Source organism: Pigmentiphaga daeguensis, from assembly GCF_039523035.1.
In the GTDB taxonomy this organism is placed as follows: domain Bacteria; phylum Pseudomonadota; class Gammaproteobacteria; order Burkholderiales; family Burkholderiaceae_B; genus Pigmentiphaga; species Pigmentiphaga daeguensis.
The window spans coordinates 1-54978 of record NZ_BAAAEN010000028.1 but is presented as its reverse complement, the minus strand read 5'-3'; the positions used below and the strand labels follow the sequence as shown (position 1 = coordinate 54978).

Here is a 54978-nt window from a genome sequence, read left to right as displayed (position 1 = left end):
TGGCGTTCAACGTGATCAGCGAAGTGTTGCCGCACCTCAAGACGGGGCGGCTGCGCTCGCTCGCCGTCAGCAGCCCCGAGCGCTGGCCCGCCGTGCCGGAGGTTCCCACCTTCGCCGAACTGGGGTATCGCGACATCGCGATGGTCGAATTCCTGGGCTGGTACGCGCCCGCGCGCACGCCGCCCGAACTGGTGCGCAGGCTCAATGCGGCCGTGCGGGACGCCTTGCAGACTCCGGAAATGACGGCCGTCTTCGCCAAGAATGGACTGATGCCGCTGATCGAAACGCCCGAGGCGTTCGCCGAACGGGTGCGCGAGGACACCGCGCGCTGGGCTCCCATCGTCAAGGCCACAGGCTTTACTCCCGAGGATTGAAACATGACGCATGACCAGGCGCCCGGAAGGCCGCCAACGACCAGCCTGACCGGAGCGCAGGTCCTGGTGCGCCTCCTGCAGGCCGAAGGGGTGCCCTATGTCTTCGGCATAGTGGGAGGCAAGCTGGCGCCCTTGCTGCACGCGTTATCGCGCTCGTCCATTCCCTTCGTGGGCGTGCGCCACGAAGCCGCGGGCGCGATGATGGCGGCGGCGGTGCGGGCCGGATCCGGCCGCGTGGCCGTGGCGCTGGGGGAAATGGGGCCCGGGGGCCTGAACCTCGCGTCCGGCGCCGGCGTGGCTTTCAATAACAATCTCGCGGCCCTGCTGATCACGACCAACCAGCACCGGGCCGCCGCCTATCCGCATCATGGCATGTTCATGGACATGGATACGCGGGCGGTGCTGGCGCCGCTGACCAAATGGAATGCCGTGGTCCATGATGCCCGCCGCCTTCCCGAACTGGTCAGGCGCGCCTTCCGCGAAGCGCTGGGAGGGCGCCCCGGACCGGTGCACCTGGACATTCCGCAGGATGTGCTGGCCAGCACGCATGATTGGCCGCTGGATGCCTTGGCGATCGCGCCGTCCCGCTACCGGGGCGTGGCCGGGCCGCGGCCCCCTGCGGCCCAGGTGCGGGAAGCGGCGAGCCTGCTCGCCCAGGCGCGCCGCCCCCTGATCGTCGCCGGCGGCGGCGTGGTCCAGGCGGGCGCCGCCGGCGGCGTACGCACGCTCGCGCAGCGCCTGCGCGCGCCTGTCGTGCCGACGCAGATGGCGCTTGGCGTCATATCCAGCGACAGCCAGCACTTCATCGGGCATGGCGGCTTGATCGCCGGCGCCGCGGTGGCGCGCGCGTTCGACCAGGCCGATGTCGTCGTCAGCCTGGGATGCAGGCATTCCTCATGGATGTGGGACGAGCGCGGTCCGCTCGTGCGCAGCCGGCACCGGGTGCTGAACGTCAATATCGATCCGTCGGCGCTGGGGGCGCCGGCGCTGCACGAGATCGGCATGCACAGCGATGTCCGCGAAGCGCTGGACGATCTGCTGGCGTGCCTGCCGCAAGAGCCGGCGGCGGTCGAGGACGGCTGGCTGGCGGGACTGCGGGCGGTGCGCGCCCGATACGAACAGGCCCTGGCGGCCATGGATGCGCCCGTGGGGCAATCCATGCATCCGGCGGCGCTGGCGCGCGCGATCGGCCAAGCCATCCCGGACGACGCCGTCGTAGTCTTCGATGGCGGACATACGAGCTTCTGGAGCAATGACCTGACGCCGGTGCGCGAGGTGCGTTCCCGGTTCCACGAGCCGGGCATGAGCCACCTGGGATTCGGGTTGCCGTATGCATTGGCCCTGAAGCTCCTGCATCCGGGGCGCGCCGTGTTCAACGTCACGGGGGACGGTTCGTTCGGCTTCACGCTGCAGGAGCTGGATACCGCCCGGCGTCATGGCCTGCCCGTCGTCAATATCATCCACAACAACGAGGCCTGGGGCATCATCCGCGCAGGACAGCGGGCGCAGGCGGATTTCGAGCTGGGCACGGGGTTGGAGGGGACGGACTATGCCGCCATCGCGCGCGGATTCGGCTGCCACGGCGAAACCGTGGCGCAGCCCGGCGACCTGGCGCCTGCGCTGGAGCGGGCGCTGGCCTCGGGGTTGCCCGCGGTGCTCGATTGCCGCACGGCATTCGTTCCGCATCCGGCGATGGCGGCGTTCGGCAGCATGAACCGCTACGGATTCGAGGCGCTGACCCGGCCGGCCTGAGCGCGGCGGCGCCGGGCTACACGCCCAGCAGTTCGCAGGCCGCCGCGAACAAATCCTGCGCCGGATCGGCCAGCCGGTCGCAGATGTCCAGATGGTGGCAGTCGGGTATTTCCAGCGTGCGCGTGACGTTGCGCGGCCAGCAGGCGGCGATCAGCCGGTTCTGGCGGCGGAACTCGTCCGTTTCGGATGCCCCGACCGCGGCTATCAGCGGCACGCGGCGTTCAGGCACGAAATAGGCGGGCGACAGCGCGTCCACGCGCGCCGGCGTCAATTCGAGGTTGGCCAGGAACGGCGCCTTGGCGACCGGTTCGAGGTCGTACAGCCCGCTCAGCGCCAGGCCGCCGCTGACGAGGTCGGGCGGCAGGTCCGTGGACCAGGCCTGCCAGCGCGCGGCCAGCATCATCGCGGTCAACTGGCCGCCGGCCGAGTGTCCGCTGGTCACGATGCGGCGGGCATCGAAACCCAGTTCGGCGGCATGGCGGTACAGCCAGGCATGGGCGCGCAGCATCTGCCGCACGATTTCCTCGATGGGCGTGGCGGGCGCCAGCCCGTAGTCGACGATGGCGACGGCGGCGCCGCGCGCGACATAGGCGGGCGCGATCCAGGAAAAATCGGACTTGTTCAGCGCGCGCCAGTAGCCGCCGTGGATGAAGACCAGCAGCGGGGCGCCGGGCTCGCGCGGCGGAAAATAGTCCAGGGTTTCGGCCGGCGTTTCGCCATACGGCAGTCCCAGCTGCGCGGCTTGCGTGCGGCGGGCCAGCGCGCCGTCGGCGGCCCAGCGGGCGGTATAGGTGGGATGGTCGGGAATGCGGGCGAGGTTGTTGTACTCGTGTTCGCAGAATTCGGACGTGAAGGCCGGATGGTCGTGCAGCGGATGGACGGGCATGGCGTGTAGGTCGGATCGGGGCGGCGAAGGCCGGAAGCGGCGCCTGGGGCGCCGCCCGGCAGTTTAACCATTCCGCGCGGGGAAGGTCCCGTCCACGTAGTACCAGCGTCCGTCCTCGCGCACGAAGCGGCTGTTCTCGTGCAGCCGCTGGGCGCGTCCCGCCAGCCTGCTGCGAGCCACGAATTCCACCGTGGCGTGGTCGGCGTCCGCCTGCGCCGAGGCCCGCACCTCCAGGCCCAGCCACTTCAGGCCCGGTGGATCGGGTTCCAGGGCGGCCGGCCGGGTGGAGGGATGCCAGGTCGCCAGCACATAGTCATGCCTGCCCAGCACGTAGGCGCTGTAGCGGGACCGCATCAGCGCCGGCGCGTCGGGCGCCTGCAAATGGCCGGGACCCTGGTGCCACCGGCCGCAGCATTGCGCATACGGACGGGGCAGCCCGCAGGGACACAATTGGTCTACATTAACGCCTGACTTCATTTGCTCCGGTATCCGCCATGCTGTTTCTTCTTTCCCCCGCCAAGAAACTGGATTACGACACGCCCGCGCACGTCGAGACGTCCACCCAGCCCTTGTTCGTGGATCGCGCCAAGAAGCTCATCTCGGTGTTGAAAACCAAGTCCGCCGACGACGTCGCGAGCCTCATGGACCTGAGCCCGGCGCTGGCCGAACTGAACGTGGCCCGCTACGCCAGGTGGACGCCGAAGTTTACGGCGGAAAACGCCAAGCAGGCGGTGCTGGCCTTCAACGGCGACGTCTACGAGGGGCTGGACGCTGGCACGCTGACGGCCCGCCAACTGGACTGGGCACAAGAGCACGTGGTCATCCTGAGCGGCCTGTACGGCGCGCTGCGGCCGCTGGACCTGATGCAGCCGTACCGGCTGGAGATGGGGACGCGGCTGGCGACCCCCAAGGGCAAGAACCTGTACGAATACTGGGGCAGCGAACTGTCCGACTACCTGAACCAGCGCCAGGAGGCCGACCGGCATCCGGTCGTGGTGAACCTGGCTTCCGAGGAGTACTTCAAGGCGGTCGACCGCAAGGCGCTGAAGGCCCGCGTGATCCAGTGCGTGTTCGAGGACTGGAAGGGCGGGGCCTACAAGGTGATCAGCTTCCACGCCAAGCGTGCGCGGGGCCTGATGGCCCGCCACGCCATCGAGAAACGCATCGCCAAGCCCGAGGGCCTGCAGGGCTTCGATGCCGAAGGCTACGGCTACGACGCCTCGGCATCGAGCCCGGACCGGCTGGTGTTCCGCCGCAAGGCGGCCTGATCCGGCTGCGGCTGGCGCAGCAGCCGCAGCCCGTTGAACACCACCAGCAGGCTGGCGCCGGCGTCGGCGAACACCGCCATCCAAAGGGTGGCCTCGCCGGTGAAGGTCAGCACGAAGAACACCAGCTTGATGGCCAGCGCGAACACGATGTTCTGCCACAGCACCCGCGAGGTCCGGTGCGACAGGCGGATGAATTCGGGCAGCTTGCGCAGGTCGTCCTGCATCAACGCGACGTCGGCCGTTTCGATGGCGGTGTCGGTGCCCGCCGCGCCCATCGCGAAACCGATGTCGGCGCGGGCCAATGCCGGGGCGTCGTTGACCCCGTCTCCCACCATGCCCACGGGCGCCGCCCGGCCCAGCGCCTCCACGGCGGCCAGCTTGTCGTCGGGCAGCAGGTTGCCCCGCGCATCCTCGATGCCCAGTTCCGCCGCCACCGCGCGCACCGTGGCGGCGTTGTCGCCGGACAGGACCACCGGCTCCACGCCCAGCCGGCGCAATTCGGCCACGGCGGTCCGGCTCGAGTCGCGGATCGTGTCGGCCACCGCCAGGATGGCCACGGCCACGTCGTCCTCGCACAGGATGACGGCGGTCTTGCCCTGGCGCTCCAGCGCTTCCAGTCCGGTTTCCAGCGCGTCGTCCGCCGCGCCCAGCTCGCGCGCCAGGCGCAGGCTGCCCAGCGCATAGGTCCGGCCCTCGATCCGGCCCGTGACGCCGCGCCCGGCCAGCGACGCGAAATCCTCGACAGGCAGCGCCGCGCCCGCGTGGGCCGATACGATGGCGTGCGCCACCGGGTGGGACGACAGCGCGTCCAGGCTGGCGGCCAGTTGCAGCGCACGGGCACGGGGCAGGGGCGAGGCGCCCAGCGTCACCACGTCGGTCAGGGCCGGCTTGCCGTGGGTGAGCGTGCCCGTCTTGTCCAGGGCCAGGCGGCGCAGGCGCCGTCCCTGCTCCAGGTACAGGCCGCCCTTGATCAGGATGCCGCGCCGCGCGGCCGAGGCCAGGCCGCTGACGATGGTGACCGGCGTCGAGATGACCAGCGCGCACGGGCAGGCGATGACCAGCAGGACCAGCGCGCGGTAGACCGAGTCGAGCCAGGCCATGTCGAACGCCAGCGGCCCCGCCACGGCGACGATGATCGCCACCACGAACACGGCGGGCGTGTAGACCTGGGCGAAGCGATCGATGAAGCGCTGCGTGGGCGCGCGCTTGCCCTGGGCGTCCTGCACGGTCTGCGCGATGCGGTCCAGCATGGTGTGTCCCGCGGCCGCCGTGACGCGGTATTCGAGCACGCCCTGCTGGTTGACGGTGCCGGCATACAGCGCGTCGCCTTCCTGCTTGGCCACCGGCATGCTTTCGCCGGTGATGGGGGCCTGGTCCACGCTGGACGCGCCGCCCACCACGATGCCGTCCAGCACGATGCGCTCGCCCGGCCGCACCCGCACCACGGCATCCACGCCGATCAGCCGCGCGGGCATTTCCTGCCACGAGCCGTCGCCCTGGCGGACCAGGCCGCGCTCGGGCGCCAGCGCCGTCAGGCTGCGTATGGCGTTGCGGGCGCGCGTCAGGCTGAGCGCCTCGATCATCTCGGCCACGCCGAACAGCCAGATCACCATGGCCGCCTCGGGCCACTGGCCGATCAGGGCCGCGCCGATCACCGCCACGGTCATCAGCAGGTTGATGTTGAGGGTGACATGGCGCAGCGCCAGCCAGCCCTTGCGCAGCGTGCCCAGGCCACCCAGCAGGATGGCCGCCAGCGCCAGCGCGGCCACGGGCAGCGAGGTGTCGGCGCCGGTGGCGTAGGCCAGCACTTCCGAACCGATCGCGAAGGCGCCGGCCAGGCCCATGCGGGCCCACGGCTGGCGCGGCGCGGCCTCGGCCGGCTGGTCCTCGGGCGCGGCGGCCGCGTCGATCGGCACCGGCGACATGTTCAGGCCGGCGATGGCCGCCATGATGGGTTGCGGGTCGTCCAGCACATGGCCGACTTTCAGCGTGCGGCCGATCAGGTCGAACGACAGCGTGCGCACGCCGTCCATCGATTCGAGCGCCTTGCGCAGCAGCCGTTCCTCGGTCGGGCAGTCCATCTGCTCGATCTTGAATAGAGACGTGCGCAGTCCTTCGTCCGTGGCCGGCAAGGCATCGCGCGGGCGAGTGGTTTCAGGCGCGGCTTCGTGGCCGTCGCCGTGGCAGTGTTTGCAGGAATCGGACATCCGTCTGCTCCAAAGGCGTTACGGATCCATTTGAAACCCTGTAGCCGGTATAGAGTCAAGCGGGGACATTGGCGTATCCTGGGAGGTGGAAACAGCCGCGGGGAATGCGATGAAGATAGGAGAACTGTCCACGCGGACCGGCACGCCGGTCGAAACGATTCGTTACTACGAGCGCGAGGGCCTGCTGCCGCCGCCGGCCCGCACGGCCGCCAACTACCGCATCTACGGCGAACCGCACGTGGAACGGTTGCTGCTGGTGCGCAACTGCCGCGCGCTGGACATGACGCTGGAAGAGATCCGGCGATTGCTGCGCTTCTGCGACGATCCCGCGGACAACTGCGGCGAGATCAACGCCTTGCTGGACGAACACATCGGCCACGTCGCCACCCGCATCGCCGAACTGAAGGCCCTGGAGACGACGCTGAAGACCTTGCGCAGCCAATGCTCGGACGAACGCGCCGCGCGCGATTGCGGCATCCTGCAGGGGCTGGCGGCCGCACCGGAGCCGGCGCGCCGCGACGCCGAGCACAAGCACGGGCTGCTGGGGCCGACCCACGGCTGAGCCGTCCGGCCTGTGCGAGCCTCCTTTTAGCGGGAACTGGCCCTAGTGCACCTGCGGGACCGTGGCGCGTATCAGCAGCGCGGTCTTGGCCATCTGCTTGATCTGGTAGGCGAGCTGCTGCAAGACCAGCACGCGCTCGGCGTCGGCCGGCGCGGTGCCGGCCTGGGCGGCCGCCACGGCGCCGTCCATGTCGCGGGTCAGCTGCTTGAGCTGGTCGTCCTCGTCCGGCTGGGGCGGCTTGCCGGCGTTGGCGTCGCGCAGCAGGCGGTCCACCGTCGCGACCGTCTCTGTCATCGGCGGCGGCAGCGAAGGCAGCGCGGCGATCAGCGGCGCCGCCGCGCCCACCTGCGCGGCCATGTCGTGCAACTGGATGACCAGGCTGTTCAACTGCGCCGGTGAACGCTGCTTGGACTTGGGCTCCAGCATCATCCGGTAGAACGAGTTGGTGAAGTTGCCGAACGCGATGTGCACGTTCTTGCGCGCCAGCCGGTAGTCGACGTTTTCCTGGTGCATCTCGACGTTGTCGACCGAAGTGCCGGCCAGTCCCAGGCTGGCCATCAGGTAATGGCGATTGGCCTCGATCGCGCGCCGCAGCAGCGGCCGCAGCATCCGGTATTCCCAATAGGGGAAGACGTAGCTGCAGGCCAGCGCGATGGCCGAGCCGACCAGCGTGTCGATGGCTCGCTCGCCCACCACCATGAGCGAGCCCGGCGCCAGGAAGTGGAAGCTCAGCAGCACGAAGGCGGTATTGAAGGCGGAGCTGCCGACGTAGTACAGCAGCACCAGGCTGTTGGCCATGACGACCGCCACGAACATCGCCGCCAGCAGCACGAACTTGTTGTGCACGAAGAACAGGAGGGCCAGGACCAGGGCGCAGCCGATCAGCGTTCCGGCCAGGCGCTGCAGGTTGCGCTGCTTGGACAGGGCGAAGCCGGGCTTCATGATGACGAGTATGGTCAGCACCACCCAGTAGCCGTGGATGGCATGGTGCGGCATCAGCCACTCGCTGGAGATGGTCATGCCTATCGCCGCTGCCAAGGTGACCCGCAGTGCGTGCCGGAGATACGGCGAGCTCCATCGGAAGTTGCTGCTCAGGCGGCCCAGCTTGAAGTCCTGGCGGGACAGGAAGCGCTGCAGCGAGGCGTCGACCTGGAGCGAGCCCGGTTCGTCCAGGTGAGCGACGTCGGTATGGCGGCGCAGCCGGTCGACGATGTAGGCGGCGTTGCGGGCGCGGCGGAAGGTCGAGATCAGCGCGGCGTAGGCTTCCGGCTCGGCCTCGGGGAAGCCGCGCTGCTTGAGCAGTTCGATCTCGTATTCGATGGCTCGCACTTCGGCCTTGACGGTGACCCTGCTCTTGCTGGGCATGCCTTGCGTCACGGCCAGGCCCACGGCCTCGGTGTCCTGCGAGAGCTTGTGCAGCAGGTCGCGGAAAAAGACCAGCAGGTCGGAATCCTTGAACATCCTGCGCAGCAGCAGGTAGTCGGTATGGACCGCGACCATGGTCTCGTGCAGGTCGACGATGTCGATGAACAGATTGAACAGCATGGTCCGGTACTGGTCGCGCCGGCGATCGGAGCGGCGGGGCAGTTCGCGCAGCACCACGTCGCGCGCGGCTTCCTGCTGTTCGGCCACGGCGGCCTGGCGGGCGATCAGTTGCCGGTAGTTGTCTTCGATGTCGACGTCCGGATCGTAGAAGCGGGCCTTGGCTTCGAGGTACTCGGCCGAGGCGAAGATGCAGACGGCGATCGCCTGCTGCGCCTGCCGGTACCAGAGGAGCCGGTTCACGGCCAGGCTGAACGCCGTGTACCACAGGCCGCCGACCAGGACGGCGGCGGTGTGCAGGGCGGCGGCGCGCGCGTCCAGGACGTCGTGCATGGTCAGCGTCATCAGCAGCAGGCAGCCGAAGCCGATCAGCCCGCCCTTGCGGCCGTACACCGCCAGCAGCGAGAAGCCGAAGCACTGCGCGATCACCGCGATCCACAGCGCCAGCGGGTAGGGCGAGGCGAGCGCGGTGATGGCCGCCGCCAGCGTGCCCAGCAGTGCGCAGCCCAGCATCTCGTTGCGCCGGTGCCGGAAGGGCCCGGGCTGGTCGACGATGGCCACGCACATGGCGCCGAACGTCGCCGCCAGCCCCAGGGCCGCGTGATGGAACAGCCCCAGCAGCACCAGAGCAGGCATGAGCACGCCCAACGCCTGCCGGATCCCCATGTAGAAGTACTGGCTGTAGATGAATTTCTTGATGTTCTTGGTGGAGTAATCCATCGAAGCGGATTCCGGGCGGTGTTCTGCGAGTCTATTGGAAAACCCGCCGGCCGGGGGAGGCCCCCGGCGCGATCAGGCGCCGCCGCCCGGCGGATGGTATTGGTACAGCCACGTCTCCGACAGCGTCAGTTCGCCGCTCTTCAGGTAGAGGCGCATCTCCACGGGGTCGGTGCCGTCCACCGTCAGGTCGAACTGGGCGCGCCAGTGGCCGGGGATGTCGTCGGGCACCGCCTCGACGTATACGTAGGAAAAGCTGCCGCGCGACGCCCACAGCACGGCTTCGGGCGCGACGCCGTAGGGCAGGCCGGCCAGCGGGCCACCCAGGAATTCCACCATGAACTTGCGCACGCCCTGCGGCCGAGGCTGGCCCGGCTGTCCGCCGTTGCCCAGGCGCGTGGCGACGCAGCGCGCGGTGGCCGGCGGGTAGGGCTCGCGGTCGGTCCAGTGCAGGCGGTACTTCAGCCGGTGCTCGTCGCCTTTTCTGGCCGGGGAGGCCGGGACCCACATCGCGACGATGTTGTCGTGGATCTCGTCATCGGTGGGGATCTCCACCAGGTGCACGGCGCCCGGGCCCCAGTCCCCCAGCGGTTCCACCCATAGCGAGGGGCGGCGCTCGTAGTGGACGCCGTCCAGGTAGTGGTCGAAGTTCCGGTCTCGCTGGAGCAGGCCGAAGCCGCGCGGATTATCGTCGCCGAACGCCGAGGCCATGATGCGCGGCGGATTGTTCAGGGGCCGCCAGATGTACTCGCCGCCGCGGGTCCACATCGCCAGCCCGTCGGAGTCGTGCACCTCGGGCCGCCAGTCGATGGCGGTGGGCTTGGAGACTTCCGAGAACCAGTACATGGACGTCAGCGGGGCGATTCCCAGGCGCGCGACGTCCCCGCGCAGGAACAGGGCCGCGTCGATGTCCATCAGCACCGCCTTGCCGCGCGTCATGTCGAAGCGGAAGGCGCCCGTGATGCTGGGACCGTCCAGGCGGGCGTAGACCGTGACGGTATCGCTGCCGGCCGCCGGCGGGACGAAATAGATGTGCGTGAATGCGGGGAATTCCTCGGCGCGGTCGGGGACGGCGATATCGATCGCGATGCCGCGCGCCGACAGGCCGTATTGATAGAGTTCGCCGATCGCGCGGAAGTAAGAGGCGCTCAGGAACGCGACCCAGTCGTTCGTGCGCCAGTCCGGCGCGGCCGGGCCGGCCACGCGGCTTTCCTGGAAGCGGAAGCCGGCGAAGCCGATGCCGGGGGGCAGCGCGTGGGCGGGGCTGTCGGCGGGCATGTCGAAATAGCTTTCGTCGTACAGGATCTCGCGCGCCTGGCCGGCCCCGTCTCCGTCCAGGACGTACATGCGCACCGGCGTGGGCGAGAACCGGCCCAGGTGGAAGAAGGTGACCGGAAACCGGCCCGGGCCGTCGGCGAACAGGGCATGGTCCGGCTTGAAGCGTATTTCTCCCACGGCGGCATAGTCCAGGCGTTCCAGGATGGGCCAGTTCGGCATGGGCGTGGCCTGGAACGGGCGTGTGGCGGCCTCGCGCGCTTGGCGCACAAGGTGGTCGAACGAGAAAGGCGCGCGTGCGCCCAGCCTGAGCGGCGCCGCCGCGCCCGCCGGCGCGTAGCCCATGGCGGCCATGGCCAGGGCGCCGGCGGTAACGAGAAAGGTACGTCGGTCGGTCATGGAGGGAGAGCCATCCGGTTTCATCAGCGTGCCCAATTTTTCATCACGTCGGGTAAGTCGTTGGTGAAAAAAGGTTTTTTTGTGTAGTCCCACGGCTGTCCCCAAAGTTGTCCACACCGGGGGTGGGTAACTTGGGACAGCGGACCGCGCGTTTGTCAGGAGCGGACAGGCAGCAGCCGGCGGGACAGGATCACGAAACCCGCCGATGCGGCGATGGCGGTAAGGAGCAGCGTCATCGCGGCGGTCATGGGACCGGCGTGGTCGGTGATGAAGCCCAGCAGCATGGGCCATGCGTTGCCGATGTAGCCCGCGATGTAGAACAGCGAGACCATGAGGCCGCGCCGCTGGGGCGGTGCGATCTGGTTGACGATGCCCGCGGCGCCGATGAACGCCGCGCCGAACCCCAGGCCGGTGACCAGGACCGCCAGGCCCATCAGCCACGCCTGGGTGGCCAGCAGCGAGGCGACGGCGCAGGCCAGTCCGCTGGCAAATACCACGTTGCCGTAGCGGAAGGCGGACGTGCTGGACGTCCGCTGGCTGAGGAATTGCGCCGTGCCGGCGCAGGCCGCCAGCAGCGAGCTGGCATAGCCGCTGAGCGCATAGTCGTGGATGCCCAGCAGTTTCTCGCCCAGCGACGGTCCCATCGCCATCAGCGACGAGCCGACCCCCCAGACGATGGACAGCGTGATGCAGCAGAGCAGCATCAACTGGGTGACGCGCCGGGCGGGCAGGGCGCGGGCGGACGCATGCACGGCCTGCGGCGAATGCTGCGCCGGAGCCGGCGGGGCGGTCCGGCGCAGCGGCAGGCGCCACAGCCCATGACCGACGGCGAGGGCGATCGAGACGATGACCAGGAAAGGGAGGACGGTGGGGTAGAGCCCCGCTTGCAGGGCCACGCCGCTCAGGATCGGCCCGAGGATGGAACCCAGCGTGAAGGCCGCCGTGCCGAACAGCGCGGCGCGCTGCTTGTGCTGCGGCGGTTCCAGATCGAGCAGCGCGGCGTTGGCCGCGCCGGTCAGCGTGCCGGTGCCCAGGCCCGCCAGCAGGCGGCCTGCCAGCAGCATGCCCAGGTTATGGGCGAGGGCCAGCAGGATCGCGCCGGTCGCCACCATGGCCAGCGCGGGCAGCAGCAGCCGGCGGCGGTCCGCGACCCTGTCGGCCAGGCGGCCGCCGACGAGCAGCGCGCTCAGCACGCCGACCACATAGGCGAAGAAGATCGCCGTGGTGGTGAACGAGGGCAGGTGCAGTTGCGCCTGGTAGAGCGGATAGAGCGGCGTGGGAACGCTGCTGCCCATGACGCCGGTCATGAGCGAGATCGTCACGAGCGCGCGGGCTTTCCAGAGCGAGCGCGTCGATGCCGGAAGCGAAGGGGAGTCGGAGTTCAAGCGGCAGGGCTCAGGATGGGGCGGCGGGCGGTGCAGTCCTTGCCGCCGGCCGGAATACGAGAGCGCACTAGTCTACACCCATTCATGGATGGGCTACGGGTTTACCATTAGTCGGGCGCTCGGTTGATCTGGCGTCCCATTCCTTTCATAATCGGACGGCGGGTACGGCCATCGCGGCCTGCGCCCCCGCGCCCCGCCTCACCTCTCCCCTGGAGCATGCCATGAAGCGAATGGACACCGAACGTCAAGGCAAGTTGAAGAAGCGCCGCGCGGCCCCGCTGGCCACCCCCACCGACCTGGGCGCGGAAGCGACGCGCGAACTCAGCGGCGTGCTCAACGGTATCCTGGCCGACGTCTTCGCCCTGTACCTGAAGACCAAGAATTTCCACTGGCACATGAGCGGTCCGCACTTCCGCGACTACCACGTATTGCTGGACGAGCAAGGCGTCGAGATCTTCGCCATGACCGACGTCATCGCCGAACGCGTGCGCAAGATAGGCGGGCCCACCATCAAGTCCATCGGCCATATCGCCAAGCTGCAGCGCATCCTGGACAACGACGCGGACTACGTCCAGCCGCTGGACATGCTCGCCGAGCTGCGCGAGGACAACAAGACCCTGGCCAGCCACCTGCGCGAGGCGCACGAGATCTGCGACACCCATCGCGACATCGCCACCGCCAGCCTGATCGAGAACTGGATAGACGAGGCCGAGCGGCGCACGTGGTTCCTGTTCGAGGCCAGCCGCAATTCCGACGGCACCGGGCATTGACGGCGGGACCGGCCCGCGTCACAGCAGGGGTTCGATGGGCAGCCATGACATCAGCCGGATCGCCAGCCGCTTGAGCAGGCCGGTGCCGGGTTCGGTGTCGTGCCGGATGGTGCGGCCGTCCCGGCGCTCGAGCCAGTACAGGCCGCCTTCCGGCGCCAGGCCGACCTCGTAGGCACTGTCCGGTATGGTGGTGTCGAATGCCTCGGAAATCCGGCTGGCGAGCTCGGGGCTGTCGATGACGAAACCCAGCTCCGTGTTCAGGTTGGCCGAGCGCGGATCGAAATTGAAGGATCCGATGAAAGCCCGGGTACGGTCCACGCCGAAGGTCTTGGCGTGCAGGCTGGAGCCCGAACTGCCGAACAGCGGCTTGCCTTCGGGCCTGCCGCTGTGGTGCGAGTTGCTGCGCATTTCATACAGGCGCACGCCCGCCTCCAGCAGGTCCTTGCGCCGCCGGGCATAGCCCGAATGCACGACAGGCACATCGGTGGCCTCCAGCGCATTGGTCAGCACCCGCAGCTTCACCCCCTGTCGCGCCATGGCCGCGAAAGCTTCGGTCCCCTGGGCGCCCGGCACGAAGTAGGGCGACACCAGGTCCAGTTCCTTTTCCGGCGTGCCGATGATGGCGGCCAGTTGATGGGCCAGCAGTCCATCGGGCGTGGCCTGGCCCTGCGCCTTGGCCGGGTCGTCGCTGACCATGCGCGCGGGGGCCCAGGTCAGCGGCAGCGTGCCCGCCAGCAGGTCGCGCACGAAGGGTTGCTCGCGCATGGCCCGCACATAGGCGGCCGCGGCCGGGCTGGCCTCGATCGAGGCCGAATCGGTCGCCAGATCGTCCAGCCTGGCGGCCGGGACGGGAGCAAGCAACTGGGCGACCGGATAGGCCGAGACGCTGGCCCAGTAGCGGTCGAAGTCCGCCGAGACCTCGTTCACGATGCCGCCCACGGCCAGCACGTCGAGGTCGGCGAACAGCACGCCATCGGTCGCGCCGAAGTATTCGTCGCCGATGTTGCGGCCGCCCACGACACAATGCCGTGGCCGACTATGGCCCGGACGAGCCCCGCCTGATCAAGCGCTGCCAGGTCATGGCCGACCGGTATTTCGTTGCGGCGGCATGACGCTGGAGACCACGAGGAGGAGACCCCAATGAAAAAGACATCGACACTGTTGCTGGCCGCCACGCTGGCCGCCGCCGCGGGATCGGCCGCCGGCGCCTATCCGGACCGGCCCATACGCATGATCGTCGGCTTCGCGGCCGGCGGGCCCACCGACGTGATCGCCCGGGTGCTGGCGCAGGAAATGACGCGTTCGCTGGGGCACCCCGTGGTGGTGGAAAACAAGGCGGGCGCCAACTCGCTGATCGCCACGCGCGAGGTGGCGGCGGCCGGGGCGGACGGATACACCGTGCTGTTCGCCTCGCTGTCGCACAACGTCAACTGGCTCCTGCTGGGCGCCAAGGCCGGCTACGACCCGCTGAAGGACTTCGCGCCGGTTTCCAACGCGGCGTCGCTGCCCATGGTCGCGGTCACCGCCTACCAGTCGCCCATCCAGTCCATGAAGCAGTTGATCGAGCAGGCGCGCGCCAAGCCGGACACCATCAGCTATGGTTCCGCGGGCAACGGCGGGTCGGCCCACCTGGCGGGCGCCATGCTGTCGACCATGGCCAAGGCGCGCATGATCCACGTGCCGTTCCGCGGCAACGGCCCGGCGCTGACCGAGGTCATCGCGGGGCGCGTCTCGTTCATGTTCTATCCCATCATAGGCGTGGCCGCCAACGTCCAGGAGAAGCGCCTGAAAGTGCTGGCGGTGGGGACGCCGCAGGCCGGCGCCGAGTTTCCCGGCGTGCCCACGATGGCCGACGTCGGCTTCCCCGACTTCCAGGACACGGCGCCGTGGGTGGGATTGCTGGCGCCGGCCGGCACGCCGCAGCCGGTGGTGCGGAAGCTGAACCAGTCCATGGTCGACGCGCTGCGGCAGCCCGACGTGCAGAAGCGCCTGAAGGAACTGGGGGCGGAGGTCATCGGCGATACGCCCGAGGCGTTCGGCAAGTTCCTGGTCCAGGACCAGAAGCGCTGGGCCGAGGTGATCAAGGCCGCCGGCATCACGGCGGAATAGGCGCGAGGCCATGACCGGACTGCCACGTGCCTGCAGTATCGAAGACCTGCGCCGCGCGTCGCGGCGCCGCCTGCCCCGCGCCATTTTCGATTTCTTCGACGGTGGCGCCGAAGACGAACTGACGCTGGCCGACAATTGCGCGGCCTTCCGGCGCGTACGGCTGGCGCCACGCGCGCTGGTCGACGTCTCGGCGGTAGACACCAGCGCGCGGGTACTGGGCGCCCCGTCCAGCCTGCCGCTGGCCGTCGCACCTACCGGCGCGGTGGGGTTCGGCCGCCGCGGCGGCGACATCGCCATCGCCCGCGCCGCCGCCCGGGCGGGCGTGCCCTATACGCTGTCGACCTCGGCCACCGCCTCGATCGAGCAGATCGCCGATGCCGCGCCGGGACGTCTGTGGTTCCAGGCCTACATCCTGCGCCACCGGCCGTTGCTGGAGTCGCTGATCGCCCGCGCGCGGGCGGCGGACTACGAAGGCCTGATGATCACCGTCGACCTGCCCGTGGGCGGCAAGCGCGAGCGCGACTCCCGCAACGGCCTGTCCTTCCCCTTCCACTACACCGCGCGCAACCTGCGCGACTTCGCCAGCCGGCCGGTCTGGGCGCTGGACATGCTGTGCCGCGGCCTGCCCGTGATGGAAAGCCTGAAGGGCCTGGAAGCGCCCGGCGCCGACGCCACGCGCCTGGCCTCGTCGGTGGGCCGCAGCTACGATCCCTCGTTCGACTGGGCGCGCCTGGAGGCCCTGCGCGACCAGTGGCCGCGCAAGCTGATCGTGAAGGGCGTGCTGCGCCCGGACGACGCCGACAGGCTGGCGCGGATGGGCTGCGATGCCGTGGTCGTGTCGAATCATGGCGGCCGGCAACTGGACGGCGCGGCGGCGACGCTGGACGCACTGCCCGGCGTGACGCAGGCCGCCGCCGGCCGCATGGAGGTGCTGGTCGATGGCGGCGTGCGGCGCGGCGGCGACATCCTGAAGGCGCTGGCGCTGGGGGCGAACGCCGTGCTGGTGGGGCGGGCCACGCTGTGGGGCGCGATCGCCGCGGGCGAGGCGGGTGCCGCCCGTGCGCTGGACATCCTGCGCGAGGAGTTCCAGCGCGGCATGCAGCTTTGCGGCGCCCGCCGCGTGCCAGAGATCGGTCCGGATCTGTTGTTCGAGGCGCCACGCACGTATCGAAAAAATACGGTATAGTTGCTGTCTGCACGTGGGGCGGTAGCTCAGCTGGGAGAGCGTCGCGTTCGCAATGCGAAGGTCGGGAGTTCGATCCTCCTCCGCTCCACCAAGGTTTCATTCAAAAACGACGTACTGCATCTTGCGATGCGGACGTCGTTTTTGTTTTGGGCAATGCCTTCGATTTTATGTAATGAATATGAGACATTATGTTGTTCTGACCTCGTAATGTCTCAAATAAAGAGCATGGGCTTGCAGTTGCTATAATGTCTGATATACGATTCATTATCGCGTTTTTCGCTGATAGTGTCCCGGATATAGAACATGAACCTTGCCGAGTTGGGGGAAGCCTTCCGTAGCGCCCGCATGGCGGCCGATCTGACTCAACAGCAGGTCGCCGAGATGAGCGGCGTGGCGCGCGGCCGCATCAGCATGTTCGAGACGGGGGCGTTACCTGAAATCGGCGCAGTCAAAATGCTGAGCCTTTTCGACGCCGTGGGGCTGGAGTTGATCGCCCGTCCGCCGGGGCATCAGCGCACGCTCGACGACGTTCTGGCCGAGCCTGCCGAGGCGGGCGATACCTCCATGCGCCAGCGGGTGCGCAAGCGCTCCGCGCGCGGCCCGAAAACCACGAAGCGCCAGCCATGAGCCGCGCGACGCTCGATGTCCATGTGAGCGGCGAGCTGGTGGGGACGCTTGCCGAGGAAGCGGCCAGGTATGTCTTCAGCTATTTGCCCGATACGCCGCCGGATCGCTTCGTTTCGCTGCTCATGCCGGTGCGGGCGGCATCGTACGACTGGAAAACGCTGCACCCCTTCTTCCAGATGAATCTGCCGGAGGGCTTCAAGAAAGACCTGATGATTCGCCGCCTGGGCCCGCATGCTGACGTCAGCGATTTCGGCCTGCTTGCGCTGACGGGCGCCAACACGATCGGACGCGTCCAGGTGGTGCCGCGAGGCGCCACGCTCGCTGCGGCCTCCAGCAAGGCCGACATGGCCGGACTGCTCGCGTCGGCCAATTCGCGGGAAAACCTGCTGCGGCTGCTGGAGGGCGGGGTGGCGGAAGGGGTGTCCGGCGTCATGCCCAAGGCGCTCGTGCGGCCCGAGGATAGGGCGACGGTCTGGACGGACGAGTTCATCCTGAAGACGGGTTTCGATGATCTGCCGGGACTGGCGATCAACGAGTTCCTTTGCCTCGAGGTCGCCCGAGAGGCCGGTCTCGAGGTACCCGAGACCAGGCTGTCCGACGACGGGCAGGTACTGGCGGTACGACGCTTCGACCGTACCGCCGACGGCCGGATGCTTGCGGTCGAGGACTACTGCGCGCTCAAGCCCAATGACGCCGTCAATAAATACAAGGGGACGCTGGAGGACCTGGCCAAGCTCACCCGCGCCTACGTGCCGCGCGCGGCATTCAAGGAGGCGGCACGCCGCCTCTATGCGTTGATATTGCTGAACTACGCCGTTCGCAATGCCGATGCGCATCTGAAAAACTTCGCGCTGGTCTATACCGACGTCGACGACGTCCGGCTGGCGCCGGTCTACGACGTCCTGAGCAGCACCGTCTATCCGAGGTTTGCGACGAACCTGCCCGCGCTGCCCGTGCAAGGCAAGCGCGTGTGGGCGTCGGGCAGCATGCTTGCGATCTACGGGGCCACGCGGCTGGGCCTGAGCAAGGCGGACATGGACGAGGCGCGCGAACGGATCACGCAAGCCGTGCACAAGATCGCGCCGATGATAGCTGGTCATGCCGCGCGTTACCCGGGTTTTCGCGATGTTGCGCAGAACATGCTGGCCGCGTGGGGGGCCGGGCTGGCGGACATAGGACCCCGCGCCAAGCCCGGAAAGCGCGTTCCCGTTAGTGCGGCTTGACCGCCACCTTCAGCACATTGTCCCGCTGGTTGGCGAACAACTCGTAGGCCGCCACGATGTCGTCCAGCTTGAACTGGTGGGTCACCAGCAGCCCCAGGTCCAGGCGTCCGGATTCCAGCACGTTGATCAGCCGCCGCATCCGTTCCTTGCCGCCCGGGCACAGCGCGGTATTGATCTTGTGGTCGCCCAGCCCGGCGGCGAAGGCCGACAGCGGCAGGGTCAGGTCCTCGGAATAGACGCCCAGGCTGGACAGGGTGCCGCCCGGCTTGAGCACGCGCAGCGCGGACGCGAAGGTCGACTGGGTGCCCAGGGCCTCGATCGAGGCGTCCACGCCGCGGCCGCCGGTCAGCTTCATGATCTCGTCCACCACGTCGCATTCGCGGAAGTTCAGGGCGACGTCCGCCCCCAGCTTGCGGGCGATGTCCAGTCGGTGCGGGTTGCCGTCGACGGCGATGATGGTCGTCGCCCCCGACAGCCGGGCGCCGGCGGTGGCGCACAGGCCGATGGGGCCCTGGGCGAACACGGCCACGACGTCGCCGATGCGGATGTTGGCGTTCTCGGCGCCCTTGAAGCCGGTGGACATGATGTCCGGGCACATCAGCACCTGTTCGTCGGTCAGGCCGTCCGGGATGGGGGCGAGGTTGGCCTGGGCGTCGGGCACCAGCACGTATTCGGCCTGGGTGCCGTCGATGAGGTTGCCGAAGCGCCAGCCGGCGGTGGCCTTGTAGCCGTGGCAGCCGCACAGGCCCTGCGGCACCAGGTAGCTGCCGTCCTGCGAGGGCGCGCCGTCCTGGGCGGCGTAGGAATTGAAGTTGGGGCAGATCGCGCCGGCGATGACGCGCTGGCCTTCCCGGTAGCCGGCCACGGCGCTGCCGAGCTTCTCGATCACGCCCACCGGCTCGTGGCCCACGGTCAGGCCCGGCGCGACGGGGTATTCGCCCTTCAGGATGTGGATGTCGGTGCCGCAGATGGTGGTGGTGGTGATGCGGACCAGGGCGTCGTTCGGGCCCACGTCGGGGATGGGCTTGTCCGCGATCTCGATGCGCCCGGGTGCAACGAACACGGCGGCTTTCATCATGGCAGTCATCGTCAGGCCTCCGGAAGGTAAGGGGGGAGGAAACATTACACAGGAGATCTTCGACAGTCTGATTGATACAGATCAGTCGCGGCCATGATTTGAAGGAAACAGTGGGTTACCCGGGCCATTGGCAATATGCTTAAAACCCATGTTCATAAGATGCGGCCAATTTCGCCTTACTGCCCGCTAATCCGCATAAAATCTAAGGTTTACGTCCGACGGCCAGTCCTGGTTTGGTAAACTGGCCCGACTATCTAGATGGGATCCGACAGGCCATGGCCGCTTTCAATACCGAACGCGTCACGAGCGTTCACCACTGGAACGAGACGCTTTTCAGCTTCAAGACCACGCGCGATCCCGCGCTGCGTTTCCACAACGGCCATTTCGTCATGATCGGCCTGGAAGTCGAAGGCAAGCCGCTGATGCGCGCCTACAGCATCGCCAGCGCCAACTACGAGGAACACCTCGAGTTCCTGAGCATCAAGGTGCCCAACGGCCCGCTCACGTCGCGCCTGCAGCACCTGAAGGAAGGCGATTCCATCCTGGTCAGCCGCAAGCCCGTCGGCACCCTGGTGGTGGACGACCTGCTGCCCGGCAAGAACCTGTACCTGTTCGGCACGGGCACGGGCCTGGCCCCGTTCATGAGCATCATCAAGGATCCCGACGTCTACGAACGCTTCGAGAAAGTGGTGCTGGTGCATGGCGTGCGCTGGGTCAGCGAACTGGCCTATTCGGACTACATCGGCAGCGAACTGCCGGGCAACGAATATTTCGGCGAAATGGTGCGCGACAAGCTGATCTATTACCCCACGGTCACGCGCGAGCCCTTCCGCAACCAGGGCCGCATCACCGATCTGCTGACCAGCGGCAAGCTGGCGGCGGACATCGGACTGCCCCCCATCAACCCCGAGCACGACCGCGCCATGCTGTGCGGCAGTCCCCACATGCTGGCCGACGTCACCGCCATCCTGGACGGCCTGGGCTTCAAGGCGTCCGAGCATACCGGCCATGCCGGCGACTACGTGGTCGAACGCGCCTTCGTCGAAAAGTAACCCGGGTCAGTGCACGAGCCGGCCCGACTCGGCCAGCTCCCGGATGCGCTGGACCGTATCCATGTCGGCGGCGATGTAGGCCTGCTTGCGCAGGGCCACCACGGTCTCGTCCAGCTCGCTGTGGCCTTCCTGCAGGTCCAGCTCGTAGATGAAGCGCAGGAACAGTACGTCGGGCTCCGGTTCCTCGATGCGCACCGTGGCCTCGCTGCGCGGCCACAGTTCGGTGGCGGTGGCCAGCACCTTGACTTGGCGCATGGGCGTCAGCGTGACCTCGTCATGGACCTGGAAGGGGCCGAAGTCGAGCACGCGCTTGAGCACGGTGTGCTCCTGCCCGATCGCTTCCGCTTCGATGGTGCAGCTTTCCAGGCCCATGACGAATTCCGTCGGTTCATGGGCCCGGATGAACAGCCCACGCCAGATCTGCTCGCGCGTGAGCGGCGTAAGCAGGGGGACGAGCGGGTCGTTGATCTGGATGAGGTGTTCGAAGCGAAGCATGGAGAGCGCGGTTCCCGGAAGATTCTCCTAAGGATACCGCGCTCCGGCGCGCCCGGGCGCTAGTCGATGAGCATCGGCAGCACCATCAGCTGCTGGCCGTTGACGTGCATGCGCCGCTGCAGCGAATTGATGGCCTGGTTGTGCAGCAGGCGGGTGACGAAATTCTCGCGCTTGAACACCAGCTTGCTGGCGAAGACGATGGTGTTGGGGTATTCCTGCAGCACTTCGGTGATGAGCTTTTCCAGGGTCTGCACGGCATCGGTGCCGAACCCCAGGCGACTGGTCGCGGCCATGCCGTAGCTGTTGCAGAAACGCTCGAAGAATTTCAACGAGGTGGTGGCCTGCAGCTTCATCGCCTCCATGGCTTCGGGACCGCCGTAGACCTGCGCGTCCACGGTCCGTGCGTTGATGAAGATGAAGTTCTTGAAGTGATCCGGGAACATGCGCTGTACCCACAGCAGCGCATGCAGGCCGCCGCCGCGGCTGGAGCCGACCAGGAAGGCGGCCGTGGGCGCGTAGGGGTCGAGCGCGGGCGGCGAGCAGTCCGAGCCGAAGGACTGGTCGGCGAAGATGTCGTCGATCGCGGCGATGCGGCGCCGCGTTTCCCGGTAGTGGGCCCGTATCCCCAGGCAGATGAAGATCAGCACGCTGGTGATGAGCAGCGTGGCCCAGCCGCCTTCGAAGAATTTCTCGACGATGGTCACGACCAGGATGGAGCTGGTGATGGTGACGGCCACCAGCGACAGTGCCAGCCGCTGCCGCCAGTGCTTCTTGTGCAGGGGCTTGTGGCGGTTGCGTATCCAGAACAGCGACAACCCCGCCAGCGACAGCGTGAAGGTCAGGAACACGTTGATCGAATACAGCACCACCAGGACGGACACCTTGCCGCCCGTCAGCAGCAGGATGGCGAAGGCGGAGATGCCCATCAGCAGGATGCCGTTCTCGGTCACCAGCCGGTTCGACAGGTAGCGGAAACGGTGCGGCATCCAGGAGTCGGAAGCCATGTTGGACAGCACCGAGGGGCCGCCCAGGAAGCCGGTGTTGGCGGCCACGAACAACAGGCCGGCCTCGAAGGCCAGCACCACGGTCAGCGCCACGACCAGGTTGCCGCCGCCGAAGCCCATCTCGCCCAGCACGTTGCCGAACACCACGGCGTTCAGCGTCTGGCCTTCCACCGGCGTCGCGTTCCACAGCAGGTACAGCAGGATGATGCCGCCGGCGGTGAAGGCCAGGCTGATGGCCATCAGCAGCATGGTGGCCTTGCCGGTATGGACCACGGGCTCGGCCAGGCGGTCGACGTTGTTGGAGACCGCCTCGATCCCGGTATAGGTGCCGCCGCCCAGCGAATAGGCCTTCAGGAACACCGCCAGCACGAAGAACCAGCCGGCTTCCTGCGAGAACTCGCGCACTTCCCGGATCGTGTCGGGAATCAGCAGCGGCAGGCCCTCGGCGTGGGCGAAGATGCCCCAGGCAATCAGGACGGCATGCGTGACCACGAAGCCGGCGAAGATGGGCAGGAGGACCTTGATGCTTTCCTTGGCGCCCCGCAGGTTCAGCCAGATCAGCAGGAGCACCATCACACAGGCGGTCCACAGCTTGAACGTCTGCCAGCTTGCCGGCAGCAGCGAGAACAGCGCGTCGGTGCCGCTGGCCACGGAAATGGCGATGGTCAGCACGTAGTCCACGATCAGCGCCGAACCGGATACCAGCCCGGCCGTCGGGCCGAGCAGCGCGGTCGAAACCCGGTAGCCGCCGCCGCCGGTGGGGAACAGTTCGATGACCTGGTTGTAGGCCAGCGCGACCACGAACACCGTGATGGCCGTGGCGATGGCCAGGAACAGGGCGAGATGGGTATGGGTGCCCAGGGCGCGGAACGCTTCCTCGGGGCCGTAGGACGACGAGGACAGGCCGTCCGCGCCCAGCCCCACCCAGGCCAGGAAGGCCGCCAGCGCGAGGGAATGCCGGGTATCCGGGGACAGCGGGTCCCGGGCCTTGCCCAGCAGACGCTCGCGCCATGAGGTTGCTTTCATACGAAGGGGTTCCTGCTGCCTGGTGTCGGGTGGCTTCTTGATCGCGCGGCGCGCAGCGTACGCTTTTGGAAGGAATCGCGCTTTGAAGGCCATTCTAGCAACAGGGAAATTGTTACCCTGTGGCGGGGCGGGCACTATGACAAACGAATTTCTGATAGCTTTATGCATAGGCGTCCATGGGCGCGATCCCCCAATTCTCGAGGCAAGCATGAGCAAGCAGATCATCCATACCGACGCCGCGCCGGCGGCCGTCGGCCCGTATTCCCAGGCCGTGGCCGTGCCCGCTTCCGGCAGGACCGTGTACCTGTCGGGCCAGATCGGCCTGATTCCCGCCACCGGCCAGCTCGAGACGAGCAGTTTCGAGGCCCAGGTGCGCCAGGCCTTCGCCAACATGGAAGCGGTGGTGCGCCAGGCGGGCGGCACCTTGGACCAGATCGTCAAGCTGACGCTGTTCCTGACGGATCTGTCCAAGTTCGGCACGGCCAACGACATCATGGCGCAACTGATTCCCCAGCCTTTCCCCGCCCGCTCCACGGTGGGGGTGGCCGCCTTGCCCAAGGGCGCCGAGTTCGAGGTCGAGGCGATCCTGGTCATCTGAACCGGGCCGGTACATGAGCGCGCGCCCCGCCGTCCAGGACGAAAGCGAACTGACGCCGCAGCAGCGCAAGATGCGCAAGCTCGGGCTGCGCGTCGCGGACGACTTCGTCCTGCACCTGCCCATCCGCTACGAGGACGAGACGCAGCTGACGCCGATCAAGCGGTTGCTGCCGGGCATGTGGGCGCAGGTCGAGGGCGTGGTGACGCGCTGCGAGGTCGCCTACCGGCCGCGGCGCCAACTGGTGGCCGCGATCGAGGACGACACCGGCGAACTCGCGCTGCGCTACCTGAATTTCTATCCCAGCCAGCAGAAGCAACTGGCGGTGGGGCGCCGCATTCGCGCCCGGGGCGAGGCGCGCGGCGGTTTCTTCGGCATGGAGATGGTGCACCCGCGCACCACGGTCGCCGACGGCGACACGCCCTTGCCGGATCGCCTGACGCCGGTCTATCCCACCACCGAGGGGCTGCCGCAGGCCACGCTGCGCAAGGCCGTTGCCGCGGCGCTGCAGCAGGCGGATCTGCGCGACACGCTGCCGGAGGCGCTGCTGCAACGGTATGGCCTGATGCCTTTCGGCGAGGCCGTGCGCCTGCTGCATGCGCCGCCGCCCGACGTGGCCACGCAGCCCCTGATCGATCGCGCGCATCCGGCCTGGCTGCGCATCAAGTTCGACGAGCTCCTGGCCCAGCAACTGTCGCTGGCGCGTGCGCGCGCCGCCCGGCTGGACAAGCGGGCGCCGCCGCTGGCGCGCTCCACCGCGTCGGACGGCCTGGTGGCGCGGCTGCTGCGCGCGCTGCCGTTCGAGCTGACCGGCGCCCAGCAGCGGGTGCGGGACGAGATCGCCGCCGACCTGGCCCGGCCGCACCCCATGCAGCGGCTGCTGCAGGGCGACGTGGGCAGCGGCAAGACCGTGGTGGCGGCGCTGGCCGCCGCGCAGGCGATAGACAACGGCTACCAGGCGGCGCTGATGGCGCCCACCGAGATCCTGGCCGAACAGCATTTCCGCAAGCTGGTCGGCTGGCTGGAGCCGCTGGGCGTGAAGGTGGCCTGGCTGACCGGCAGCCTGACCCCCAAGGCGCGGCGCGAGGCGGCCGCGCTGATAGAAAGCGGCGAGGCGCCGCTGGCGGTGGGCACGCAGGCGCTGATCCAGCAGCACGTGCAGTTCGCGCGGCTGGGCCTGTCCATCGTCGACGAGCAGCACCGCTTCGGCGTGGGCCAGCGGCTGGCCCTGCGCAACAAGGGCGGCGAAGACGAGGTCTTCCCCCATCAACTGATGATGTCCGCCACGCCCATTCCCCGCACGCTGGCGATGACCTTCTTCGCCGACCTGGACGTGTCGGTCATCGACGAGCTGCCGCCGGGCCGGGTGCCGGTCATCACCAAGCTGCTGTCGGACACGCGCCGCGACGAGGTGGTCGCGCGCATCCACGAGGCGGCCCGGTCCGGTCGCCAGGTGTATTGGGTGTGCCCGCTGGTCGAGGAAAGCGAGACGCTGGAACTGCAGACCGCCGTCGACACTTTCGAGACGCTGCGGCAGGCGCTGCCCGAACTGCGCGTGGGACTGGTGCATGGCAGGCTGCCGACTTCCGAGAAGGCGGCCGTCATGCAGGCCTTCAAGGATGGCGAGCTCGACCTGCTGGTGGCCACCACCGTGATCGAGGTCGGCGTGGACGTGCCCAATGCCTCGCTGATGGTGATCGAGCACGCCGAACGCTTCGGCCTGGCGCAACTGCACCAGTTGCGCGGCCGGGTAGGGCGGGGCGCGGCCGAGTCGGTGTGCGTGCTGATGTACCAGGCGCCGCTGTCGCAGGTCGCCAAGGCCCGGCTGCGCACCATGCATGAAACCACCGACGGCTTCGAGATCGCGCGGCGCGACCTCGAGCTGCGCGGGCCCGGGGAGTTCCTGGGCGTGCGGCAATCGGGCCTGGCGCTGATGCGGTTCGCCGACCTGGACGCCGACCTGGAGATCGCCGAGCAGGCGCACGAGGCCGCGGCCGAATTGCAGGCGCGTGCGCAGGACGTGGTGTCCGCCCATCTGGCGCGATGGATGCGCGGGCGGGAAGATTTCCTCAAGGCTTGAAAAGAGGCGAGAGATGACCCTGACAGAACTGAAGTACATCGTGGCGGTGGCGCGGGAACGGCACTTCGGTCGCGCCGCCGAGGCCTGTTTCGTCAGCCAGCCCACGCTTTCGGTGGCCATCCGCAAGCTGGAGGACGAACTGGGCGTGACCTTGTTCGAACGCGGCGGCACCGAGGTGGGCGTGACGCCCATCGGCGAGCGCATCGTCGCCCAGGCCCAGAAAGTGCTGGAGGAAAGCGCGAACCTGAAGGAGATCGCCAAGCAGGGGCACGACCCGCTGTCCGGCGCGCTGCGGGTGGGCGTCATCTACACCATCGGCCCCTACCTGCTGCCGCAATTGGTGCCCCGGTTGATCGAGAGCGCGCCGCAGATGCCGCTGCTGCTGCAGGAGTATTTCACCGCACGGCTGCTGGAACTGCTGCGCCAGGGCGAGATCGACTGCGCCATCATGGCCCTGCCGCTGCCCGACGCCGGCCTGTCCATCCAGCCGCTGTACGACGAGCCTTTCGTGGTGGCCGTGCCCAAGGGCCATCCATTGGCCAGCCGCAGCCACGTCAAGGCCGAGGAGCTCAAGAGCGAGACCATGCTGCTGCTGGGCACGGGCCATTGCTTCCGCGACCAGGTACTGGAGGTGTGTCCCGAGCTGTCGCGCTTTTCGGCGACCACCGAGGGCATACAGCGGACCTTCGAGGGGTCGTCGCTCGAGACCATCCGCCACATGGTGGCCTCGGGCATCGGGATCACGGTGCTGCCGATGTCGTCGATCCCGTCGCAGCCCGACGACCGCGACCTGCTGCGCTACATCCCCTTCGAGGACCCGGTGCCCGATCGGCGCGTGGTGCTGGCGTGGCGCAAGAGCTTCCCCCGCACCGCCGCCATCGACACCCTGATCGCCGCGATCCATGCCTGTCGGCTGAACGGCGTGACCATGCTGGAGTCCAGCGCCCAGACGGCCTGAGCCGGGCGGCGCTTGTCATGCCACGTATCATCCCAATCTAGTATCCTGTGACGTCGGTTTCGACTTTGACAAGGAGTCAACAATGGTGAAGAAAGCATCTGCCAAGAAACTCGCAAGCAATGGCGGTGCGGCCCGCTCGGCCGCCGGTGCGCTGCGCATCGACATCGGCATCTCGGACAAGGACCGCGCCGCGGTGGCCGGGGGCTTGTCCAAGCTGCTGGCCGATACCTATACGCTGTACCTGATGACGCACAACTTCCACTGGAACGTGACGGGGCCGATGTTCAACACCCTGCATGCCATGTTCATGACCCAGTACACCGACCTGTGGAACTCCATCGACGACGTGGCCGAACGCATCCGCGCGCTGGGGCACTTCGCGCCGGGCACCTACCGCGAGTTCGCCAAGCTCACCACGATCAGCGAGCCGGCCGACGTGCCCGAGGCACTGGAAATGGTGCGCCAACTGGTGGTGGGGCACGAGGCGGTGGCCAAGACCGCCCGCAACATCCTCAAGGTGGCCGACGCCGCCAGCGACGAGCCGACCGCCGACCTGCTGACCCAGCGCCTGGAATTCCACGAGAAGACCGCCTGGATGCTGCGCAGCCTGCTGCAATAACCCCGAGGCCCGGGCGCCGTCCCTGGCGCCGTGTCATGGAAATCCCTGCCTCGCGGGCGACGCGATGCAGGGATTTTTTCTATGTTTTTTCTCCGCCTGGATGCGGAAAATTATTTGAGGTTTAAAAATTTTAAGTTAAATTAATCTTCGACCCGTCACTGCCCGGCCGCGAGGCCGCGCATACCGCTGGAGACCACTCATGGAACGCTCGGGGCATCTCGATACCTTTGCGCGCGATCATCTTCCGCCGCCCGAGGCCTGGCCGGCATTCCTGCTCGATCATCCCGCCGTCCGCTATCCCGCCCGCTTCAATTGCGCGGCCGAGCTGGTCGACGGCGCGGTGGCGGCGGGGCACGGCCGGCGCCCAGCCATCTGGACGGTGACCGACGGCAAGCCTTCGGCCATCACCTATGCCGAGTTGCAGCAGCGGGTGGACCGCCTGGCGCATGTCCTGGTCGAGGACATGGGCCTGGTGCCGGGCAACCGGGTCCTGCTGCGCGGCCCGAACAATCCGGCCATGGCGATCGCCCTCCTGGCCACGATCAAGGCGGGTCTGGTGGCGGTGCCCACCATGCCGCTGCTGCGCGCGGTGGAGCTCAAGCCCGTCATCGACAAGGCGCAGGTCAGCGCGGCGCTGTGCGACGTGCGCTTGCGCGACGAGATCGACGCCTGCATGCGGCCCGGCCCGACCCACTGTCCCACCTTGACCCAGGCCCGTTTCTTCAATGACGACGGTCCCGAATCGCTGGAGGCCCTGGCGCGCGACAAGTCCGCCTCCTTTCCCGCCTGCGACACGGCCGGCGACGACGTCTGCCTGATCGCCTTCACCAGCGGCACCACGGGCAGCCCCAAGGGCTGCATCCATTTCCACCGCGACGTGCTGGCGATGTGCGACCTGTTCCCGCGGTCGATATTGCAGGCCACGCCCGACGACATCTTCTGCGGCACGCCGCCGCTGGCGTTCACCTTCGGCCTGGGCGGCATGCTGTGCTTCCCGCTGCGCGCGGGCGCGTCCACCGTGCTGTCCGAGAAGCTGACGCCGGCCTCGCTGCTGGAGACCATCCAGGCCACCCGCGCCACCATCGTCTTTACCGCGCCTACCTTCTACCGCCAGATGGCGGCCCTGGCCTCGGGCTACGACATCTCCAGCCTGCGCCATTCCGTCTCGGCCGGCGAGGCGCTGCCCGACGCCACGCGCCAGAGCTGGAAGCAGGCCACGGGTGTGGAAATGACCGACGGCATCGGCAGCACCGAGATGATCCACATCTTCATCTCCAGCGCCGGCCAGGACGTGCGCCGCGGCGCCATCGGCAAGGTGGTGCCCGGCTACGAAGCCTGCGTCGTCGACGAATCCATGCAGCCGCTGCCGCCCCGCACCGTCGGCCGCCTGGCCGTGCGCGGCCCCACCGGCTGCAAATACCTGGCCGACGATCGCCAGGCCAACGCCGTGCGCCAGGGATGGAACCTTACCGGCGATTCCTTCATGATGGACGAGGACGGCTACCTGTATTACCAGGCCCGCACGGACGACATGATCATCTCGGCCGGCTACAACATCGCCGGCCCCGAGGTCGAAAGCGCCTTGCTCCAGCACGAGGCCGTGGCCGAATGCGGCGTGATCGGCGTCGCCGACGAAGAGCGCGGCCAGGTCGTCACCGCCTTCGTCGTGCCGCGCCCCGGCTTCGCGCCTGGAGACGATCTGGCCAAGACCCTGCAGGAGCACGTCAAGCGCACCATCGCTCCCTACAAGTACCCGCGCGTCATCCGCTTCGTCGACGCCTTGCCCCGTACCGAAACGGGCAAGCTCAAGCGCTTCGCGCTGCGCGGGCTGAACTAGCGGTGTCCGGGGCCCGGCAGGGCCCCGCCGCTGTTATTGGCAGGTGGTCACGTTCGTGACCTCGACCACGGCTTCCCGCACGTCGCAGGCCAGCTTGCGCGGCAGGTCGCCGGTTTCGGTGCAATTGCCCATGCCGTTGTAGGCCCAGATCGACCCGATCATTCCCGTGCCGGGACGGTCGGCGGGGCAGCGGGCTTCGAAATGCACCGTGATGCAGTTGGCGACCTTGGGCTGCACGCGGGGCCGGATGCCGATCACCGAGGGCAGTCCCCCCTTGGCGGGGCATTGGGCCGCCTGCAGGCGTATGGCGCGCCGCTCGGCGGCGAGATGATCCAGCAGCGCCTGGGTCCGGCGTTCCTGTTCCTGGCGGGCGAGCTCCGCCTTCCTGCGGGTTTCTTCCTCGCGCTGTTTTTCCTTGGCCAGCCTGGCCTGTTCCGCGGCGCGGGCTTCCTCGGCCTTGCGCTGTTCTTCCTGCTTGCGCTGGGCTTCCTGCGCGCTCGCTGATGCCGCCGGTGCCGCGGCCGCGGTTCGTTGCGGCGGGGAAGAGGCCGTGGATGTCGGCGCGGACGCCGCGCGGGTCTGCGCAGCCGCGGCGTTGGCCGCCATGATCCGGTCGGCATGCGCGGCGGCTTCGCGGTCGCGCTGCTGTTTCTGCTGTTCGATCTGCCGCAGCTTCTGGTTCAGGTCGCGTTCGAAGTCGCGGGACTGCTGCGCCATGCGCTGGTTGCTCTGGTTGGCCTGCTGGAAGCCGCTGGCCAGGCCGCTCAGTATGGCGTTCGTCGTGGCCTGGGATTCGGCCGCCCGCTCGGCGGCGCGGCGCTGGGCATATATGCGGTCCCGTTCGCGCTCGACTTGCTGGCGCTCGCGGTTTTCCATCGCCGCGGCCAGGCGCTCGCGGGTCACGGGAAGATAGATATTGTTCCCTGTCGACGGCGAGTCATCGTCCGGCCCCTGCGCCCGGCTCATGATCCGGATGGAATCGCCGCGGTTGATGTAGATGTTCAGATAGTCGCCGTTGTAGGTGAAGATGTTTTCCGTGCCCGTGAATCGGTGGATCAGGCGGTCATCCGCCGACAGCGTCAGTTGCCTGCTGTCGAAGGAACCCGCGGGCCGGTTCGGCATGCTCAGTACGCGCAATGCCCTGGGGTCCGTACTGGATGGCGCCTGAAAGACCTCCCGGCCGGGGTTCGATCCGTCGGGCAGGCTGTACTGGAAAACCAGGTTGCCTGCGTCGTCCTTGTCGATTTTCAACAGGACGATGCGGCTGACGAAGGTCTGCCCCACGCTTTGTTCCCAGATGCCGAACGGCGAGGCGGCGCGCAATTGCTGGTAGGGGGAGGCCGGGTCCAGGCTGACGGGGATCGTGCCGCCGTCGGGCAGGGTATAGACGTCGCGGCGCAGCGGCTTGGGCCTCATGTGGAACGAGGCGGCCGATGCGCGATAGGAAAAATGCGCGGCAGCGTCGGCCAGGGACAGTTGCAGATCGTTCAGCGAGCCGTTCAGGATTTTCATGCGCCCGCTTTCGTCGAAGCGGATGGTCGCCTGGTCGTCGCTGAACATGCCGGATTGCTCGATCAGCATGTGGTAGGTGTCCGGCTGGGCCGTGGGGCGTACGAGTAGCCGGATCGCGCTGGAGTCTCGCAGGTTGTTGGCCGTGTAGAGCCTGATGGCGAGCGCGCCCTGGGCCGGGTCCGCCATTACCTGCAGCCAGTCGCCATCGTCGTTGACGTACAGGTGGCCGATGTAGGGCTGTAGAAAGCCCCATTGGATCTGCTGGAAGGCAGCTTGAGCCGCCGCCAAGGATTGGGATGACTGGGCGGTGCCGGCGGGCTCCACGGTGGCGCAGCCGGCGAGCGTCGCGCACAGCGCGGAGGCGAGCAGGATTTTTCTCATGCGCGGATTCTAGGCAACTCAGGGCGGGCACGCATCACCCGATCCAGTGAGAGGCGCTGGTACCATAACGCCATGGACCCTACGTTTCCCGTCTCCCTTTCCCACCGCCTGGGCCTGTACATGCGCCTGGTGCGCCTGGACAAGCCGATCGGCATCCTGCTGCTGGTCTGGCCCACGCTGTGGGCCCTGTGGGCCGCCAGCAAGGGCGGGCCGTCGCTGTATTTTGTGTTCGCCTTCGTGATGGGTACGGTGCTGATGCGATCGGCCGGCTGCGGCATCAACGATTATTTCGACCGCGACGTCGACCTGCACGTCGAGCGCACGCGCGACCGGGTGCTGACGTCGGGACTGATCTCGGGCCGCGAGGCGCTGGGCGTGACGCTGGCGCTGACGCTGCTGGCGCTGCTCCTGATCCTGCCCATGAACCACCTGGTCTGGGCCCTGTCCGTGGTGGCCGTGTTCCTGTCCGTCACCTATCCCAAGTTCAAGCGTTTCTTCGCCATCCCCCAGGCCTACCTGGGCATCGCCTTCGGCTTCGGCATCCCCATGGCCTACGCGGCCGTGCTCGAGACCGTGCCGCTGGAAGGCTGGATCATGCTGGCGGCCAACATCTTCTGGGCGATCGCCTACGACACCGAGTACGCCATGGTGGACCGGCCCGACGACCTCAAACTCGGCCTGCGCACCTCCGCCGTCACCTTCGGCAAGTGGGACGTGGCCGCCGTGGGCGTATGCTATGCGGCGACCCTGGCGCTGCTGGGCGTGGTCGGCGCCATGCTGGACTACGGATGGGCCTACGCGGCGGGGCTGGCGGGCGCCGCCGCCATCGCCGTGCGCCACCTGTGGTGGATCCGCCATCGCGACCGCGCGGCGTGCTTTCGCGCCTTCCTGCACAACACCTGGTTCGGTTTCTCGGTGTTCGCCGGCATCTTCGTGCAGACCACGCTGCTGGGCTAGCGCGGACGGTTCGGCGGGGTGGGCGGCCTATATAATCGTCGCTTTTCCCCTGAAGCCATGTCGCTCATCGCCGACAACCTGCGCGCCGTCCACCGGCGCATCGACCATGCCGCCCAGGCCTGCGGCCGCGCGCCGGGCGAGGTGGCGCTGCTGGCGGTGTCCAAGACCTTTTCCGCCCAGGCGGTGCGCGAGGCCCACGGGGCCGGGCAGCGGGCCTTCGGCGAAAGCTACGTCCAGGAGGCCGTCGACAAGCTGGCCGCGCTGGACGATCTGCGGGCCGGCACCGAATGGCATTTCATCGGCCCCCTGCAAAGCAACAAGGCCCGCCTGGTCGCAGCCCATTTCGACTGGGTCCACAGCATCGATCGCCTGAAGATCGCCCAGCGCCTGTCCGACCTGCGGCCGCCCGGCATGGCCGACCTCCAGCTGTGCATGCAGGTCAACATCGACGACCAGCCCACCAAGAGCGGCGTGGCGCCCGCCGAAGCGCTCGGGCTGGCGCGGGAAATCGCCGCGCTGCCGCGCGTGCGCCTGCGCGGCCTGATGTGCATCCCCGCCCCCCAGCAGGACCCCGTCCGCCAGCAGGCGGTCTTCGCCAGCCTGGCGGCGCTCATGCGCGACCTGAACCGGGAAGGCTTCGGGCTCGATACCCTGTCCATGGGCATGTCGGACGACCTGGAGGCCGCGGTGGCGGCCGGGGCGTCCATCGTCCGGGTGGGCACCGCCATCTTCGGCGCCCGGGATTACTCGTCCTGAGCGCGCGGCCACAACGCTTCCCAAGGAAACCTCAATGACCCAAGCGCTTTCCATCGCATTCATCGGCGGCGGCAACATGGCCGCCGCGCTGATCTCCGGCCTGGCGGGCAAGTTCTGCCCCATGGGGAACATCCACGTCGTGGATCCGCATGAGTCCACCCGGCAGGCCTGGGCGGCGCGCGGCGCCTCGGTCGCGGCCGGGCCGGACGAGGCCTTGTCCCGTTGCGACATCTGGGTGTATGCGGTCAAGCCGCAGGTGATGAAAGAGGTTGCCGCGGCGAGCCGGCCCTGGCTCAAGGACAGTCTGGTGATCAGCATCGCCGCCGGCATCCGGGCCGCCGACCTGGCGCGCTGGCTGGGATCCGACACGCAGCCGTGGCTGCGCGTCGTGCGCTGCATGCCCAATACGCCCGCGCTGATCGGGCAGGGCGTGACCGGCCTGGCCGCGCTCGATGGCGTGGGCGAAGCCGACCGGGCGCAGGCCCAGGCCGTGCTGGAAGCCGTAGGCAGCACCGTCTGGGTCTCGCGCGAGGCCGACCTGGACGGCGTGACCGCGCTGTCCGGCAGCGGTCCGGCCTATGTCTTCCTGTTCATCGAAGCCCTGATCGAAGGCGGCAAAGCCGTGGGGCTGGACGACGAGCAGTCGCGCGCACTGGCGCTGGCCACGCTGTCGGGCGCGGCCAGCCTGGCTGCCGAGTCTTCCGAGCCGCCGTCGGTGCTGCGCGAGCGCGTGACTTCCAAGGGAGGCACCACGGCCGCGGCCCTGGACGTCCTGGCCCAGGCGAATTTCCGCCAGGCCGTGGTCCGAGCCATGCAGGCCGCAGCCCATCGCGCGCAAGAGATGGGTGATGAGTTCGGACGATAATCCCGCCGGCATCCGGTCGGTCGCGCGCCATCCTCCCTTCATCCTGTTCTGGTTCAGCCGGGTCATGTCGACCCTGTCGTTCCAGATGCTGTCGGTGGCCGTGGGCTGGCAGGTCTACGAGATCACCGGCAGCGCCTTTGACCTGGGCCTGGTCGGGCTGGCGCAGTTCCTGCCCATGGTGGTGCTGACCTTCGTCGTGGGACAGGTGGCCGACCGCTACGACCGGCGGGTCATCGCCAGCGTCTGCATGGTGGTGGAGTCGATCGCGGCGGGCCTGCTGGCCTTCGGTACATGGGAAGGCTGGCTCACGCGCGACGCCATCCTGGGGCTGGTGGCGCTGGGCGGCGCCGCGCGCGCCTTCGAGTCGCCCACCATGGCTGCGCTGGTGCAGGGCGTGGTGCCGCGCAGCCTCATCCCCCAGGCAGCGGCCTGGTCCACCTCCGCCACCCAGACCGCGCAGATCCTCGGCCCCGCGATGGGCGGGCTGCTGTACGGGTTCGGGTCCATGGTGGCCTACGTCGTGGCCTGCGTGTTCTTCTTCGTCGGTGGCGGACTGGTGGCGATGATCCGGGCGGAACGCACCGCATCCACCCGCGAGCCGGTCACGCTCAAGTCCGTTTTCTCGGGCATTGCCTTCATTCGCAGCCGTCCGGTCATCCTGGGGACGCTGTCGCTGGACCTGTTCGCGGTGCTGCTGGGCGGCGCGACCGCGCTGCTGCCCATCTACGCGCGCGACATCCTGCATACCGGCCCGTGGGGGCTGGGCTTGCTGCGCACGGCGCCCGCCCTGGGGGCGCTGGCCATGTCGGTCTTCCTGGCCCACCACCCCATCCATCGCAACGTCGGCCGCATCCTGTTCTCGTCGCTGGCCGTATTCGGCCTGGCCACGGTCGTGTTCGGCCTGTCTTCGCACCTGGCCGTTTCCATGGCGGCGCTGTTCGTGCTCGGGGCCTCGGACGTGGTCAGCGTCGTGATCCGCTTCACGCTGGTCCAGCTGCAGACGCCGCCGGAAATGCTGGGCCGCGTCAGCGCGGTGAACTCCCTGTTCGTCGGTACCTCCAATCAACTGGGCGAATTCGAGTCGGGCGTGACGGCCGCGCTGTTCGGCGTCGTGCCGGCGGTGCTGATCGGCGGCGCGGGCACGATCGCGGTGGCCCTGCTGTGGATGGTATTGTTTCCCCAGTTGCGCCGCTTGAAGTCGCTGGAAGGCTAGCCCGCCAGCCAGCTGGCGGGCCCGATACTTGCGTACGCGCCCACCGCCGGCGCCGCGGCGTCCGCCGCGCGCGCGAGCATCCCGGAGGTCGATCGCCATGTCCTTGCATCCCGTCCTACAGGAAGTCACCGACCGCATCATCGCGCGAGGCGGGGACCGCCGCGCGCAGTGGCTGGAGGAAACCCGCGCGCGGGCCGGCACGAAGGTCGAGCGCAGCCACCTGTCGTGTACCAACCTGGCGCACGGTTTCGCGGCCATGCCCGATCGGGCGAAGCTGATGCTCAAGGTGCAGGAGCAGCCCAACGTGGCCATCGTGTCGGCCTACAACGACATGCTGTCGGCCCACCAGCCCCTGGCCGATTTCCCCGCCTGGATCAAGGAGGCCGCGCTGGCGGCCGGCGCCACGGCGCAGTTCGCCGGCGGCGTGCCGGCCATGTGCGACGGCGTCACCCAGGGGCAGGCGGGCATGGAACTGTCGCTGTTCTCGCGCGACGTCATCGCGATGGCCACGGCCGTGGCCCTGTCGCACCAGATGTTCGACGCGGCGGTCTACCTGGGCGTTTGCGACAAGATCGTCCCCGGCCTGGTCATCGGCGCGTTGTCCTTTGGCCATCTGCCTGCCGTGTTCGTCCCCGGCGGGCCCATGACCACCGGCGTGAGCAACGACGAGAAGGCCAGGATCCGGCAGCTGTATGCCGAAGGCAAGGTCGGCCGCGCGGAATTGCTGGAAGCCGAGAGCCAGGCCTATCACGGGCCGGGCACCTGTACCTTCTACGGCACCGCCAATTCGAACCAGATGCTGATGGAGTTCATGGGCCTGCACCTGCCCGGAACGTCCTTCGTCAATCCCCATACCCCGCTGCGCGAGGCCCTGACCCGCGAGGCGGCCAGGCAGGCCGTATCGCTCTGGCACGGTGGCGGGCGGTATACGCCGCTGTGCGACGTCCTGGACGAGAAGGCCTTCGTCAACGGCATCGTCGGCCTGATGGCCACCGGAGGGTCGACCAACCATACCTTGCACCTGGTGGCCATGGCGCGGGCAGCCGGCATAGAACTGAACTGGGACGATTTCCACGCCTTGTCCGAGGTGGTGCCGCTGCTGGCTCGCGTCTATCCGAACGGCAAGGCCGACGTGAACGGTTTCCAGGCCGCGGGCGGCCTGCAGTTCGTCATCCGCCAGTTACGCAGGGGAGGGCTGCTGCACGAGGACGTCACCACCATCGTGGGCAAGGGGCTCGAAGCCTATTGCCGCGAACCCTGTCTTGAGGACGGCCGGCTGGCCTGGCGGGACGGCGCCGAGACCCCGGGAGACGACTCCATCGTGCGTCCGCTGGACCGTCCGTTCTCGCCCAATGGCGGGCTGCGCGTGCTGGAAGGCAACCTGGGCCGTTCCATCATCAAGATCTCGGCGGTGGCGCCCGAGCACCAGGTGGTGGAAGCCCCCGCCATCGTGTTCGACGACCAGGACGAGGTGCTGGCCGCTTTCCAGCGGGGCGAGCTGGAGCGCGATTTCGTCGCGGTCGTGCGCTGGCAGGGGCCGGCCGCCAACGGCATGCCCGAACTGCACAAGCTCACGCCCACGCTGTCGGTGTTGCAGGGGAGGGGATTCCACGTCGCGCTGGTGACCGACGGCCGCATGTCGGGGGCCTCGGGCAAGGTGCCCGCGGCCATCCACGTCACGCCCGAGGCCTTGAAGGGGGGACTCATCGGCCGGGTGCGAACCGGGGATCGGGTGCGGCTGGACGCGCGGCGCGGCGTGCTGGAGGTGCTGGCGGACCTGGGCGCCCGTCCCGCCCAGGCCGCGCCCGACCTGCGGCCGCATCGCCGCGGCGTCGGGCGCGATCTGTTCGGCCACATGCGCCGGGCGGTCAGCGCGGCCGAGGAGGGGGCCTGCACCTTGTTCGTCGACGAGGATTAGACCCCGCTCCTGGTTCAGGCCGCGAAGAAGGCGAAGCGGATCAGGAACAGGATGGCGATCAGCCAGGCCGCGGGATGGATTTCGCGGATGCGGCCGGTGCATGCCTTGAGCACGACGTAGCTGATGAAGCCGAACGCCAGGCCGGTGGCGATCGAGTACGTGAAGGGCATGGCCAGTGCCGTCAGCGCGGCGGGGATGGCTTCGGTGATGTCGTCCCACTTGACGTCGATCAGCTCCCGCATCATCAGGCCGGCCACGTACAGCAGCGCGGGCGCGGTGGCGTAGGCGGGCACCGAGCCGGCCAGCGGCGAGATGAACAGCGCGGCCAGGAACAGCGCGCCCACCACCAGGGCCGTCAGGCCGGTACGGCCGCCGGCCTGGACGCCCGAGGCGCTTTCGACGTAGGCCGTGGTGCTGCTGGTGCCCAGCAGCGAGCCCGCGGTGATGGCGGTGCTGTCGGCCAGCAGGGCGCGGCCGATGCGGTTCTTGCCCTCGGCCAGCAGGCCGGCGCGCTTGGCCACGCCCATCAGCGTGCCGGTGGCGTCGAACACTTCGACCAGCACGAACACCAGCACCACGTGCACGAAGCCCATGTGCAGCGCGCCCAGGATGTCCAGTTGCAGGAAGGTGGGCGCCAAGCTGGGCGGGGACGAGAAGACGCCGTGGAATTCGTTGATGCCCAGCACCATGCTGAGCACCGTGATGATCAGGATGCCCAGCAGGATCGCGCCGCGGACCTTCAGCGCATCCAGGATGGCGATGATGAAGAAGCCGAGTATGGCCAGCAGCGGGGCGGGCTTGTGCAGGTCGCCCATGGTGATCAGCGTGGCGGGGCTGGCGACCACGATGCCGGAGCTGCTGAGCGCGATGATGGCCAGGAACAGGCCGATACCGGCCGCGATGGCGCTGCGCAGGGAAGGCGCGATGCCGGCGATCAGCCAGCTTCGCACGCCGGTGACGGTCAGCACGATGAAGATGACGCCCGAGATGAAGACCGCGCCCAGCGCCTGCTGCCAGGTGAAGCCCAGGGTCGCCACGACGGTGAACGCGAAGAACGCGTTCAACCCCATGCCCGGCGCCATGCCGATGGGGTAGTTGGCCACGAAGGCCATCATCAGGGAGCCGATCGCCGCCGCGATGCAGGTGGCGGCGAAGACGGCGCCCTTGTCCATGCCCGTGGTGGACAGGATCTGCGGGTTGACGAAGATGATGTAGGACATGGTCAGGAACGTGGTGATTCCCGCCAGCAGCTCGGTGCGAGCATTGGTGCCGTGTTCGTGGAGTTTGAATAGGCGCTCTAGCATGGTGGCTTCCAGGTACGTGGACGAAGTGGGAAGCCATGCGCAGCGCCTGGTGCGGCGCGTCGCCATTGCTTGGCGCGTGCCGGTCTCGGCCCGTCGACGGCCTGCCCCCCAGGCGCATATTAGGGGCGGTTCATCAAAATGAAAAGCCAGGTCTGGCGGGACTTCTGGCGGGATGCCCGAGGCATCCCGCCCGAGGGCGGCGGCCGGCGGCGCGCCGCCCGCGGCGGGTCAGCGCTCGCCTTGTTTCTTGAGCTGGATGTCGTTCCTGACGTCCTGGACGCCGTCGATGCCGCGTGCCACTCTCACGGCGGAATCGATCTGCGCGGAGTCGTCGGCCGAACCGGACAACTGCACCACGCCATTGACCGTCTTGACCTTGATGCTCAGCGATTGCGTGGCTTGTTCCTTGAGCAGCGCGGCCTTGACCTTGGTGGTGATTACCGTGTCGCTGGCGAACTTGCCCGCCGACTCCTTGGTGGCCTGGCCGTCGCCCTGGGCCATGGCCAGGGGCGCGGCGGCCGAGAAGGCTGCAATCATGGCGGCGATCATCAGGTTGCGTGTCCTCATCGATCTCTCCTTGAAAGCGGCCGTTCCGGCAAGGCGGATGTGGCCGGTGCTTTCAACATACGGGGCCGGTCCGCCGGGTGTCAAAGCAGCCTGTGTGCATTTGTAAGCCGTGGCGCCGGCATGGCCGGCCCCACGCGGGCGGTCCGTGCAAGCCGTCACGATTGCAAGGGATGCGTGGCACATGTAACGCGGTCGAGCGGCCACGCCGCCGGGGCGCCTACAATGAGCGCTCTTCTGGAAATCCCATGTTCAGCTATCGCCATGCCTTCCACGCCGGCAACCATGCCGACGTGCTCAAACACCTCGTGCTCGTGCAATTGCTGCGCTATTTCGCGCAGAAGGACGCGCCGTACTGGTACGTCGACACCCACGCGGGCGCCGGGATCTATGCGCTGGAAGGGGACTGGGCGGGCAAGAACGCCGAGTTCGAGACCGGCATCGCGCGCCTGTGGACGCGCGACGACCTGCCCGGCATCGTGGCCGAATACGTGGACGAGATCGCCGCCTTCAACGAGGACGACCTGCTGCGCCATTATCCCGGGTCGCCCTTCATCGCCGCCCAGGCGCTGCGCGAGCGGGACCGCCTGCGCCTGTTCGAGCTGCACCCCACCGAGATCGACGTCCTGCGGCGCAACTGCCGGCAACTGGGCCGGGAGATCGAGCGCCACACCATGATCTACGCCGCGGACGGCTTCGAGGGCGTGAAGGCCTTGTTGCCGCCCCCCACCCGCCGCGGCATCGTGCTGATCGACCCGTCGTACGAGGACAAGCGCGACTACACCCGTGTCCTCCAGTGCCTGGAAGAGGGCTTGAAGCGTTTCGCCACCGGCTGTTTCGCGATCTGGTATCCGCAGGTGCAGCGGCTCGAATCGCAGCAACTGGCCGGAAGGCTGGCGCGCGTGCCGGGCCGGTCCTGGCTGCATGTCAGCCTGACCGTGCGCAAGCCTTCGGGCGACGGGCTGGGGCTGTACGGCAGCGGCATGTTCATCGTCAACCCGCCGTGGGTGCTGGAGTCGGCCCTGAAGGAAATCATGCCCTGGCTGACCGGCGTCCTGGCCCAGGACGCCGGCGCCACGTTCACGCTGGAAAGCCGCGAAGGCTAGGGGCCGCCCCCTTCAAAAGTCCGCCCCTCAAAAGAAAGGCGCCGCGGGCAGAGACTCCCCGTCCGCCGGTCACGCCGGGCCCTCTCGATTCGAGAGGGCCCGGTTTTTTTATGCATGAATTCAGTTGAATTCAATTGAATTCAGGCATAGCATCGCACCTTCGATACGATGATTGAGGCCCCGCCGCATGAGACTTGCCACTTTTACCGTTCCCGCCGAATCTTCCGCTGCCCGCGTCGGCGTGCTGTGCAAGGACCGCATGCTCGACCTGGCGCGCTGCGCGGCCGCCGTGGAGCCGCGGGAGGCCGCTTTTCCGTATTCCATGCGGGCGCTGCTGGAGGAGGGCGACGCCGGACTGGCGCGCGCGCGCCGGTTGCTGGACGCGGCGTCGAGCGACGCCGCGCTGCGCGAGCGCCATGCCTATGCGCTTGACGATGTCCGGCTGCTGCCGCCCGTGCCCGATGCCGAGAAGTTCCTGTGCGTGGGCAAGAACTACCGCACCCATCTCGAAGAACTCAAGCGCACCGATCTGATCAAGGAATTGCCGGAGGAGCCGACGGGCTTCATCAAGCTCAACGCCTGCCTGGTCGGCCAGGACGCCGAGGTGGAGCGGCCGGTGGACGTGGCGCACCTGGACTACGAGCCCGAACTGGTGTTCGTGATCGGCAAGCCCGCCTATCGCGCGCGCCGCGAGGACGCCTTCGGCTACGTGGCCGGGATCACCATCCTGAACGACCTGACCTGCCGCGATACCCAGAAGCGCGAAGTCGCATCGGGGTCGCGGTTCTGGACCGCCAAGAACGCCCCGGGTTTCGGTCCGCTGGGGCCGTACATCATCACCATGGACGAAGTGCGCGACGCCTACGACATCTGGGTGACTTGCCGCGTCAACGGCGAAGAGCGCATGCGCGTCAATACTTCCGACCAGATCTGGAAGCTGCCGGACATCGTCGAGCATTTCTCCAGACTGCTGCCGCTCAAGCCCGGCGACATGTTCTCCACCGGCGCGCCCGGTGGCGTGGCGGTGGGCAAGCCCAATGCCGACGAATTGTTCCTGAAGCCGGGGGACGTCGTGGAGTGTGCGTTCGAGGAGCCCGCCATGGCCCTGCGCACCCGCATCGTGGCGGCGCGTTGAACCTCGCCGGGAAGATCAAGAACGACGCCCGGCGGTTGTTTTCATTGGAGGAGGTGGATCATGAAATGTGCTATCGATACGGCACGCCGCGCGGCGGCCTTGCTTGCGTGGGCCGTGGTGCTGCCCACGCAGGCCCAGGCGCAAGCCTTTCCGTCGCGGCCGGTCACCATCGTGGTGCCGTTCCCGCCCGGAGGCGGGGCGGATACGTTGGCACGCATACTGGGCGCCCATCTGACCAAGGTCTGGAAGACCCAGGTAATCGTGGACAACCGGCCCGGCGCCAGCGGGCATATCGGTGCCAATTTCGTGGCGCGGGCGCCAGCGGACGGCTACACGCTCATGATGAGTTCGACCGCCTCGCTCGACAAGAAGAACGTCGGGCAGTTCGCGCCCATCTCGCTGGTGTCGGCGTCCGCCTATGTGGTGGTGGTCAATCCCCGCCTGGGCATCAACAGCATCAAGGAACTGGTGGCCAGGGCCAAGGCCGAGCCCGGCAAGCTGAACTTCGGCTCGTCGGGCGTGGGCGCGGCCTCGCACCTGTCCGTTGAGCTGTTCAAGGAAGTGGCGGGCATCGAGATGATGCACGTGCCCTACAAGGGCACGGGCCAGGCCGTGACCGATCTCCTGGGCGGGACGCTGAGCCTGATGTTCGCGCCGGCGCAGACGGTGATGGGCTATGTCGATACGGGCCGCCTGAAAGCGCTTGCCGTGACGAGCGCCGAACGCTCGAAGGCCTTGCCCGGCCTGCCCACGGTGGCCGAGGCGGGAGTGCCTGGCTATGCGGCGGTGGGCTGGTTCGGCCTGCTCGCGCCGGCTGGCACGCCCGCCGCGGTAATCGACAAGCTCAACAAGGACGTGAACGCCGCGCTGCGCGAGCCCGAGATCGTCAAGCAGATGATGGAGCACGGCGCCGAGCCTTCCCTGACGACGCCGGCCGAGTTCGGGACCTTCATCCGTGCGGAACTGGAGCAGTGGACCCGCCTGATCGACAAGCTGGGCATCGTCGTGGGCGGATGAGCGCGTCCAGATGGGCAGGCCCTAGTCGGACTGCCGATTGAGCAGATAGCTGACGCGGGCACGCTGTCCGCCGGTCAGGTGGCGCACCATGGCGGCGCGTGCGCCCTCGACGTCGTGCGCGGCGATGCATTCGACCAGTTCGGCATGTTCGGCGTACGCGTCCTGCAGGCGCTTGGGGTTGGTGGCCGTGGCTGGTCCCAGCAGGATCATGGGCGTCTGCAGGGCGCGCAGCGTGCTGATCACATAGCGGTTGTGCGCCGTGCGGTACAGCGCGTTATGGAAGCGCCGGTTGTGGCGTTCGCGCTCGATGGGATCGTTCAGGACGGAGCGCTCGAACTCGAGCATCTCGCGCAAGACGTCGATCTCGGCGTCGGTGGCGTTCTTGGCCGCCATGCCGACCGCCGCCGGCTCGATCACGAAGCGCAGCGCATAGAGCTCGTTCACCATCTGATGATCGAGTTCGGCGATGACGCGGCCAAGATAGGGCTGGTGCACGATCAGGCCGTCGGTCTCGAGCCACGCGATGGCTTCGCGGACCGGCGTGCGGCTGATGGCCAGCCGGTCGGCCAGGGCGTTCACGCTGACGCGGTCGCCCGGCTTGAGGACGCCGGTCTCGATGGCTTCCTGCAATTGCCGATAGGCGGCCTGGCCTAGCGATTCAGGCTTTTTTTCTGGGGTGTGTGGCATGGATCTACCGCTCGACGAGGAGGTACGGGCTGGGCGGTCGTAATGGTGCCACGTTTCGTGCTTGCGGTGGTTCGAGGGGCCGTTCCCGGGGGCAGGCCCCTTGTGGGGCCTGCATGCGCCAGCGTCAGTCCGCCCGGATGTTGTTGCTCCGGATGATGTTGCCCCACAGCGCGATCTCGCTCGCCACGTAGGTGGCGAAGTCGCGGCTGCCGCGGAACTCCACCTGGACACCGGTCTTGCGCATGACCTCGGCCACCGCCGGATCTTCCAGCGCGCGGCGATTGGCGTCCTCGAGCTTCTGCACGACGGCCGCGGGCGTACCCGCGGGCGCGAACACGCCGGCCCAGGTGGCCGACACCACCGAGGGGTAGCCCTTCTCGGCGAAGGTCGGCACGTCGGGCAGGGCGAAGTGGCGCGCGGGCGCGGCCACCGCCAGCGCGCGCGTCTTGCCCGCGCGCAGGTTGGGCAGCGACACCGCCACCGTGTCGAACATCATGGTGATGTTGCCGGCCAGCAGGTCGAGCGAGGCCGGGGCGCCGCCCCGGTAGGGGACGTGCACGAGATCGACCTTCGCGGCCTGCTTGAACAGTTCTCCCGCCAGGTGCAGCGAGGTGCCGTTGCCGGCGGAACCGTAGGTCAGCTTGCCTGGCTCGCGTTTGGCCTGGGCGACCAGGTCCTCGACCGACCGTATGCTGGAGGCGGCGTTGACCGCCAGCACGTTGGGCACCGAGCCCCAGTGGGCCACGGGAACGAAGTCCTTGACCGCGTCATAGGGCAGCTTGGCGTAGAGCGAGGGATTGACGCCGTGCGTGGCCGAGGTGCCGACCAGCAGCACATAGCCGGTGGGGGCCGCCCGCGCAACCTGCTCGGCGCCGATGTTGCCGCCTGCGCCGGGCTTGTTCTCGATCACGATGGGCTGGCCGAGTTCGCGGCTGAGCGCCGCGCCCATGGCGCGGGCCATCTGGTCGATGGCGCCGCCGGGCGCGAACGGGACGATGAGCTGGACCGGCCGGGACGGGTAGTCCTGCGCGGCGGCGGTCAGCGGATGGCCGGCGAAGGCGCAAGCGAGGGCCAGCGCGAGCATGCCGGTCCGCCGCCCGGAACGGAGGGGCGAAGTCATGGTTTGTCTCCTGAGATCGTTCTAGGTCGTTGTAGTCGAGCCGGGCCGCAGCACCCGGCGAGGGGGTCAGCCCTGGGATTCCTTTTTGGCTTCGTGTTCGGCGATGTTGGCCAGCAGTTCGGCGCCGCGGTTGGCGGCCGAGAGCCCGCGGAACAGGAAGCACAGGCTGACGACGGCCTGCATTTCCTCCCAGGTCGCGCCGGCGCGGCGCGCGGCGATGCCATGCAGGACGGCGGCGTCGCTCAGGTCCATCAGCAGCATGCCGAACAGCATCAGCTGCGCCGTTTTCACGTCGAAGCACTTGGGATACATCGCGTGCTCGCGCATTTTTTCCTGCAGGTCCACCAGCTTGGGATCGAGCGCGCCGGTGACGGCCAGGCGCGCCTCGATGCGGGGCGGGACGAAGCCGATCAGTTCCTGGTAGATGGCGGCGCGCTCATCCAGCGTTTGTGCGGTGTCGGCGTAGGACCCGATACGGGCGTCGACGGCGGCGCGATCGATGCGTTTGGGAAGCATGGGAAAATTCTCCTGGTTGTCGATTTTCGTTTATATTTATTTAAATCGATTTTATAGTCAATATCGATTTTATGCCTGACGCCGGTCCATGAGCACATCCCTGACCTCCCAATTGACCCAGTCGCTGCGCGACGAATTGTTGAACGGCACCTTCCGGCCGGGACAGCAACTGCGCTTGAACCAGCTCAGCCAACAATTCAACGTCAGCCTCAGCCCGCTGCGCGAGGCGCTGTCCCGGCTGGCGGCCGAGGGGCTGGTCATCGCGCAGGACCAGCGCGGCTACCAGGCTGCGCCCGTGTCCGTGCGCAACCACCAGGAGATCACCGAACTGCGCACCATGCTGGAGCCGCACGCGCTGCGGATTTCCATGCAGCAGGGCGGCGAGGACTGGGAGGTCGCGGTGCTGGCGGCCCATCACCGCCTGCAACAGGTCGAGAAGCGGGCCGCTTCCGACCCCGGGGCGCTCGCCGAATGGGAGATCCGCCATCGCGAGTTCCACCTGATGCTGATCGGCGGCGGCCAGATGCCCGTGCTGGCCCAGTTCTGCGAGAAGCTGCTGGCGTTCTCCGACCGCTACCGCCGCATCTTCCTGCGCGAGCGCCCGCTGGACCGCGACATTCCCGACGAACACGAGGCCATCCTGCGCGCCACCCTGGACCGCGACGAGGCGCGCGCCAGCGAACTGCTGGCCCAGCACATCGGCCGCACGGCGGCCAATATCGCCATCCTGCTCGAACAGTGGGAATCCGGCGACGATGCCGCCGCCTAGGTTTGAGCGGGGTTGTGCCGATGCCATAATGCCTGGCATGGAAATGGTTTTCATCTATGGACCCGTCGCATCCGGCAAGTTGACCGTTGCACGAGAGCTCGGTCGCCTGACCGGTTTTTCCGTCTTCCACAATCACCTGATTGTCGATGCCGTGGCGTCCGTGTTCCCCTTCGGTACCGAACAGTTTGTCAGGCTGCGGGAACGCATGTGGCTTGACATGATGCACGAGGCCGCGGTGGCCGCGCGCTCCCTTGTCTTTACGTTCGCGCCGGAGCCGTCGGTTGCCGAGGGCTTTGCCCTGCGTGCGCGGGACGTCGTGGAAGCCGCCGGTGGCAGGACACGGTTTGTCCGATTGAGCGTTCCCGCGGCCGAGCAGGAAAAACGTCTGGTCGCGCCGAGTCGTGCCGAGTTCGGGAAGCTGCGGTCGCTCGATCTTCTGCGGGAGTTGCGCGAGCAGTTTGCAGCGTCCGAGCGGGCCATGCCGGAGCCGCAAGTAGCCATCGATACCTGCACGCTGGCTCCCGCGGACGCGGCTCGCGCGATCGTCAAGGCACTGGCTTTGCCCTTGGCATCCACCAAATAAGAAAGGCCCGCGGGGCGAACCCCGCGGGCCTTGGACCGCCAACCCAGCAACGGAATCAGGCGGGCACTGCAGCCGTTTCCGGCGCATCGGCTTCCACCGACGAGCGGATCAGGTGATCGAAGGCGCTGAGCGCGGCCTTCGCGCCTTCGCCCGCGGCGATGATGATCTGCTTGTACGGCACGGTCGTCACGTCGCCCGCGGCGAACACGCCGGGCACCGAGGTCTGGCCCCTGGCATCGACCTCGATTTCCCCGTGCTTGCTCAGCGCCACGGTGCCCTTGAGCCATTCGGTATTGGGCACCAGCCCGATCTGCACGAAGACACCCTCGAGTTCGATGTGGTGCTCTTCGCCCGATTGCCGGTCCTTGTACGTCAGGCCGTTCACCTTCTTGCCGTCACCGGTGATCTCGGTGGTCTGCGCCTGGGTGATGACCGTGACGTTGGACAGGCTGTTGAGCTTGCGTTGCAGCACGGCATCGGCACGCAGCTCGGGGGCGAATTCCAGCAGGGTCACGTGCTCGACCAGGCCGGCCAGGTCGATCGCCGCTTCCACGCCCGAGTTGCCGCCGCCGATCACGGAGACGCGCTTGCCCTTGAACAGCGGGCCGTCGCAGTGCGGGCAGTACGCCACGCCGTGGTTGCGGTACTCGCGTTCGCCCGGCACGTTCACCTCGCGCCAGCGCGCGCCGGTGGACAGGATGACCGTGCGGCCCTTGAGCACGCCGCCGTTGGCCAGCCTGACCTCGATCATCTTGGCGCCCGGCACCAGGGCCTCGGCGCGCTGCACGTTCATGATCTCGACGTCGTAGGCCTTGACGTGTTCTTCCAGCGCGGTGGCGAACTTGGGCCCTTCGGTCTCCTTGACGGAAATGAAGTTCTCGATCGCCAGCGTGTCCAGGACCTGGCCGCCGAAGCGCTCGGCCACGACGCCGGTGCGGATGCCCTTGCGCGCCGCGTAGACGGCAGCAGCCGCGCCCGCGGGGCCGCCGCCGACGATCAGCACGTCGTACGGCTCGCGCGCGCTGAGCTTCTCGGCGTCGCGCTGGCCGGCGTTGCTGTCGAGCTTGGCAAGGAATTCCTCCACGCTCATGCGGCCCTGGCCGAACACTTCGCCGTTCAGGTAGACCGTGGGCACGGCCATGACCTGGCGCTTCTCGACTTCGTCCTCGAACAGCGCGCCGTCGATCGTGACCTGGCGGATGCGCGGGTTCAGCAGCGACATCACGTTCAGGGCCTGGACGACCTCGGGGCAGTTCTGGCAGGACAGCGACACATAGGTCTCGAAGGAGAAGTCGCCGTCCAGGTTCTTGATCTGCTCGATCACGTCGGCATCGAGCTTGATCGGGTGGCCGCCGACCTGGAGCAGGGCCAGGACCAGCGACGTGAATTCATGGCCCAGGGGAATGGCGGCAAAGCGGATGCCGATGTCCTCGCCGGGGCGATTGATGGTGAAGGAAGGCTTGCGCTCGTCGTCGTCGCGTCGCTCGATCAGCGTGATGCGTTCCGACAGGCCGGCGATTTCCTTCAGGAGTTCAGCGAGCTCGCGAGACTTGTCGCCGTCGTCGAGGGACGCGACGATCTCGATCGGCTGCGTGATTTTTTCCAGGTAGGCCTGCAACTGGGTCTTGAGATTGGCGTCCAACATATTCGCTCCCTTCGCTCCGTATCTTGTGTTCTCGGATGGCGCCCGGCTCGCTTGTGGCGTGCCGGGCGGTACTGCCTTTCTACTGCTTGACTGCTACGTTCCGTGCCGGATGGCGGCCCCGCGGCGCGGCGCCGCCATCGAACGGCGGGCGGGACTTAGATCTTGCCGACCAGGTCCAGCGAAGGAGCCAGCGTCTTCTCGCCTTCCTTCCACTTGGCGGGGCAGACTTCGCCCGGGTGGTTGGCCACGTAGATGGCGGCCTTGACCTTGCGCAGCAGTTCCTTGGCGTCGCGGCCGATGCCTTCGGCGGTCACTTCCACGGCCTGGATCACGCCTTGCGGGTCGATGATGAAGGTACCGCGGTCGGCCAGGCCCTGGCCTTCACGCAGGACTTCGAAGTTCTGGGTGACTTCCCAGGTGGGGTCGCCGATCATCGCGTACTTGATCTTGCCGATGGCGGGCGAGGTGTCGTGCCAGGCCTTGTGCGAGAAATGGGTGTCGGTCGAGACCGAGTACACCTCGACGCCCAGCTTCTGGAATTCGGCGTAGTTGTCGGCCAGGTCTTCCAGCTCGGTCGGGCACACGAAGGTGAAGTCGGCCGGATAGAACACCACCACGGCCCACTTGCCCTTCAGGGTCTGGTCGGTGACTTCAATGAACTTGCCTTCCTTGAAGGCGGTCGCTTTGAACGGCTTGACCTGAGTATTGACTAGAGACATTGCGGTTTCCTCTCTTGCTGGGTTGAAAAGACGTATATGAATGGTATACGTCACTGGATAATTGATCAAATTGATTGATTCAATATGGTTGATCGTAAAATGCTATCGATCATCGTAGGCGACGGATGCTTCAGGAACGTGTCGGAGCAAGGCGCGGGCACCGTCCTGCGCCGCGCCGGATGGCAAAGGATATGAGGGCGAACCGCCCGTGTACAAGCGATGTTGCAGTTGGACGTGCCGGGCTCAGGACCGCAGCGAAGGCATGCGGCGTGCCGCCGGACCGGCGGCCTCGAGCATGCGTTCCAGCCATTGCGCGACGACGTCGCCTTCCGCAAGAACGGGAAAGTCGCTGACGCAGCGCGCCCACTGGAAGCCGCCGAAGACGATGTGGTCGGCATAGGCGGGAGCCTCGCCGCACAGGAAGGGCTGGGTCTTGAGCACCAGCCGCAGCGGTGTCAGGCTGGCCCGGAATTCCTCGACGCGGGTGTCGCGGTCGGCGCAGACGGCGGCCACGGGCATGCCCATGCGCTGCTCGCGGCTGCTGTGGAAGTAGGGCACGTCGTTTTCGTGCAGCGTGGCGGGGATGTCGACCAGCACCAGCCGCGTGAGCCCGGGCAGTTGCACGGAATCGGCCCAACTGTTGACGAACCTGGCGATGGCCTGGGCCTGCGGCCCGCCGAACAGCGACGGGGCATCGGGATAGGTCGTTTCAAGGTACAGCGCGATCTGCCAGGAGTCGGGCACGACCCGGTCGCCGTCGACCAGCACCGGCACGCGGCCCTGCCCCGAGAACGCGAGCTTGTCCTTTTCGGTGAAGCGCCACGGCACGGTTTCCACCTCCAGGCCCTTGTGCGCCAGCGCCAGCCGCGCGCGCCAGCAATAGGGGCTGAAGCGGAAGTCGGGATTGGCGCCGGCAAGGTCGTACAGGAGTCTGGCCATGGGTGCGGGTCTCGGGTGAAGGCGGGGAGCGACAACTATACCGCCGTGTGCGAGGAACGGGGCTTGCTGGCAGGAGCGGCCAACCGCACATCGAGTGAGCACATCATGGAATCGAAGAAAGAGGACGAGAAACTGCGCCCGTCGAACGAGCAGGGCGTGGGGCAGCTCGCGTCGCTGCCCGAAAGCACCGGTGCCGAGGACGGCGCGCCGCCATCCAGGCGGGCCGAGCACAAGCCGGCCACCAGCTACGACGGATCGCCGCAGCCGGACCCGCGGCAGGACCGGCCCGGCCTGAGCGCGCCGCAGGACGATACCCCCGCCGTTCTGGAGAAGCGGGAAGGGCCCAAATAGGGAACCGCGATCCGATGGCCGGGCTGCCCGGGTATGCGGATTGCTGAGCCACCAGGGTCTTCATCACAGGAGAATTGCCATGCATCGATTGCAGACCGCCGTATTGGCCGTTGCCCTGGCGTTCGGCGCCGGCTCGGCCGCCGCCGCCGATCTTGCCCGCAAGGACGCGCGCTTTCTACAAGATGCCGCGGAAAGCGGACAACTGGAGATCGGCGCCAGCCAGATCGCCGAGCGCAACGGCTCCCACCCCGATGTGAAGAGTTTCGCCAAGATGATGGTGGACGACCACACGAAGGTGGACGGCGAGCTGAAGACGCTCGCTTCCAGCAAGGGCGTGCAGCTGCCGGCCGAGCCTACCCGCAAGGTGCGTTCGGCGCTGAGCGACCTGCAGAAGAAGAGCGGCCCTGACTTCGACAAGGAGTACGCCGACGACATCGCGGTGGACGCGCACGAGGACGCGGTCAAGCTGTTCGAAAAGGCCGCCAAGGACGCCGAGGACGCGGATGTGAAGGCGTTCGCCGCCAAGACGCTGCCCAACCTTCAGCAGCATCTGGCCAAGGGCAAGGAACTGCAAAGCCTGATCAAGTCCACGCACGACAACGCCAAGATGAAACGGTAGACATCGTCCGGGCGGCGCCCCGGGTAAAGGGGCGTCAGAACAGGCCCGGCTGGCGGCGGCTCTCGCGCGGCGCCAGCCGGACCCCTTCGTGTTCCAGCAGCCAGACCTTGCGGTGCAACCCGCCGCCGTAACCGGTAAGGCTGGCGTTGGCGCCGATGACGCGGTGGCAGGGGACGACGATGCTGACCGGGTTGGCGCCGTTGGCCAGCCCCACCGCACGTACCGCCTTGGGCCGCCCGATGCGGCAGGCGAGTTCGGAGTAGCTGATGGTTTGTCCGACCGGGATGCGCCGGAGTTCGCGCCAGACGTCGCGCTGGAAGTCCGTTCCGGCGGTGGCCACCTCGAGGTCGTCGATGGCCGGCAATTCGCCCGCCATGTAGGCCTCCAGGCGCCGGCTGGCCTCGCTGGGGGTGTCTCTGTCGCGCAGCGCGTAACCCTGCTTGCCGTAGTGATGGCCGAGCAGTTCATGCATGCGCGGCTGGTAGTCTTCCCAATCGACCGCCCGCAGGCGGCCGTCGCCATCGGTCAGGATGAGCATCTGCCCCACGGGAGTGGGACGGTACTCCACGAACAGCGTCAGCATGGTCATGAGGAATGGCGGGCCGCGCGCAGCAGCGCGTCGCGCAGCACGAGCGCATGGTTGTGGTCCGGGTCCTTCGCGCCGTACAGCAAGGTGATCGGGCGGCCACCGGCATCGCGCAGCAGCGCGGACAATTCCTGCCGCTGCGCATCGCCGCCGAGCTCGGACGCATAGCGCTGGTGGAACTCGGCCCACCGGTCGGGACGATGGCCGAACCAGCGGCGCAGTTCGGGACTGGGCGCGAGGTCCTTGGGCCAGGCGTCGTAGACCAGGTCCTCGCGGCGGACGCCGCGGGGCCACAACCGGTCCACCAGGACACGGTAGCGGCCCGGCGCGACGTCCGCGTGGTCGTAGACCCGGTGCAATTCGATGTCGGGTTTCATCTCGGTGTTTCTCAAGCCAGGCGGCCGTCGCGAAAGTCGCTCAGCGCCTGGAAGATTTCCTGCTGGTCATTCATGACGAACGGTCCGTACTGCGCGATGGGCTCGCGCAGCGGGTGTCCCGCGATCAACAGCGCGCGTGCCGGTCCGCCATGCGCGGCCAGGACGACGCCGTCGGCCTCGGGCGTGTTGGCCAGGATGGCCATGCGGCCGGACTCGATCCGGGTGGCGCCGATGGCGACACTGCCTCGATACACGTAGACGAAGGCATTGTGGCCGGGAGGCAGGGGCTGCCGGAATTGCGTGTCTGCCGGCAGGTGCACGTCAAGGTAATACGGGTCGGTGGCGGGACGGGACACGGCGCCTTCGACACCGTGGCTGCGGCCCGCGATGACGGTTGCCTCGACGCCCGAGGCGGTTCTGGCGCGGGGCAGGTCCGCGGCCTGGAAATCGCGATACCAGGGCGTCGACATCTTGTCGCGCGCGGGCAGGTTCAGCCAGAGCTGGAAACCTTCCATCACGCCTTCTTCCTGCTGCGGGAGCTCGGAGTGGATCACCCCCCGGCCCGCGGTCATCCATTGCACGCCGCCGTTCTCCAGCAGGCCCTCGTGCCCGGCGCTGTCCCGGTGGCGCATGCGGCCCGCGATCATGTAGGTGATGGTCTCGAAGCCGCGGTGCGGATGGTCGGGGAAGCCCGCGATGTAGTCCTCGGGATTGTCGGTGCCGAACGCGTCCAGCATCAGGAACGGATCCAGGCGGCGTTGCAGGTGCTGGTCGATGACCCGGGTGAGCTTGACGCCGGCGCCGTCCGACGTGGCGCGCCCGGCCACGATGCGTTCGACGTCGCGGGGGTGGTCGACCGTTTCGGAAGCGGCGAGGGGGGTGGGCATGATGGACTCCTTCATAGCCATCCAGCATAGATCCAAGTTGGCGAGGGGGGCAAAACACTCGCGCTTGCTCTTGAAAAGGCGTCCCCCGATAATAGGGTTAAATGAAACAAATTGATAAATAAGCAACCGGGGGTATCGAATTGGGACGACTTTGTGAATTCTCGAATTTGCGGGCACGCGCCATGGCCGCCGGGTTGGCGGCGGCAGTGCTGGCCGCGCTGGGTGCCTGCGGCGGCGACGGGGCGGTTCCGCCCCCGGTCGATCCCTTGCAACCGTACCGCGACCAGGTCGTCAACTGGCAGGCCTGCGATCCCGAAACCCTGGGTGGCGAATCCCCCGCCTATATCACCCTGAGGGACCGCTTGAGCTGCGCGACCATACGCGTGCCGCTCGACTACTCGAATCCCACGAAGGGCGATGCCGTCGTGGCCGTGTCCCGCGTGGCGGCGGGCGAGCCCACGCAGCGGCTGGGCGCCATCCTGGTCAATCCGGGCGGCCCCGGCGGCGACGGCCTGGGCTGGTCGCTGAACCTGGCCGCGCTGTGGGGCAACGCCAGCGCGTCCACGACCACGGGACAACAGCTTCGCACGATCGTCCAGCGCTACGACATGATCGGCTTTTCGCCGCGCGGCGTAGGGGCCAGCAGCCGCATGTACTGCGGCACGAGCGGCATGCTCAGGCCGGAGCATCATAGTTCGGACCGCAGCGAGGCCAACGTCGCGGCCATGCTGTTCAATGCCAATGCGCTGGGCGATGCCTGCCTGCGCAATCCGCTGGTCAAGTACATCAATACCGACGCCACGGTCCGCGACATGGACCTGATCCGCGAACTGCTGGGCGACGCCAAGTTCAACTACGTCGGCATTTCCTACGGCACCTGGCTGGGTGCCTGGTATGCGTCGCTGTTCCCCGAGCGGGTCGGGCGCATGGTGCTGGACAGTTCCATGGACGTCACCGGCAACATCGACGTCAACGTCGTGATGCAGCCCATGGCCATGCAGCGGGTGCTGGACGAATTCATCGCGCCCTTCGCGGCCCGCCATCCCGACCGCTTCGGGATAGGCACCAACGCAGCCGAGATCGCGAACGTCTATCGCACCCTGCCCGAACCCATGCGGGTGGCGTTCGGCCAGCAGGCAAGCCTGCACGCGATCCTCAGCAAGACCCATCGCGTGGCCAAGGGCGCGCAGCTCATCGCTGCCGCACGCGGCATGAACCAGATCCTGACCGACAACCCGGACGACATCCGTAACTTCACGGTGCTGGACGCGAAATTGATGGATTACGAGTTCGTGCCGGATTCCTTCGGCGACGATGCCGAGGTCCGGGGGCTGGCCCAGGCCATGCTGCAGCCGTATCTTCTGGCCTACGAACCGACGGCCTCGCCCGTGGAGCTCAGTACCTTCAACTCCGTGTTCAACACCGTGGTGTGCAACGACACGGTGGCCACGAGCACCGATCCGCAATACTGGGTGAAGCTGGGCAACGAGATGGCGGCCCGCTATCCCTACGAGGGCGGCTCGGTCACGCGCAGCCTGTGCGCGACCTGGGGCGGGCCTTCGGTCGCCAAGCCGCCGCTGTCGCGCGCCGGCTCGTCGGCTCCCATCCTGATGCTGCAAAGCGAGTTCGACGCCCAGACCGCGACAGAAGGCGCCCGGCGTTCTTTCGACCAACTGCCGCAGGCGCACCTGGTCCTGGTTACCGGCGCCTACTCGCATGGCGTGGTGCCGGAAAGCAATGCCTGCGTCGACGCGACGATCGGCACCTATTTCGCCAACGGCGTGGTGCCGGGGCGCAGCAGCACCTGCGCGGAGCCGCCGCTGCCCTACGAGGGAACGGCGGATGCCACCCGCATGGCCAAGACCAGTGCCGGCGAGACCGACGCGGCCGCCCAGGCGCGCGAGGCCCTGCGGCAGAGCCTGGACGCGATTGCCCACTCAGGCGCGCGGTTCTAGGCGGCCAGGCAGGGGCATTCCACCGCCCGGCTTCAGGCCGGGCGTTTTTTTTCGTCCCCGCGGTGCCTATTGCTTGCAGGGATAGGCGTCGCCCAGCGCGTTCACCAATATCACCACGGCGGGCAGGCCGTGATCCTGCGGCCGGCTGGCCAGCCGCTGCCGGAAGAGCTCGACCGTGCGTCCGGTGGACACATTGCCGGGCGCGCAGAACGGCAGCGGCGTCCTGGTGGCCATGGACTGGACGCGCATGCCGTCGATCGCGCCCATCACGAATGCCGAACAGCCCAGCGAGGCGTCTCCACTGGCGCCCGCGGCGCATTGTTCGTTCCAGAACGCGCCTGTCCAGGGTTCGGCGGCATGGGCCGGCCGGATCGCCAGCGCGGCGAACAATATCAGGGGGGCGGCGATTTTCATGGCAGTCATCGGTCGGGCGCAGGCTTCGCGAAGCCGGGCGCGGTTGAGTCGGAAAGGGGGGAATGGTCCTATTTGGCGCAGTTTGCCCGAGCCCGGTCGACATCGATCTTCCGCGCCTCCATGACCCGCACGAGCTGCAAGGTGGCGGTCAGGCAGGCATTGGCGGCGGGCGCGACGGTGCGCGGTCCGGCGTTCGGCCCGCCTGGCAACGAGGGCAGGGACGGTACCGCGGGAGCCGCACGCCCCGCCGACTGCGCACGCGCCTCGCAATAGGCGGCCTTCAGGTCGGCATCGCTCATGGCTTTCAATTCGTCGTCGGTGCGCGGCATGCACGAGGCCATGGCATTGTGCGCGGCCAGCGCGCAGGCGGCGAGGAGGGCGAGTCTCAGCATGGCGGTCCTGTATGGAGGGGGTACGCGATCCTGGACGGTCCGGCACGAGCGCGGACTGCCGTGGCAATGGCCATAGTATAAAAGTCATCCGCCCACCAACCGTACTCTTGCAAGTGCCGGAAAACATGCTTATTCGTTCGTACCGACCCGCCGACGAAGCGGCCATTATCGCCCTGTGGCAGGCCTGTGGGCTGACGCGGCCCTGGAATGATCCCAGGAAGGACATCGAGCGCAAGCTGACCGCGCAGCCCGAGTTGTTCCTCGTCGGGGAGTCCGACGGGGCGCCCATCGCGTCGGCCATGGTGGGTTTCGACGGACACCGCGGCTGGGTGTATTACCTCGCGGTGCATCCCGGCCACCAGCGATGCGGCCACGGCCGTCGCTTGATGGCGCATGCGGAACAGCTCCTGATCGAACGCGGGTGCCCGAAGATCAACCTGTTGGTGCGCACGGCCAACGGCCAGGTCATCGATTTCTACCGGGCACTGGGGTACGCGCAGGACGACGCGGTGAGCCTGGGCAAGCGGCTGATCCCCGATATCTGAGTCGGCGTTGCCTGGCGCGGCGGTCAGAGGTGGCTCCGGTTGTTTGGACAGTATTTTGAGATTTTAAGTGGAACGCTCCGGGCACATCATGCTGCCGTTTTAATCGCAGGCAGCATCGCG

52 protein-coding genes, 1 tRNA gene and 1 pseudogene (1 of these 54 only partly in view) are annotated in these 54978 nt (G+C 67.7%); 30 read left to right on the top strand and 24 right to left on the bottom strand.

Going from position 1 to position 54978, the window contains the following annotated elements; genetic code table 11:
• Together ABD104_RS25620 and ABD104_RS25615 are read left to right on the top strand one after the other, a co-directional pair.
• Positions 1–374: the final stretch of a Bug family tripartite tricarboxylate transporter substrate binding protein gene (locus ABD104_RS25620; RefSeq protein ID WP_343928437.1), read on the top strand. 604 nt of this gene lie to the left of the window's left edge; only the last 374 of its 978 coding nucleotides appear in the window; the start codon falls outside the window, past its left edge; the stop codon is at positions 372–374.
• Between the two features lie 3 nt (positions 375–377).
• Positions 378–2126: a thiamine pyrophosphate-binding protein gene (locus ABD104_RS25615; protein WP_343928436.1), complete on the top strand. Its 1749-nt coding sequence runs from the start codon at positions 378–380 to the stop codon at positions 2124–2126.
• A gap of 16 nt (positions 2127–2142) precedes the next feature.
• Here ABD104_RS25615 and ABD104_RS25610 read toward each other — a convergent pair whose 3' ends face one another.
• Together ABD104_RS25610 and ABD104_RS25605 are read right to left on the bottom strand one after the other, a co-directional pair.
• Positions 2143–3012 carry an alpha/beta hydrolase gene (locus ABD104_RS25610; protein WP_087838180.1) on the bottom strand — a complete coding sequence of 290 codons (870 nt, stop codon included), beginning with the start codon at positions 3010–3012 and terminating at the stop codon, positions 2143–2145.
• A 63-nt stretch (positions 3013–3075) separates the two neighbouring features.
• Positions 3076–3489, bottom strand: coding sequence for a YchJ family protein (locus ABD104_RS25605; RefSeq protein WP_087838181.1), 414 nt, complete (start codon positions 3487–3489; stop codon positions 3076–3078).
• Between the two features lie 17 nt (positions 3490–3506).
• Between ABD104_RS25605 and yaaA the strand changes: the two genes are divergently transcribed.
• Positions 3507–4280, top strand: a complete 774-nt coding sequence (yaaA, locus tag ABD104_RS25600) for a peroxide stress protein YaaA (RefSeq protein ID WP_343928435.1) — start codon at positions 3507–3509, stop codon at positions 4278–4280.
• On the opposite strand, the gene ABD104_RS25595 is transcribed toward yaaA, so the two are convergent.
• A complete protein-coding gene (locus ABD104_RS25595) occupies positions 4223–6487 on the bottom strand; it encodes a heavy metal translocating P-type ATPase (protein ID WP_087838183.1) in 2265 nt (754 codons plus the stop codon). The genes yaaA and ABD104_RS25595 overlap by 58 nt on opposite strands.
• Positions 6488–6596: 109 nt before the next feature.
• On the opposite strand from ABD104_RS25595, the gene cadR reads away from it, so the two are divergent.
• On the top strand, positions 6597–7049 hold the full coding sequence (gene cadR / locus ABD104_RS25590) for a Cd(II)/Pb(II)-responsive transcriptional regulator (protein WP_087838184.1): 453 nt from the start codon (positions 6597–6599) through the stop codon (positions 7047–7049).
• A 42-nt stretch (positions 7050–7091) separates the two neighbouring features.
• Here the strand turns inward: cadR and ABD104_RS25585 are convergent, their stop codons facing one another.
• The 3 genes from ABD104_RS25585 to ABD104_RS25575 all read right to left on the bottom strand — a co-directional run bounded on the left by ABD104_RS25585 (position 7092) and on the right by ABD104_RS25575 (position 12304).
• Positions 7092–9311 (bottom strand): FUSC family protein, encoded by a 2220-nt coding sequence (locus ABD104_RS25585; RefSeq protein ID WP_087838185.1) that lies wholly within the window; start codon positions 9309–9311, stop codon positions 7092–7094.
• Between the two features lie 72 nt (positions 9312–9383).
• The gene (locus ABD104_RS25580; RefSeq protein ID WP_343928434.1) at positions 9384–10982 is read right to left on the bottom strand and encodes an OpgD/OpgG family glucan biosynthesis protein; all 1599 of its coding nucleotides are present in this window, start codon (positions 10980–10982) and stop codon (positions 9384–9386) included.
• Positions 10983–11137: 155 nt separating this feature from the next.
• A complete protein-coding gene (locus ABD104_RS25575; RefSeq protein WP_132980376.1) occupies positions 11138–12304 on the bottom strand; it encodes an MFS transporter in 1167 nt (388 codons plus the stop codon).
• Between the two features lie 284 nt (positions 12305–12588).
• Between ABD104_RS25575 and ABD104_RS25570 the strand changes: the two genes are divergently transcribed.
• A complete protein-coding gene (locus ABD104_RS25570) occupies positions 12589–13137 on the top strand; it encodes a Dps family protein (RefSeq protein WP_087838189.1) in 549 nt (182 codons plus the stop codon).
• An 18-nt stretch (positions 13138–13155) separates the two neighbouring features.
• Here ABD104_RS25570 and ABD104_RS25565 read toward each other — a convergent pair.
• A pseudogene (locus ABD104_RS25565) lies at positions 13156–14157 on the bottom strand (phospholipase D-like domain-containing protein); the annotation flags it as partial.
• Between the two features lie 120 nt (positions 14158–14277).
• Between ABD104_RS25565 and ABD104_RS25560 the strand changes: the two are divergent.
• The 5 genes from ABD104_RS25560 (at position 14278) to ABD104_RS25540 (ending at position 18282) form a co-directional block, all read left to right on the top strand.
• Positions 14278–15246: a tripartite tricarboxylate transporter substrate binding protein gene (locus ABD104_RS25560; protein WP_087838191.1), complete on the top strand. Its 969-nt coding sequence runs from the start codon at positions 14278–14280 to the stop codon at positions 15244–15246.
• A gap of 10 nt (positions 15247–15256) precedes the next feature.
• Positions 15257–16432, top strand: a complete 1176-nt coding sequence (locus ABD104_RS25555; protein WP_087838192.1) for an alpha-hydroxy acid oxidase — start codon at positions 15257–15259, stop codon at positions 16430–16432.
• Positions 16433–16447: 15 nt separating this feature from the next.
• A tRNA-Ala gene (locus ABD104_RS25550) sits at positions 16448–16523 on the top strand.
• A 212-nt stretch (positions 16524–16735) separates the two neighbouring features.
• Complete coding sequence (locus tag ABD104_RS25545; RefSeq protein ID WP_087838193.1) at positions 16736–17059, top strand: helix-turn-helix domain-containing protein; 324 nt, start codon at positions 16736–16738, stop codon at positions 17057–17059.
• Positions 17056–18282, top strand: a complete 1227-nt coding sequence (locus tag ABD104_RS25540) for a type II toxin-antitoxin system HipA family toxin (protein WP_130360014.1) — start codon at positions 17056–17058, stop codon at positions 18280–18282. The genes ABD104_RS25545 and ABD104_RS25540 overlap by 4 nt, the downstream gene beginning before the upstream one ends.
• Here ABD104_RS25540 and ABD104_RS25535 read toward each other — a convergent pair.
• Complete coding sequence (locus tag ABD104_RS25535) at positions 18269–19369, bottom strand: NAD(P)-dependent alcohol dehydrogenase (RefSeq protein WP_338618244.1); 1101 nt, start codon at positions 19367–19369, stop codon at positions 18269–18271. The two genes, ABD104_RS25540 and ABD104_RS25535, sit on opposite strands and share 14 nt — an antisense overlap.
• A gap of 266 nt (positions 19370–19635) precedes the next feature.
• Here ABD104_RS25535 and ABD104_RS25530 point away from each other — a divergent pair, with 266 nt between their 5' ends.
• Positions 19636–20412 (top strand): ferredoxin--NADP reductase, encoded by a 777-nt coding sequence (locus ABD104_RS25530; RefSeq protein ID WP_087838207.1) that lies wholly within the window; start codon positions 19636–19638, stop codon positions 20410–20412.
• Positions 20413–20418: 6 nt separating this feature from the next.
• On the opposite strand, the gene ABD104_RS25525 is transcribed toward ABD104_RS25530, so the two are convergent.
• Complete coding sequence (locus ABD104_RS25525; protein WP_279813569.1) at positions 20419–20907, bottom strand: SRPBCC family protein; 489 nt, start codon at positions 20905–20907, stop codon at positions 20419–20421.
• 59 nt (positions 20908–20966) lie between these two features.
• Positions 20967–22937, bottom strand: a complete 1971-nt coding sequence (locus tag ABD104_RS25520; RefSeq protein ID WP_343928433.1) for an APC family permease — start codon at positions 22935–22937, stop codon at positions 20967–20969.
• Positions 22938–23145: 208 nt separating this feature from the next.
• Between ABD104_RS25520 and ABD104_RS25515 the strand changes: the two genes are divergently transcribed.
• From ABD104_RS25515 to ABD104_RS25495, 5 genes are all read left to right on the top strand, one after another.
• The gene (locus ABD104_RS25515) at positions 23146–23535 is read left to right on the top strand and encodes a Rid family detoxifying hydrolase (protein WP_087838210.1); all 390 of its coding nucleotides are present in this window, start codon (positions 23146–23148) and stop codon (positions 23533–23535) included.
• Positions 23536–23620: 85 nt separating this feature from the next.
• A complete protein-coding gene (recG, locus tag ABD104_RS25510; protein WP_087838246.1) occupies positions 23621–25612 on the top strand; it encodes an ATP-dependent DNA helicase RecG in 1992 nt (663 codons plus the stop codon).
• Positions 25613–25625: 13 nt separating this feature from the next.
• The gene (locus ABD104_RS25505; RefSeq protein WP_087838211.1) at positions 25626–26570 is read left to right on the top strand and encodes a LysR substrate-binding domain-containing protein; all 945 of its coding nucleotides are present in this window, start codon (positions 25626–25628) and stop codon (positions 26568–26570) included.
• A gap of 82 nt (positions 26571–26652) precedes the next feature.
• The gene (locus ABD104_RS25500) at positions 26653–27189 is read left to right on the top strand and encodes a Dps family protein (RefSeq protein ID WP_343928432.1); all 537 of its coding nucleotides are present in this window, start codon (positions 26653–26655) and stop codon (positions 27187–27189) included.
• 199 nt (positions 27190–27388) lie between these two features.
• The gene (locus ABD104_RS25495; protein ID WP_087838213.1) at positions 27389–29026 is read left to right on the top strand and encodes an AMP-binding protein; all 1638 of its coding nucleotides are present in this window, start codon (positions 27389–27391) and stop codon (positions 29024–29026) included.
• Between the two features lie 33 nt (positions 29027–29059).
• Here ABD104_RS25495 and ABD104_RS25490 read toward each other — a convergent pair whose 3' ends face one another.
• Complete coding sequence (locus ABD104_RS25490; protein WP_343928431.1) at positions 29060–30919, bottom strand: hypothetical protein; 1860 nt, start codon at positions 30917–30919, stop codon at positions 29060–29062.
• A gap of 72 nt (positions 30920–30991) precedes the next feature.
• Between ABD104_RS25490 and ubiA the strand changes: the two genes are divergently transcribed.
• The 5 genes from ubiA (at position 30992) to edd (ending at position 36628) form a co-directional block, all read left to right on the top strand.
• Positions 30992–31876, top strand: a complete 885-nt coding sequence (gene ubiA / locus ABD104_RS25485) for a 4-hydroxybenzoate octaprenyltransferase (RefSeq protein WP_087838215.1) — start codon at positions 30992–30994, stop codon at positions 31874–31876.
• A 57-nt stretch (positions 31877–31933) separates the two neighbouring features.
• Entirely contained in the window at positions 31934–32632 is a 699-nt protein-coding gene (locus ABD104_RS25480; RefSeq protein ID WP_087838216.1) for a YggS family pyridoxal phosphate-dependent enzyme, read from the top strand.
• Positions 32633–32666: 34 nt separating this feature from the next.
• The gene (proC, locus tag ABD104_RS25475) at positions 32667–33497 is read left to right on the top strand and encodes a pyrroline-5-carboxylate reductase (protein WP_087838217.1); all 831 of its coding nucleotides are present in this window, start codon (positions 32667–32669) and stop codon (positions 33495–33497) included.
• A complete protein-coding gene (locus ABD104_RS25470; RefSeq protein WP_087838218.1) occupies positions 33481–34710 on the top strand; it encodes an MFS transporter in 1230 nt (409 codons plus the stop codon). Before proC ends, ABD104_RS25470 begins: the two co-directional genes overlap by 17 nt.
• Before the next feature lie 97 nt (positions 34711–34807).
• Entirely contained in the window at positions 34808–36628 is a 1821-nt protein-coding gene (gene edd, locus ABD104_RS25465) for a phosphogluconate dehydratase (protein ID WP_343928430.1), read from the top strand.
• 14 nt (positions 36629–36642) lie between these two features.
• Here edd and ABD104_RS25460 read toward each other — a convergent pair whose 3' ends face one another.
• Positions 36643–37932, bottom strand: coding sequence for an NCS2 family permease (locus tag ABD104_RS25460; RefSeq protein WP_343928429.1), 1290 nt, complete (start codon positions 37930–37932; stop codon positions 36643–36645).
• A 228-nt stretch (positions 37933–38160) separates the two neighbouring features.
• Positions 38161–38499: a BON domain-containing protein gene (locus ABD104_RS25455; protein ID WP_165963278.1), complete on the bottom strand. Its 339-nt coding sequence runs from the start codon at positions 38497–38499 to the stop codon at positions 38161–38163.
• 245 nt (positions 38500–38744) lie between these two features.
• On the opposite strand from ABD104_RS25455, the gene ABD104_RS25450 reads away from it, so the two are divergent.
• From ABD104_RS25450 to ABD104_RS25440, 3 genes are all read left to right on the top strand, one after another.
• Positions 38745–39602 (top strand): 23S rRNA (adenine(2030)-N(6))-methyltransferase RlmJ, encoded by an 858-nt coding sequence (locus ABD104_RS25450; RefSeq protein ID WP_343928428.1) that lies wholly within the window; start codon positions 38745–38747, stop codon positions 39600–39602.
• Between the two features lie 187 nt (positions 39603–39789).
• A complete protein-coding gene (locus ABD104_RS25445) occupies positions 39790–40737 on the top strand; it encodes a fumarylacetoacetate hydrolase family protein (RefSeq protein WP_087838223.1) in 948 nt (315 codons plus the stop codon).
• Positions 40738–40797: 60 nt separating this feature from the next.
• A complete protein-coding gene (locus ABD104_RS25440; RefSeq protein ID WP_087838224.1) occupies positions 40798–41754 on the top strand; it encodes a tripartite tricarboxylate transporter substrate binding protein in 957 nt (318 codons plus the stop codon).
• A 21-nt stretch (positions 41755–41775) separates the two neighbouring features.
• Here ABD104_RS25440 and ABD104_RS25435 read toward each other — a convergent pair whose 3' ends face one another.
• The 3 genes from ABD104_RS25435 to ABD104_RS25425 all read right to left on the bottom strand — a co-directional run bounded on the left by ABD104_RS25435 (position 41776) and on the right by ABD104_RS25425 (position 44077).
• Positions 41776–42441, bottom strand: coding sequence for a GntR family transcriptional regulator (locus tag ABD104_RS25435; protein WP_087838225.1), 666 nt, complete (start codon positions 42439–42441; stop codon positions 41776–41778).
• A 124-nt stretch (positions 42442–42565) separates the two neighbouring features.
• Complete coding sequence (locus ABD104_RS25430; protein ID WP_087838226.1) at positions 42566–43561, bottom strand: Bug family tripartite tricarboxylate transporter substrate binding protein; 996 nt, start codon at positions 43559–43561, stop codon at positions 42566–42568.
• 66 nt (positions 43562–43627) lie between these two features.
• Complete coding sequence (locus ABD104_RS25425) at positions 43628–44077, bottom strand: carboxymuconolactone decarboxylase family protein (protein WP_087838227.1); 450 nt, start codon at positions 44075–44077, stop codon at positions 43628–43630.
• An 88-nt stretch (positions 44078–44165) separates the two neighbouring features.
• Between ABD104_RS25425 and ABD104_RS25420 the strand changes: the two genes are divergently transcribed.
• Both ABD104_RS25420 and ABD104_RS25415 read left to right on the top strand, forming a co-directional pair.
• Positions 44166–44846 (top strand): GntR family transcriptional regulator, encoded by a 681-nt coding sequence (locus ABD104_RS25420; protein WP_087838228.1) that lies wholly within the window; start codon positions 44166–44168, stop codon positions 44844–44846.
• Positions 44847–44889: 43 nt separating this feature from the next.
• Positions 44890–45429 (top strand): AAA family ATPase, encoded by a 540-nt coding sequence (locus ABD104_RS25415; RefSeq protein WP_243724621.1) that lies wholly within the window; start codon positions 44890–44892, stop codon positions 45427–45429.
• 55 nt (positions 45430–45484) lie between these two features.
• Here ABD104_RS25415 and ahpF read toward each other — a convergent pair whose 3' ends face one another.
• From ahpF to ABD104_RS25400, 3 genes are all read right to left on the bottom strand, one after another.
• Complete coding sequence (ahpF, locus tag ABD104_RS25410) at positions 45485–47074, bottom strand: alkyl hydroperoxide reductase subunit F (RefSeq protein WP_087838230.1); 1590 nt, start codon at positions 47072–47074, stop codon at positions 45485–45487.
• Between the two features lie 155 nt (positions 47075–47229).
• Positions 47230–47793 carry an alkyl hydroperoxide reductase subunit C gene (gene ahpC, locus ABD104_RS25405; RefSeq protein ID WP_087838231.1) on the bottom strand — a complete coding sequence of 188 codons (564 nt, stop codon included), beginning with the start codon at positions 47791–47793 and terminating at the stop codon, positions 47230–47232.
• A gap of 243 nt (positions 47794–48036) precedes the next feature.
• Positions 48037–48732 carry a glutathione S-transferase family protein gene (locus ABD104_RS25400; protein ID WP_338618264.1) on the bottom strand — a complete coding sequence of 232 codons (696 nt, stop codon included), beginning with the start codon at positions 48730–48732 and terminating at the stop codon, positions 48037–48039.
• 105 nt (positions 48733–48837) lie between these two features.
• Here ABD104_RS25400 and ABD104_RS25395 point away from each other — a divergent pair, with 105 nt between their 5' ends.
• A complete protein-coding gene (locus ABD104_RS25395) occupies positions 48838–49083 on the top strand; it encodes a hypothetical protein (RefSeq protein WP_132980378.1) in 246 nt (81 codons plus the stop codon).
• 79 nt (positions 49084–49162) lie between these two features.
• Positions 49163–49702 (top strand): DUF4142 domain-containing protein, encoded by a 540-nt coding sequence (locus ABD104_RS25390; protein ID WP_087838234.1) that lies wholly within the window; start codon positions 49163–49165, stop codon positions 49700–49702.
• 34 nt (positions 49703–49736) lie between these two features.
• Here the strand turns inward: ABD104_RS25390 and ogt are convergent, their stop codons facing one another.
• Genes ogt through ABD104_RS25375 form a run of 3 tightly spaced genes read right to left on the bottom strand, consistent with a single transcriptional unit; the run spans position 49737 to position 51552 of the window.
• The gene (ogt, locus tag ABD104_RS25385; RefSeq protein ID WP_176400689.1) at positions 49737–50291 is read right to left on the bottom strand and encodes a methylated-DNA--[protein]-cysteine S-methyltransferase; all 555 of its coding nucleotides are present in this window, start codon (positions 50289–50291) and stop codon (positions 49737–49739) included.
• Positions 50288–50665: a DUF488 domain-containing protein gene (locus tag ABD104_RS25380; protein ID WP_087838235.1), complete on the bottom strand. Its 378-nt coding sequence runs from the start codon at positions 50663–50665 to the stop codon at positions 50288–50290. Before ABD104_RS25380 ends, ogt begins: the two co-directional genes overlap by 4 nt.
• Positions 50666–50676: 11 nt before the next feature.
• On the bottom strand, positions 50677–51552 hold the full coding sequence (locus tag ABD104_RS25375) for a pirin family protein (protein WP_087838248.1): 876 nt from the start codon (positions 51550–51552) through the stop codon (positions 50677–50679).
• 182 nt (positions 51553–51734) lie between these two features.
• Between ABD104_RS25375 and ABD104_RS25370 the strand changes: the two genes are divergently transcribed.
• The gene (locus tag ABD104_RS25370; RefSeq protein ID WP_087838236.1) at positions 51735–53507 is read left to right on the top strand and encodes an alpha/beta hydrolase; all 1773 of its coding nucleotides are present in this window, start codon (positions 51735–51737) and stop codon (positions 53505–53507) included.
• A 66-nt stretch (positions 53508–53573) separates the two neighbouring features.
• On the opposite strand, the gene ABD104_RS25365 is transcribed toward ABD104_RS25370, so the two are convergent.
• Positions 53574–53921, bottom strand: a complete 348-nt coding sequence (locus ABD104_RS25365; RefSeq protein WP_087838237.1) for a Rap1a/Tai family immunity protein — start codon at positions 53919–53921, stop codon at positions 53574–53576.
• A gap of 68 nt (positions 53922–53989) precedes the next feature.
• On the bottom strand, positions 53990–54313 hold the full coding sequence (locus ABD104_RS25360; protein ID WP_087838238.1) for a hypothetical protein: 324 nt from the start codon (positions 54311–54313) through the stop codon (positions 53990–53992).
• Positions 54314–54438: 125 nt separating this feature from the next.
• On the opposite strand from ABD104_RS25360, the gene ABD104_RS25355 reads away from it, so the two are divergent.
• Entirely contained in the window at positions 54439–54858 is a 420-nt protein-coding gene (locus ABD104_RS25355) for a GNAT family acetyltransferase (protein ID WP_087838239.1), read from the top strand.
• The last annotated feature ends 120 nt before the right edge of the window (positions 54859–54978 follow it).

Excerpts from the sequence above, each read along its gene's own strand:
- ABD104_RS25615 (WP_343928436.1), top strand. The coding sequence starts at position 378 with ATGACGCATGACCAGGCGCCCGGAAGGCCGCCAACGACCAGCCTGACC.
- ABD104_RS25610 (WP_087838180.1), bottom strand. The coding sequence starts at position 3,012 with ATGCCCGTCCATCCGCTGCACGACCATCCGGCCTTCACGTCCGAATTC.
- ABD104_RS25605 (WP_087838181.1), bottom strand. The coding sequence starts at position 3,489 with ATGAAGTCAGGCGTTAATGTAGACCAATTGTGTCCCTGCGGGCTGCCC.
- yaaA (WP_343928435.1), top strand. The coding sequence starts at position 3,507 with ATGCTGTTTCTTCTTTCCCCCGCCAAGAAACTGGATTACGACACGCCC.
- ABD104_RS25595 (WP_087838183.1), bottom strand. The coding sequence starts at position 6,487 with ATGTCCGATTCCTGCAAACACTGCCACGGCGACGGCCACGAAGCCGCG.
- cadR (WP_087838184.1), top strand. The coding sequence starts at position 6,597 with ATGAAGATAGGAGAACTGTCCACGCGGACCGGCACGCCGGTCGAAACG.
- ABD104_RS25585 (WP_087838185.1), bottom strand. The coding sequence starts at position 9,311 with ATGGATTACTCCACCAAGAACATCAAGAAATTCATCTACAGCCAGTAC.
- ABD104_RS25580 (WP_343928434.1), bottom strand. The coding sequence starts at position 10,982 with ATGACCGACCGACGTACCTTTCTCGTTACCGCCGGCGCCCTGGCCATG.
- ABD104_RS25570 (WP_087838189.1), top strand. The coding sequence starts at position 12,589 with ATGAAGCGAATGGACACCGAACGTCAAGGCAAGTTGAAGAAGCGCCGC.
- ABD104_RS25560 (WP_087838191.1), top strand. The coding sequence starts at position 14,278 with ATGAAAAAGACATCGACACTGTTGCTGGCCGCCACGCTGGCCGCCGCC.
- ABD104_RS25555 (WP_087838192.1), top strand. The coding sequence starts at position 15,257 with ATGACCGGACTGCCACGTGCCTGCAGTATCGAAGACCTGCGCCGCGCG.
- ABD104_RS25545 (WP_087838193.1), top strand. The coding sequence starts at position 16,736 with ATGAACCTTGCCGAGTTGGGGGAAGCCTTCCGTAGCGCCCGCATGGCG.
- ABD104_RS25540 (WP_130360014.1), top strand. The coding sequence starts at position 17,056 with ATGAGCCGCGCGACGCTCGATGTCCATGTGAGCGGCGAGCTGGTGGGG.
- ABD104_RS25535 (WP_338618244.1), bottom strand. The coding sequence starts at position 19,369 with ATGACTGCCATGATGAAAGCCGCCGTGTTCGTTGCACCCGGGCGCATC.
- ABD104_RS25530 (WP_087838207.1), top strand. The coding sequence starts at position 19,636 with ATGGCCGCTTTCAATACCGAACGCGTCACGAGCGTTCACCACTGGAAC.
- ABD104_RS25525 (WP_279813569.1), bottom strand. The coding sequence starts at position 20,907 with ATGCTTCGCTTCGAACACCTCATCCAGATCAACGACCCGCTCGTCCCC.
- ABD104_RS25520 (WP_343928433.1), bottom strand. The coding sequence starts at position 22,937 with ATGAAAGCAACCTCATGGCGCGAGCGTCTGCTGGGCAAGGCCCGGGAC.
- ABD104_RS25515 (WP_087838210.1), top strand. The coding sequence starts at position 23,146 with ATGAGCAAGCAGATCATCCATACCGACGCCGCGCCGGCGGCCGTCGGC.
- ABD104_RS25505 (WP_087838211.1), top strand. The coding sequence starts at position 25,626 with ATGACCCTGACAGAACTGAAGTACATCGTGGCGGTGGCGCGGGAACGG.
- ABD104_RS25500 (WP_343928432.1), top strand. The coding sequence starts at position 26,653 with ATGGTGAAGAAAGCATCTGCCAAGAAACTCGCAAGCAATGGCGGTGCG.
- ABD104_RS25495 (WP_087838213.1), top strand. The coding sequence starts at position 27,389 with ATGGAACGCTCGGGGCATCTCGATACCTTTGCGCGCGATCATCTTCCG.
- ABD104_RS25490 (WP_343928431.1), bottom strand. The coding sequence starts at position 30,919 with ATGAGAAAAATCCTGCTCGCCTCCGCGCTGTGCGCGACGCTCGCCGGC.
- ubiA (WP_087838215.1), top strand. The coding sequence starts at position 30,992 with ATGGACCCTACGTTTCCCGTCTCCCTTTCCCACCGCCTGGGCCTGTAC.
- ABD104_RS25480 (WP_087838216.1), top strand. The coding sequence starts at position 31,934 with ATGTCGCTCATCGCCGACAACCTGCGCGCCGTCCACCGGCGCATCGAC.
- proC (WP_087838217.1), top strand. The coding sequence starts at position 32,667 with ATGACCCAAGCGCTTTCCATCGCATTCATCGGCGGCGGCAACATGGCC.
- ABD104_RS25470 (WP_087838218.1), top strand. The coding sequence starts at position 33,481 with ATGAGTTCGGACGATAATCCCGCCGGCATCCGGTCGGTCGCGCGCCAT.
- edd (WP_343928430.1), top strand. The coding sequence starts at position 34,808 with ATGTCCTTGCATCCCGTCCTACAGGAAGTCACCGACCGCATCATCGCG.
- ABD104_RS25460 (WP_343928429.1), bottom strand. The coding sequence starts at position 37,932 with ATGCTAGAGCGCCTATTCAAACTCCACGAACACGGCACCAATGCTCGC.
- ABD104_RS25455 (WP_165963278.1), bottom strand. The coding sequence starts at position 38,499 with ATGAGGACACGCAACCTGATGATCGCCGCCATGATTGCAGCCTTCTCG.
- ABD104_RS25450 (WP_343928428.1), top strand. The coding sequence starts at position 38,745 with ATGTTCAGCTATCGCCATGCCTTCCACGCCGGCAACCATGCCGACGTG.
- ABD104_RS25445 (WP_087838223.1), top strand. The coding sequence starts at position 39,790 with ATGAGACTTGCCACTTTTACCGTTCCCGCCGAATCTTCCGCTGCCCGC.
- ABD104_RS25440 (WP_087838224.1), top strand. The coding sequence starts at position 40,798 with ATGAAATGTGCTATCGATACGGCACGCCGCGCGGCGGCCTTGCTTGCG.
- ABD104_RS25435 (WP_087838225.1), bottom strand. The coding sequence starts at position 42,441 with ATGCCACACACCCCAGAAAAAAAGCCTGAATCGCTAGGCCAGGCCGCC.
- ABD104_RS25430 (WP_087838226.1), bottom strand. The coding sequence starts at position 43,561 with ATGACTTCGCCCCTCCGTTCCGGGCGGCGGACCGGCATGCTCGCGCTG.
- ABD104_RS25425 (WP_087838227.1), bottom strand. The coding sequence starts at position 44,077 with ATGCTTCCCAAACGCATCGATCGCGCCGCCGTCGACGCCCGTATCGGG.
- ABD104_RS25420 (WP_087838228.1), top strand. The coding sequence starts at position 44,166 with ATGAGCACATCCCTGACCTCCCAATTGACCCAGTCGCTGCGCGACGAA.
- ABD104_RS25415 (WP_243724621.1), top strand. The coding sequence starts at position 44,890 with ATGGTTTTCATCTATGGACCCGTCGCATCCGGCAAGTTGACCGTTGCA.
- ahpF (WP_087838230.1), bottom strand. The coding sequence starts at position 47,074 with ATGTTGGACGCCAATCTCAAGACCCAGTTGCAGGCCTACCTGGAAAAA.
- ahpC (WP_087838231.1), bottom strand. The coding sequence starts at position 47,793 with ATGTCTCTAGTCAATACTCAGGTCAAGCCGTTCAAAGCGACCGCCTTC.
- ABD104_RS25400 (WP_338618264.1), bottom strand. The coding sequence starts at position 48,732 with ATGGCCAGACTCCTGTACGACCTTGCCGGCGCCAATCCCGACTTCCGC.
- ABD104_RS25395 (WP_132980378.1), top strand. The coding sequence starts at position 48,838 with ATGGAATCGAAGAAAGAGGACGAGAAACTGCGCCCGTCGAACGAGCAG.
- ABD104_RS25390 (WP_087838234.1), top strand. The coding sequence starts at position 49,163 with ATGCATCGATTGCAGACCGCCGTATTGGCCGTTGCCCTGGCGTTCGGC.
- ogt (WP_176400689.1), bottom strand. The coding sequence starts at position 50,291 with ATGACCATGCTGACGCTGTTCGTGGAGTACCGTCCCACTCCCGTGGGG.
- ABD104_RS25380 (WP_087838235.1), bottom strand. The coding sequence starts at position 50,665 with ATGAAACCCGACATCGAATTGCACCGGGTCTACGACCACGCGGACGTC.
- ABD104_RS25375 (WP_087838248.1), bottom strand. The coding sequence starts at position 51,552 with ATGCCCACCCCCCTCGCCGCTTCCGAAACGGTCGACCACCCCCGCGAC.
- ABD104_RS25370 (WP_087838236.1), top strand. The coding sequence starts at position 51,735 with ATGGCCGCCGGGTTGGCGGCGGCAGTGCTGGCCGCGCTGGGTGCCTGC.
- ABD104_RS25365 (WP_087838237.1), bottom strand. The coding sequence starts at position 53,921 with ATGAAAATCGCCGCCCCCCTGATATTGTTCGCCGCGCTGGCGATCCGG.
- ABD104_RS25360 (WP_087838238.1), bottom strand. The coding sequence starts at position 54,313 with ATGCTGAGACTCGCCCTCCTCGCCGCCTGCGCGCTGGCCGCGCACAAT.
- ABD104_RS25355 (WP_087838239.1), top strand. The coding sequence starts at position 54,439 with ATGCTTATTCGTTCGTACCGACCCGCCGACGAAGCGGCCATTATCGCC.